A 56,956-nucleotide genomic window follows, 5' to 3' on the forward strand; every position below is an offset into this window, starting at 1 on the left:
CCCGCCGACCGCCTCCGCCCGCCTGGCGATCCGTGCGCGGCGCTTCGCGGCCGCGGCTCGTGCGCTCCTGCCCGCGATCCGGGACCTCGTCGCCGTGCGCCGCGCCTCCCGGGCGGACGCCGACGCGGCCGCTGCTCCGCGGCTCGCGGCCGGAGGAACCGCTCCCGTCGGCGGAGCTCCCGTGCCGGCGCCCGGCACCGAGCGGACAGCTCCGGCGACAGGGCAGGTCGTCGACGGCGCGCGGACGTTTTGCGGGCGGTCCGTGACGGGGTCCCGCGTGGCGGCGATGGCGACGCCGCAGGGCCTCTACCTCCTGCCCCTCGGTGCGCCCGCGGGGGCGCAGCCGGTCGTGCTGCAGGGGTCGGCTCGGCTGCTCTGGGAGCGGTTCTCCGCTCAGGACGCGCGCTCGAGAGCAGGGGCCGCCGCGGTCGTGCGCGCCGCGGACGACCTCGGCGACGTGCTCGCCGACGGCCGGCGGGCGGAGATCGAGCAGCTCCTCGACGAGCTGGTCGAACTCGGCCTCCTGGCGTCCTGACCGCGGGGAGCCGGCGACACCACCCGGGGGATCGGCGACCAGACCGGGGGACCGGCGGCCCGACCCGGGGGAGGGCCGGCGGCGCGTCAGCGCACGGAGAGGAAGCGCCCCCGGCTGCCCGCGACGACGCCCCGGAGGATCGTGCCGGCCGTCGCAACCCGGCCCCATCGCAGGCCCCGGGCTGCCAGCGCGGCGCAGTAGATCCCGCGGTTCAGCGCGAAGACGGTGCTGCCGCGGCGCCCCTCCGTCCGGGCCAGCTCGAGGTCGAGGGCGGTCCGGTTCCGGACGGCGAGGTAGAGCTCGTGGGAGTTCGAGGAGTGCAGGAGCACGTCGGTCGCCGACGCGCGCTCGGCCGCGCTCCGGCACCGGTCGAGTTCATCGATCCGACTCAGGGGGTGCACATTGATCGTGAAGCCGGCCCGCGTGATCCGCCGCGTCCAGTCCCGGTCGTCACCTCGGAGCACGAACTCCCGACGCGGCGGTTCCACCTCGACGAGCGCGGCCCGGGAGACCAGCAGGCCGCCGTAGGGCGCGATCGGAACCACGATCGGCTCCTGCGGGCGCGCCCCGCAGCGGCCGCAGGCCCCGCGCCGGAGGAGCCGGCGCACGTCGTTGTCCAGGAACCGGCCGGGGCTCGGGAACACCTCGGCGGCGGGCCGACCCGTGACGAGCTGGGACTGGTAGAAGTCGGTCTCGCGCAGACTCGCGTGGCAGGCCCTCGGATCGAGCGCCAGGGGAGAGGCCAGCAGCACGGCGAGCGCGTCCGGCCGCGGCGCGGTGTCGTCCTCGAGGAGCCAGGCGTAGTCCAGCTCCTGCGTGCGGCAGTGCTCGATCGCGGCCCGGAAGCCGCCGGCGGTGCCGAGGTCGTTCGGAAGGACCGTGGAGCTCACGCGGGCGTCGAGGCCCGCCGGGAGCAGTCCGCGCAGCACGCGCTCCTGGCCGCCGTTGCCGCTGAAGACGACGTGCACCGAGTCGGCGCCGGCCTGCAGAGCCGCCTCGACGACGCGGGCGAGTGTCGCCGTGCGCTTCCCGGTGGACACGGTCACGGCGATGACCCGGGGTTCGGTGCCGTCGAGGCGTCGGAGCATGGCGGTGGTCTCTTCTTCGGTGAGGGGCGGGAGCGAGAGGCGGGCGCCGAGAGCGGCGCCGCCTCGAGCGAGGAGGACAGGAACAGCACCGTACACGAGAAAATGAGGTGTGCTCGCTATTGCGAGAGATTCTCTCAGTTCCGCCCGCGCCGCGCACCGCAGCCCACCCGATCGCCCATGACCCGCGCCCCCTCCTCGGCGAGGACGACGTCGAGCACTCGCTCCGCGTAGGTGCTCCAGTCGGTGATCGACGTCGCCGCGGTGCGCGCCGACTCCGCGATCGCCAGCCGGGTCGCGCGATCGAGCGGCTGCACCCTGCTGAGCGCTTCCCGGAGCGCCAGGACGTCTCCCGCGGGCAGGACCGTGCTGTGCTGCGGGTCGAGAAGGGCGGAGGCGCCGTTGGCGTCGGTCGTGATGACCGGGAGCCCGGAGGCCGCGGCTTCGGCGACGACCAGGGAGCAGGCGTCCTCGAGCGTCGGGAGGACGAAGGCGTCGGCGGCCCGGAACTCCCGCACGAGCTCGTCCGCAGAGAGCGGGCCGGTGACGATCACGTTCGGCGGGACACCGCGGAGCAGGCGCCGATCGAAGACCCCGCCGGCCAGGACGAGGTCGACCGGCAGTCCTCGAAGGGCGTCGAGGAGCTGGGGGATCCCCTTGCGGTGCGAGAGGTGGGCCGCGCAGACGACTCGTCGCCGCTCGGGGTCGCGATCGACGGACGGTCCGTCGGGGGTGAAGCCGGTCAGGCTCACGCCGTAGGGGATCTGCACGATCTTCGCGCGATCGACGCCGTACCGGGCCATCTGCTCCGAGACGATCGCCGAGGGGGTGAGGACGATGTCGGCGTGCCGCAGCTCCTTCTCGATCCGGCGCACGAGGCGCCCGGGGTAGCGCTCGTCCCAGGTCCGGCGGCGGGAGAAGTGCCGGAGGAGCTCGCCGTTGTGCGCGCGCGGATGCGCGTCCACGGCGTGGAGGACCCGCCGGGCGTCGGGGTGGGCGCGGAAGAGCGCGAGGCAGGCGCCCGGGAAGCCCAGCACGACCGCGCCCTCGGGGAGCTCGACAGCAGCCGCCGCCCGGTCGAAGAGGACCTTCGAGAGGTAGGACGCCCGCAGCGCGAGACCGGGACAGGGCAGCCGGAGACCCGCGCGGAGCACCGTCTCGGCCAGATGCGACACCCGCTCGACCCGGTGGGGACGGGACGCGGCGTAGCCGTCCCGGAGGACGCGCATACGCCGCCCGAAGGTCGTGCGGGCTGCAGCGGACGGGAGGGGGAGCGAAGCGGCGAGAGCGACGAGCCTCGTCCGCGGAAGGATCTCCGCGGCCAGAGCCCCGCGGGACGCGGCGCCGGCGATCAGGGCCCTGGCCGCCCCCTCGGAGTACGGGCTCGCGACGACGAGTTCGCGTCTCGGCGGCGTCATCGCCGTCATCGCAGCATCGCCCGGAGCTCCTCGCCGATGCGGCGCACGAACTCGGTCCGCGAGAACGCCGCCGTGGAGTGCTCGCGCGCGGCCCGTCCGAACGATTCGACGGCGGCGCGATCCAGCCCCTCGAGGGCCGCGACCCACTCCTCCACCGCGCCGGGGGCGAGCGTGCGCCCGGTGACTCCGTCCAGGACGATCTCCGGCAGCCCGCCGGACCGGCTGACGAGGGCTGCTCGTCCGGCTGCGGCGGCCTCCAGGGCGATCGTCGGCAGGGGATCGGGCGACGTGCTGGGCACGACGACGACGTGAGCCGCGTCCAGCACTCGCCGCACGTCCTCGCACTCGCCGCGCACCTCGACGGACTCGCCGTTCCGCATGCCCGCCACGATGCCGGGGACGTCCACTCCGGCCCCGCAGACCGGAGGCCCGCCGAGGACGATCAGCCGCACGTCTCGGCGCTGGAGGCGACTCCACACCCGGAGGAAGTGCTCGTGGCCCTTCCATGCGTTCCACCTGCTCGCCAGGACGAAGACGAGTTCGTCTCCCTGCGGGAGCGGGACCGGCGGTGCGCTCTCGAATCCGTTGTGGACGACGGTCGACCGTCTCCGGTTCGAGGCGGTCAGCGTGTCCGCGACCGCTCGGCTCACGACGACGAGGCGGTCCGCCGAGCGGAACAGCAGGCAGAGGACCAGGCGCTCGATCCCTCGACTGTGCTCGTGCAGGTGCAGGAGGGTCGGTGCACCGAGGAGGCGGGCGACGGGCAGCACGAGCGCGAGCGCGGCGGTGTTCACGTAGACGAGCGCCGGATCGAGTTCGCGGATCGCCCGGCCGGTCGCTGCGGTCCGCCGCAGGAAGGAGAGGAGGTGGCGCGGCCGGAGGTAGGCGCGCCGGAGCACGGGCAGCGGCATGCGGTGCACGGTGACACCGCGTTCCTCGAGCAGGCGGGTGAGGGGGCGAGCGGGGTAGTCCAGGTCGTCCGGGAGCCACACTTCGGCCGTCACGTCCTCGGGGACCGCTCGCAGCGCCTCGAGGAGGACCCGATCGGCGCCGTAGGTCTCGTCGGAGGGATGGAGGAACAGGATCGTTCGCGGACAGGACGCCGTCGCCGGAAGGCGGGGACGGCGTCGCCGGCCGACGGACCCGCTCACCGGCTCGCCAGCGGGCGGCGGTGGGCGCGCGGACGGGGCGACCGCGCCGATGTGCCGTCCACCAGCCCGGCGAGGGTCTCCTCGTAGGCGGAGCAGACCGAGCCCCAGGTGTAGTGCTCGCGGGCGCGCTCGCGGGCCGCGTCGCTCGTGGCGCACTGCTCGTCGGGGGAGAGGAGCATCCGCCGCACCGCCGCGGCGATCGACCGAGCGTCCGGTGCGACGAGCACGCCGCCCTCCCCGAGCACCTCCCGGTTGTAGACGGTGTCGCGGGCGACCGTCGGAGCGCCGCAGGCCATGGCCTGGACCAGCGCGGGATTGGTGCCGCCGACGCTGTGGCCGTGGAAGTAGGCGCCCGCGTGCTGCCAGAGCGAGAAGAGCCGGGCGTCGTCGCGGAGGTGACCGAGGTGGTGGATGCGCTCGTGGGAGGCCGCCAGGCGAGCGGCCCGCTGATCCAGCACGCCGCCGCAGCCGGTGGAGCCGACGATGACGACGTCGTGGGTGCGCGCGATCGCGGGAGCGGCGGCGAAGAACTCCTCGACGGTGTTCTCGGGCACGAACCGCGAGACGAGGAGGGCGTACGACCGGTGCCGGAGCCCGGGCTCCACGGGCAGGTCGGGCGGGATGTCTCCGCCGTAGGGCAGGAAGACGCCGTCGCGCTGGAAGTCGGTGCCCCAGCGCCGGGCGATCTCGTGCGAGTCGAAGGCGAGCTCGGTGGCGTGCGCCGCGGTCATCCGCGCGCCCCTCCGGAAGACGGACCGCGCGAGAGGCCCCCACTTCTCCCGCTCCCACTCCATGCCGTCCACGTTCACGAGGGTGGGGATGCCGCCTCGCTCGAGCAGGGGGAGGAAGAGGCCGTTCGCGGCGTTCATGACGAGTGCGACGTCGGGAGCGCGTCGCACCGCGTCGCGGGTCGCGCTCAGCCCGTGGCTCAGCGTGCTCAGCGACCGGGAGTCCCAGCCGGAGGTGACGACGGTGCGGACGCGCGGGTCCCGGCCCTCGGCGTCGTCGACGGTCGCTCCGGGGCGCCCGTAGACGGTGACGTCCCAGCCTGCGGCGACGAGGTGGGGGGCGAGCCTGCGGACCGCGGTCTCGAAGCCGCCGTAGTAGCTGGGGTAGCCGCGCGTGCCGATGACGGCGAGGGATTTCGGCATGGCGGGGACGCTATTCGCGCGGGACCGGGCGTCGACCCGGAGGGGCGTGTTCGTCGGGGAACTGGCGCGCGGCGCCGCTCGGACCGCGTCAGACGCGCCGGAATCGACGCAGGTGGCGCAGGATGCGCGTCAGCCTCGACCGGCGACGAAGACCCACATAGGCGCTCGGCGACACGGCGATGAGGGCGAGTGCGGCCGCGACGGCGAGGTGCCCGTCGCGGACGGTGCGGAGGACGTCGCTCGCTCGGACGTCGGCCGAGACCTCCCGCTCGATCGTGCGTCCGGCATCGCCCGCGGACGGGTGCTCGGCGACGTGGTTCAGGGCCGACAGGTGGGCGACCCGCGCCGTGTAGGAGCTGACCGAGGGGTGCGCGGCGAGCAGGGGGAAGTCCGCCTCGAGCAGGCGCACGACGTGACGGACGTTCCTCGAGAGGTCCAGGAGGTCGACCCGCAGTCCGTCCGTGATCGCGCCGGGGCGGACGGAGTAGACGTAGAGCTCGCGATCGACGAACGAGACCGTGCGCGCACGCGCGAGCAGGACGGCCATCAGCGCCGTGTCCTCGTAGGAGCGGGAGCGGGGGAAGCGGAGGCCGGCGTAGAGCTCGCGCCGGACGAGCTTGTTCCAGAGGAAGGCCCAGAGCCGGAACTCGAAGAGCTCGACCGCGGCGTCGCATCCCGTCCAGAGGCGGCCCCCGGTGTACGGCATCGCTCCGACGGGCAGCCGCTCGCCCGACTCGCCGACGGCGACGAGACCGGTGACGACGACGTCCACCTCGCCGGACATCGCGTCGACCATCGCGGCGAGCATGTCCCGATGGACGTGGTCGTCGGAGTCGACGAACCAGACGGCGTCACCGGAGGCGCGCTCGAGGATCGTGTTCCGCACCTCGGCGAGCCCGAGATTCGACTCGTGCGTCACCACCAGCACCGAGAACGCCGGAGGCGCGTCCGCGATGGACGCGCGGACCTTCACCATCGAGTCGTCGGGGCTCGCGTCGTCGACGACGATCACCTCCACCGTGCATCCGGGCGGCAGCGCGAGCGCCCACAGCGAGGAGAGGCAGCGCTCGACGTACGCGGAGACCCCGTGGACCGGGACCCCGATCGTGACCGAGCGGGGACGCGCCGTGCTCGGGCGGGTCATCGGTGGCCGTTCGAGGCGCTGGCCCCGCCGCTCGCCCGGCCGGCGCCCTCGAGCAGCTGCTGGGCGGCCGCGAGCAGGTCCGGTGCCACCGAGTCCGCGGTGAAGGCGTGAATCCCGCGCGCAGCGCGAGCGGTGAGGCGCTCCCTGAGCTCGGGCTCGTCGAGCAGTCGTCCGATCGCCTCGCTGAGCGCCGAGCGGTCGTCCCGAGGCACCAGCAGCGCATCCACGCCGTCCTCGCAGAAGTCGTCGAAGCCGCTGCCGGTGGTGGCGACGAGCGGGGTACCCACCGCCTTGACCTCGAGCGCCGCGTTCCCGAAGCCCTCCCAGCGCGAGGGACAGGTCACGACGGTGGCGGCCCTGATCGCGGCGAACACCTCGTCGCCACCGACGTGGCCGAGGAACGTGAACCTGTCGCGGTGCTCGGCGGCGACCGTGCCGAGGAGCTCCGCCTCCGTCGGCTCGAGGAAGCAGAAGGCTCCCGCGAAGACGAAGGAGACCTCCGGACGGGTGCGGGCCAGTGCCTCGAAGGCGTGCATCGCGGTCTCGACGCCCTTGCGCCGCTCGATGCGGCTGAGGAAGAGCACCACGGGACCCGGGCCGGGCGGCCAGCCCTCCGGGAGGTTGCCGGACCGCGCGCTCCGCTGCACCGTCGGCACGTCGATGCAGTTGCGGACGACGACCGAGGGCGGAAGCTCCGGGATCCGCGTCGAGTACCAGTCCCGGACCGCGCGGGAGATCGGCACGAGTCCGCGCGACCGTCTCATCTGGCGGGTCTCGAGGCGCTTCTGGAGCCCGATCAGGAGGCGCGTGCGGAGAGTCCGCCCTTCCGTCGACCGGCCCGCGATCCAGTCCGCGATGCGGTAGCCGGTCGCGAGGTTCGTCACGAGCGGCGCGTGCCGGGGGAGCAGCGCGCCCAGGCCTTCCCACTCCGCGAGGAAGATCACGTCGTAGCGGGAGCGGCGGACGAGGGCGCGCAGGTGGAGCGCCCGTTGCAGGAGCCGGCCGACAGCGGGCCGGCGGCGCAGCCGGACGTACTCGAGGATCCGCACGCCCTCGGGATCGAAGCCGTCGAGAGGCGGATCGCAGGAGAGGACGACGAGGTCGACCTCGACGCCCGCTCTCACCAGCGCCGGCAGGAGCGAGGCGAAGCCGCGCCCGATTCCGCCGGTGTAGGGCGTCAACCCCGCGTACTCCGTGGTGGCGACCAGCCAGCGGCGCGTCGATGTCATCAGCACTCCTCGGTGTCCGCCGGGGGCGGGGTGTCCAGCGGCTCGCGGGACGCTACCAAGACGCTCGCCGCCACTGCGGCGTGCGGCGCGGTCTCCGGGGCTCTTGGCGCGGCGCGGCCGGAACGACCCGGCTCGTCGCCGGTCCGGCTGCTCCGGCGCGCCCGTCCCGCGCTGCTGGTGCAGCGGGGCCCGAGCTGCTCGAGTGGCGCTCGCCGGGGCCGACGCGGCGCGGAGGGACGGGCGGGAGGGCACGCGGCGGTGCCGGTTCCGACCGGGCTTCCGCGATGGTCAGCAGGAGGGCGAGCGCCGGGATGATCAGAGAGGCCGGCGCCGACTCGAGGAGGTTGAAGGCCGATGCCGCCACCAGATAGGCGACCAGCATCGCGGGACCGGCCACGGCACCCCGGGCGATCGAGCAGATCAGGACGATCAGGAGGTGGGCCAGCAGGAGCGTCGTGCCGATGAGCCCGTAGCTGAACACCGTCTGCCACAGGCTGCTCTCGAGGACGTAGTTCCCCCCGCCGTTCTGCGCGAAGACGACCCCCGACAGTCCTCCTCCGGAGCCGAAGACGCCCGACTCCGTCGGCAGCACCTTCAGACCGATCCGGAGGACCAGGTCGCGGACGTCCGCGGACCGTGCGCCCTCCTCCGTCTCGGAGCGGGGGTCGAGGGCCTGAGCGCCCACGGTCGACACGATCACGAGGAGAGGGGCGAACGCGACTATCAGTCTGACGAGCCGGCTGCCCGTGAGGCGGAAGACGGTCACGCCGCCCGCCACCAGGACGCCGACCGCGATCGCGACCATGGCGCTGCGTGATCCGGAGAGCAGCACTCCGGCGCAGCAGGCCGCGAAGCCGAGGAGGGCACCCGGCCGTCCGCCCTTGAGGAACAGCCCGAACGCGAGGGATCCGACCGACGCGAAGAAGGTGCCGTTCACCAGGGGGTGCCCGAGCGTCGTCATGATCCGGTAGACGCTCCACTTCTGCGTGAGCGGGAACGGAGCGGAGGCGAAGATCTCGGCGTAGAGGTTCGACCGCGTCGTGGACTCGACCGTCCCGACGATCGCGAGGACGACCGACACGAGGAGGAGGGCGGTGGTCAGCGGCCGGAAGACCGAGGGGTCGCTCATCCACAGCGGTAGGGCGATCAGCGCGATGACGACGACGGCCGTCCAGGAGACGATCGTCTCGATCTGCCCCTGCGGCCGGAGGACGGGGATCACCAGTGCGTAGACCGTGAACGCGATCGGCGCCATCAGCCGGGTCCTGCGGAGCCAGTGCGGTGGCGGAGCTCCGGTCGCGATCGCCAGGGCGGCCGCGAGGACGATGATCGGACTGAGGATCGGGAACGGCGCGGGCAGCGCCAGGTAGTCGAACGGGACGACCGCGTAGAGGACGAGGACGAGCGTCAGGGCGCCGGCCGGCGGGAGCAGGCGGGCGACGATCAGCACGCAGGCCGCCGCAGCGGCGAGCGCCGGGATTTGGAGCTCGCCGGTGACGACCGCGACCACCACGGCGCCGAGCAGGAGGACCGCCAGAGCGGGAAGCCAGACGGCGTTCGAGCGCTGCGCGGGTGGTCCGCCCGGGAGCGAGGACTCCGCGTGACCGGGCCGCTGCAGTGGCGGCGGTCGTCGTGGAGACCGTGCGAGCGATCGGCGGTGCGAGCCGGGGGGAGGTGGTGTCATGGCGGGTCGCCTCAGGGGTCGGGGGTGTCACGGATGGTCAGCTGTAGCGGGGGAGCGCGGCGCAGAAGCCTGCGGCGCCGATGAGCACGCCGGCCGCGAGGCAGCCGGAGACGCGCAGCAGGCCGGAGCGGCCGATGTCCTGCCCGACGTGCGGCAGGCGACCGGCGAGGGCGACGGCGTCGCGGAGGACGGCGGCGCACGCCCCCGCGAGCAGATCGGCGGCGACGGCGAATCCGGCTCCGATGCTGAGAGCGACGCCGATCCAGTGCCAGGGGACGAGCACACTCGCGCGGCCCTGCACGATCAGGTACGAGGAGGCGCACCACAGGCAGGCGATCGGCGCGGAGGAGACGGAGAGGATCGGCACGATCAGCAGGGCGGGATGCCAGGAGGAGTCGAGGACGCGGCCGAGGACGAGGAGATCCAGGGCGACCATCGTCGTCTGCACGACCACGGCGCCGACCGCCGCCTGCGTCACGACGGAGCGGAGCACTGCGCGCCGCTCCTCGTCCGTCCGGGAGTTCGCCAGCCGGGCGCGGAGGACGTTCGCGAGTCCGAGGACGACGGCGTCCGAGACGGCGCGCGCGATCTGACTCGCGATCGAGTAGAGGCCGAGTGTCGTGGCTCCACCGAGGGCGGAGAGGACGATCCGCTCGGACTGGCCCTGCAGCCAGCCGAAGACGTTGCTCTGCAGGGTGGGGATCACGTAGTCCCTGAGCATCGGCCGACGTGGCAGGTCGGGAGTCGGCAGCGTCCCCCGTCTCGAGAGCAGGAGCAGGAGGATCCCCTCGGTCACGACGGTCTGGAGCGATCCCGCCGCGATGCCGAGGACGGGAGCGAGCGGGACGCAGACGACGATCGAGGCGATGCTGCCGAGGGCCTGGCCCCGCGCGATCGAGGCCCAGCGTCCGTCGACCTGCGCCCGGGTCAGTGCGGGCAGGATCGCTCCGTGGAGCGCGGCGACGGCGACGAACGGCAGGAGGGCGACGGCCTGCGCTGCGGACGCCGCCGACACGGCCCAGAGCAGGCCGATCGCGACCGCCATCGCCGTCGCCCCGCCGACGGAGACGACGGCGGCGGCGCGCCGGAGCTGGCGCGCACCTCCCTCCCTCCGCCACATCGCGACGCCGAGCGGGCGCACCGTGTTCTCCCCGATCTCCTGCAGGAGGGAGAGCGCGAGGAACGCCATCGCGTACACGCCTGCCTCCGCGGGCGACACGTGGACGGCGACGACGAGGCCGACCACCGCGCTCGTGCCGCGGGAGACGAGCCGCTCGAGGGCGGCGTTCGAGGAGCTCCGCGCGGTCGGGGAGCGCAGCAGTGCGGCGACGCGGTGGATCATCGAGCTCCGGGGCGGGGAGCCCCGGACTCCGCTGCGCAGCAGGACGTCCGGTCCATCGAGGGAGCCTCCCGATCGGGGATCACGACGGCAGGCGAGCCGCCGGGACACGGTAGGTCGCCCCGTTCCGCCCCGCCCCGCGTGGCGCGTCCCGGGGCGCGGATCGCCTGGTCCCGTGCAGCGGGCCCCTCTCGGCGCGGTCCCTCCGTGCAGGAGCCGTCCGCCGGAGCGGTGCGCGCCCTCCGGGTGGTCACCACCGGTGGTCCCGTATCATTGCGGCGTTATGTCACGCATCTACGACTGCTCCGTCGACACGGACCTCCTGACCGGCACCCGTCTCGCGCGCACCGCGATCGGCCGGGGCGAGCTCGTCGTCCTGCCGACCGACACGGTCTACGGGATCGCGGCCAACGCCTTCGACGCCGCGGCGGTGCAGCGCCTGCTCGACGCGAAGGGGCGCACCCGGCAGTCGCCGCCGCCCGTGCTGATCGGCGACGTGGCCGCGCTCGACGCCCTCGCGGAGAACGTGCCCGAGGCCGTCCGCGAGCTGGCGAAGGCCTTCTGGCCGGGTGGGCTCACGATCGTGCTGCACGCGCAGCCCTCCCTCGTCTGGGACCTGGGCGAGACCCGGGGCACCGTCGCCCTCCGGATGCCCGACAACCCGGTCACCCTCGAGCTCCTCGCCGAGACGGGGCCGCTCGCGGTCTCCTCCGCCAACCGCACCGGCCGCCCGTCCGCCACCACCGCCCAGGAGGCGCTCGACCAGCTCGGCGACTCCGTCGACGTCTACCTCGACGCGGGCACCGCCGGCAGCCGCTACAGCGATCGCCCGGTCGGCGCCAGCGAGTCCTCCACCATCGTCGACGCGACCGCGCTCAGCTTCGAGGGCGGCACCCTGCGCATCCTCCGCCAGGGCGTCGTCTCGGCCGAGAGCATCCGCGAGGTCGTCGGCGACCTCCTCCTCGACGGCGTCGCCACGGCCGAGGAGCCCGAGGCCCCCGCGCCGGTCGCGTCCTACGACGCCTCCACCGAGCTCAGCGACCCGACCGTCGAGGACGACGAGCCCGTCGCCGCCGAGGAGCAGCCCGCTCCCACGGCGCGACCGGACTGGGCGTCGCGCGCTCAGGTGCAGGACGAGCCGGCGGCGAGCGGCACCGCGCGCCCCGACTCCACCCCGGGTGAGTAGCCGATGATCACCTTCGTCCTGGTCTCGCTCGCGGTCGCGGTCGTGACCTGCGGGCTGTCGTGGGTCATCTGGAAACTCAGCCTGCGGTACCGGCTCTACCCGGCGATCCGGGTGCGCGACATGCACACCCGGCCGACCCCGCGCCTGGGCGGGATCGCCATGTTCCTCGGGATCCTCGTCGGCTTCGGCATCGCCTCGCAGCTGCCCTACTTCCGGCTGGTGTTCGCCAACCCCGAGCCGATCCTCGCGATCCTCGGCGCGAGCCTCCTCATCGTCCTGATCGGCGTCGCCGACGACATCTGGGACCTGGACTGGACGACGAAGCTCGCGGGGCAGATGATCGCCGCGGGGCTGATCGCCTGGAAGGGCGTGCAGATCGTCTCGCTGCCGATCGGCGGCCTCACCGTCGGCTCGCCCTGGATGTCACTGATCATCACCGTGCTGGCGATCGTGCTCGTGACCAACGCCCTGAACTTCATCGACGGTCTCGACGGCCTCGTCGCCGGGGTCGCGCTGATCGCCAACGGCGTGTTCTTCCTCTACAGCTACCTGCTGGTGCAGCAGACGTCGCCGACGGACTACTTCAACCTCGCCTCGCTGATCGCGGTCGTCCTCGTCGGCGCCTGCGCGGGCTTCCTGCCGATCAACTGGCGCCCGGCGAAGATGTTCATGGGCGACGGGGGAGCGCTGCTCGTCGGCATGCTGATGGCGACGTCGGCCATCGCCGTCACGGGGCAGATCGACCCCTCGCAGCTCGCGGCGAAGGAGCTGCTGCCCGCGTTCATCCCGATCATCCTGCCGTTCGCGATCCTGGTCGTCCCGCTGATGGACTTCGGCCTCGCGGTGATCCGGCGACTGCGCGCGGGCAAGTCGCCGTTCAGCGCCGACCGCAAGCACCTGCACCACCGGCTGCTCGACATGGGGCACTCGCACCTGCACGCCGTGCTGATCTTCTACGCCTGGACGGCGGTCGTCGCCTTCAGCTGCCTGCTGATGTTCGTCGTCGACGTGCTCTGGGTGCCGCTCGCCTTCCTCGCGATCGGGCTGCTCGCCTGCACCGTCGTCACGCTCCTCCCGCTCAGCCGCCGCAAGCGGCTCGAGGCGGCGGCGCAGTCGGCGGAGGCGTCCCCCGTCCTCGACCCCCTCGACCGCGCGTCCGAGACCGACACGCGCCGTCCGCCGATCGGGCTCCCGCTCGGTCGCGACACGACAGCGCCGCACCAGGCGCGGAAAGAAGCATCATGACCGGAGCCTCCCCGGCCGCCCCCCGCCCCCAGCCCGCCTCGGTGCCCGTCCTCCGGCGCACGCTCGCCGTCGGCGGCGTCTTCGTCCTCGCTCTGGCCGTCGTCGGCGCGATCGTCGGATTCCTCGCCGCCGGCGGGGAGGGCGCCATCGGTGCTCTGATCGGCGCCGTCGTCGGCGGGGTCATGGTGGCGCTCACCGCCGCCAGCATCCTCGTCGCCAACCGGATGGACATCGGCGGCTTCTTCGCCGTGGTGCTCGGCACCTGGCTCGCCAAGTTCGTCCTCTTCGTGATCGCGGCCCTCGTGCTGCGCGACCAGCCGTGGCTGAACAGCACCGCGATGTTCGTCACGATCATCGCGGCCGTCCTCGGCTCGCTCGTGATCGACGTCCTCGTCGTCTCGCGCTCGCGCATGGCGAACGTCAGCGACATCGCCCGATGAGCGCCGCCCGAGTGGCGTCTGAGAGGATCACGATTCGGCTCTCAGGCCGTTCTGTTGCTACAGTAGGGTCCAATCCCCGCAGGCGACGTGTGCCCGTCCTCAGGTCGTCTCATCGTTGATGTCGACCGCCGAGTGCGAACGCCGTCCGAGCGGAATACCCCACCTTTCGTCGTCGCGAGAGCGTTGCGTCCGAACGATTCACGTCGTTCGTCTGCCACGTGCCACGCCCCGAATTCCAGGAGCTAGCGCTGTTTGCTAACGCTGTGACCCTGTTGGTCTCGTCCTCGACCGGTGAGAGTGACTTCCACACCCCGTCGATCTCCGAGTTCTTCCCGCCCGGTTTCCTCTTCGAGGGAACCCCTTTCGAGATCAACCGCGTCATGCTGGTCCGCTTCATCGCGGTCATCGCACTGATGCTGTTCTTCTACCTCGGGACGCGCAAGATGCGCATCGTCCCGGGACGCTTCCAGAGCGTCGTGGAGATGGCCTTCGACTTCGTCCGCGTGACGATCGCGAAGGACATCCTCGGCGAGAAGGACGCGCGCCGCTTCCTGCCGATCCTGGTGACGATCTTCTTCGCGATCATCGCGATGAACCTCACCGGCATCGTCCCGTTCCTGAACATCGCGGGAACGTCGGTCGTGGGCATGCCCCTCTTCCTCGGCCTGGTCGCGTACGTCACCTTCATCTACGCCGGCATCAAGGACCGGGGGATGGGCTTCTTCAAGAACGCCCTCTTCCCGCCCGGAGCCCCGTTCCTGATCTACTTCATCCTCACGCCGATCGAGCTGCTGCAGACGTTCATCATCCGTCCGCTCTCGCTCGCGCTGCGGCTCGTGATGAACATGATCGTCGGGCACCTGCTCCTGGTGCTGTGCTTCTCGGCCACGCAGTTCTTCCTCTTCAGCTCGCAGATCGACCCGGGGTTCAAGCTCTTCGGTGTCGTGACCTTCGCCTTCGGCGGGGCCTTCACGCTCTTCGAGCTGCTGGTCGCCGTGCTGCAGGCCTACATCTTCACTCTCCTCGCTGCGGTCTACATCCAGTTGGCCGTCGCCGAGGAGCACTGACCCCACTACTCACGGGCTCCCGCCCGTTCACACGATCACCCCACTGAAAGGACCCACTCGTGGACTCAGTCACCGTTCTCGCCGAACTCACCGGCAACATCGCGACGGTCGGTTACGGCCTCGCAGCGATCGGCCCCGGCATCGGTGTCGGCATCGTCGCGGGCAAGACCGTCGAGGCCATGGCGCGCCAGCCCGAGATGGCCGGCCGCCTCCAGACCACGATGTTCCTCGGCATCGCGTTCACCGAGGTGCTCGCGCTCATCGGTCTCGCCACCTACTTCATCTTCGCGGCGTAGTCGTGTTCAGCACCGCTGTGAACATCGCTGCGGAAGAAGGTGACGTCCCCGCGGTCATTCTGATCCCGGAGTTCTACGACTTCTTCTGGTCGGGGGTGATCTTCCTCATCCTGCTGTTCTTCTTCTGGAGGCTGGTCCTGCCGCGCATCCAGACGATGCTCGACGCGCGCTCCGCCGCGATCGAGGGGAACATCGCGAAGGCCGACGAGGCCCAGCGACAGGCTGAGATCGCACTCGAGAAGTACACCGCTCAGCTGGCCGAGGCCCGCGCCGAGGCCGGAGTGATCCGCGAGAAGGCGAACGCCGACGGCAACGCGATCGTGGCGGCGAAGAAGGAGCAGGCGCAGGTCGAGGCCGAGCGCATCCTCCAGAACGCGCACGCCCAGATCGAGGCGGACCGCCAGTCGGCCGTCGTCGCTCTGCGCTCCGAAGTCGGAACCCTCGCCATCGATCTCGCCTCCGGCGTCATCGGCGAGAGCCTCAACGACGACGCGAAGGCGTCCGCGATCGTGGACCGCTTCCTCGCCGACCTCGAGGCCTCGGAGAAGGCGAACAGCTGATGGGCAGCGCGTCCAGGCAGGCACTCGCGTCGGCGAAGGCGGAGCTCTCCGCCCTCGGCGGCCAGGCGTCCCTCGACACCGCCCGGCAGCTCTTCGAGGCGGCCCGGGTCATCGACGGGCAGGCGCAGCTGCGCACGGTCCTGTCCGACCCGAGCACCGACGCGGGCAGCAGACAGGCCCTCGTCGCCCGGGTGTTCGCACCCTTCGGTGAGCCGGCCAAGCGCCTGCTGACCGTCGTCGTGGGCCACCGCTGGTCGAGCCCGAGCGATCTGATCGCCGGGATCGAGGAGGTCGGGGTCCGTGCGATCGCGTCCGCCACTCCGGAGGGCGTCTCGCTCGAGACCGAGCTGCAGACCTTCGGCGCCGTCGTGGCGTCGGATGCTCAGCTCGAGCTCGCGCTCGGCAGCAAGCTCGCCGCGGCGGACTCGAAGGTGGCGCTCGTGCAGCGCCTCCTCGAGGGCAAGGCCTCCGCGGAGACCCTCGCCGTCCTCCGCCAGCTGATCGCGCACCCGCGCGGTCGCCGCATCCCCGAGCTCGTCCGCTTCGCGGCGGGCGTCGTCGCCGACCAGGGCGGCTTCACCCTCGCCACGGTCTCGGTCGCGGCTCCGCTGCACCCCGAGCAGCTCGACCGGCTCCGCTCGGCGCTCACGCGCCAGTACGGCCGCCCGGTCTCCGTCAACGTCCTGGTCGACCCCTCCCTCCTGGGCGGCATGCGACTGCACGTCGGCGACGAGGTCATCGACGGCTCCGTTTCGGCGCGGCTGTCCGACCTGAAGCTCCAGCTCGCGTCCTGACGGACGCACGTATCCTCAGGGAGCGGCTCGCGCCGCCTCCGACCTCCGCACCACCCAGGTCAGGCCCCGACGACCGCTTCGGCTCGCACGGACCCAACGAATAGGAATTCCCATGGCAGATATCACCATCAGCCCGGATGAGATCCGCGACGCGCTGAAGGACTTCGTCTCGTCGTACGAGCCGGGCAAGGCGTCCACCACCGAGGTCGGCTACGTCATCGACGCCGCCGACGGCATCGCCCACGTCGAGGGACTCCCCGGCGTCATGGCGAACGAGCTGATCCGCTTCTCCAACGGCGTGCTGGGCCTCGCCCAGAACCTCGACGAGAACGAGATCGGCGTCGTCGTCCTCGGCGAGTTCTCCGGCATCGAGGAGGGCATGGAGGTGACCCGCACCGGCGAGGTCCTCTCCGTTCCTGTCGGCGACGGCTACCTCGGCCGCGTCGTCGACCCGCTCGGCAACCCGATCGACGGACTCGGCGACATCGCCTCCGAGGGCCGCCGCGCCCTCGAGCTCCAGGCGCCCGGCGTCATGTCGCGCAAGTCGGTCCACGAGCCGCTGCAGACCGGCATCAAGGCCATCGACGCGATGATCCCCGTCGGCCGCGGACAGCGCCAGCTCATCATCGGCGACCGCCAGACCGGCAAGACGGCCATCGCGATCGACACGATCATCAACCAGAAGGCCAACTGGGAGTCCGGCGACACGAACAAGCAGGTCCGCTGCATCTACGTCGCCATCGGCCAGAAGGGCTCGACCATCGCCTCGGTGAAGGGCGCGCTCGAGGACGCCGGAGCGATGGAGTATACGACGATCGTCGCGTCCCCCGCCTCGGACCCCGCCGGCTTCAAGTACCTCGCCCCCTACACCGGCTCGGCCATCGGCCAGCACTGGATGTACGGCGGCAAGCACGTCCTGATCATCTTCGACGACCTGTCGAAGCAGGCCGAGGCCTACCGCGCCGTGTCGCTCCTCCTGCGCCGCCCGCCGGGACGCGAGGCGTACCCCGGCGACGTCTTCTACCTGCACTCCCGCCTGCTGGAGCGCTGCGCGAAGCTGTCCGACGAGCTCGGCGCCGGCTCGATGACGGGCCTCCCGATCATCGAGACCAAGGCGAACGACGTCTCGGCGTACATCCCGACCAACGTGATCTCGATCACCGACGGCCAGATCTTCCTCCAGTCCGACCTCTTCAACGCGAACCAGCGTCCGGCGGTCGACGTGGGCATCTCGGTGTCGCGAGTCGGCGGTGACGCCCAGGTCAAGTCGATCAAGAAGGTCTCCGGAACGCTGAAGCTCGAGCTGGCGCAGTACCGCTCGCTCGAGGCGTTCGCGATGTTCGCCTCGGACCTCGACGCCGCCTCGCGCCGTCAGCTCGCCCGCGGCGCCCGCCTCACGGAGCTGCTCAAGCAGCCGCAGTACTCGCCGTACCCCGTCGAGGAGCAGGTCGTCTCGATCTGGGCCGGAACGAACGGCAAGCTCGACGAGGTCCCCGTCCCCGACGTGCTGCGCTTCGAGCGCGAGCTGCTCGACTACCTGGGCCGCAACACGCAGGTCCTCTCCACGCTGCGCGACACCAACGTGCTCTCCGACGACACCGTCGCCGAGCTGCACCGTGCCGTCGACGGCTTCAAGCTCGAGTTCCAGACCGGTGAGGGCAAGCCGCTCGCCTCGGTCGGGCGCGAGGAGCACAAGGCGATCTCGGCCGACGAGGTCGGCCAGGAGAAGATCGTCAAGGGCCGTCGCTAACAGCGGCCCCCTGACGATTCAGAGAAGGACAACAGGAGACACATGGGAGCGCAACTCCGGGTCTACCGGTCGAAGATCCGCTCGGCCCAGACGACCAAGAAGATCACCCGCGCCATGGAGCTGATCTCGGCCTCGCGCATCCAGAAGGCGCAGAACCGCGTCGCCGCCGCGGCTCCGTACTCGAACGCCATCACGCGCGCCGTGTCGGCCGTCGCGACCTACTCGAACGTCGAGCACCCGCTCACGACCGAGCGCGAGAAGCTCGACACGGCCGCGATCGTGATCTTCACCTCCGACCGCGGCCTCGCGGGCGCGTTCTCCTCGAGCGTGCTCAAGGAGGCGGAGGAGCTGGCCTCGCTGCTGCGCAGCGAGGGCAAGGAGGTCGTCTTCTACCTGGTCGGCCGCAAGGCGAACGCGTACTTCTCGTTCCGCCGGCGCCCGAGCGTCCGCATCTGGACGGGCGGCACCGACCAGCCGGTGTTCGAGACGGCGAAGGAGATCGCCGACGCGGTCGTCGACTCCTACAACCTCGACGACGAAGAGGGCGGAGTGGACGAGATCCACCTCGTGTACAACCGCTTCGTCAGCATGGTCACCCAGCAGCCGACCGTCGTCCGGCTCCTGCCGCTCGAGGTCGTCGAGGGCGCCGAGGATCAGAACACCGATCTGTACCCGCTCTACGAGTTCGAGCCCGACCCCGAGACTGTCCTCGACCGCCTCCTGCCGGTCTACGTCGAGAGCCGCATCTTCAACGCGATGCTGCAGTCGGCGGCGTCCGAGCACGCGGCGCGCCAGAAGGCGATGAAGTCGGCGAGCGACAACGCCGACACGCTCATCAAGACGTACACCCGGCTCGCCAACAACGCGCGCCAGACCGAGATCACGCAGCAGATCGCCGAGATCGTCGGCGGCGCCGACGCCCTGTCGTCCTCGAAGTAGACGGCGCACCTCCCCGACACGAAGCCTCCGCCCTCCGGGTGCGGTGAGACCACAGAAGGAAGAAGCAATGACACTGACCGCACCTGAGGCGGCGACCGGGACTCCGGGCGGGGCCGTCGGCCGTATCGCCCGCGTCACCGGCCCCGTCGTTGACATCGAGTTCCCCCACGACGCGATCCCCGAGGTCTACAATGCGCTCTACACGCACGTCGAGGTCGAGGGCGTCTCGTCCAAGCTGACCTTCGAGGTCGCGCAGCACCTGGGCGACGACCTCGTCCGCGCCATCTCGCTCAACCCGACCGACGGACTCGTCCGCGGCCAGGAGGTCCACGACACCGGCCTGCCGATCTCGGTCCCGGTCGGCGACGTGACCAAGGGCAAGGTCTTCAACGTGATCGGCGAGGTGCTCAACGCTGACGCCGACGGCACGATCAACGGACAGTCGTTCGAGATCACCGAGCGCTGGCCGATCCACCGCAAGCCCCCGGCGTTCGACCAGCTCGAGTCGAAGACCGAGCTCTTCGAGACCGGCATCAAGGTCATCGACCTCCTCACTCCGTACGTGCAGGGCGGCAAGATCGGCCTGTTCGGCGGAGCGGGCGTCGGCAAGACCGTCCTCATCCAGGAGATGATCCAGCGCGTCGCGCAGGACCACGGTGGAGTGTCCGTGTTCGCCGGTGTCGGCGAGCGCACTCGTGAGGGCAACGACCTCATCGCCGAGATGGAGGAGGCGGGCGTCTTCGACAAGACGGCCCTCGTCTTCGGCCAGATGGACGAGCCGCCGGGAACCCGCCTCCGCGTCGCGCTCTCCGCGCTGACGATGGCGGAGTACTTCCGCGATGTGCAGAAGCAGGACGTGCTGCTCTTCATCGACAACATCTTCCGCTTCACCCAGGCCGGCTCGGAGGTGTCGACCCTCCTGGGCCGCATGCCCTCCGCGGTGGGCTACCAGCCGAACCTCGCCGACGAGATGGGTGTGCTCCAGGAGCGCATCACCTCGACGCGCGGACACTCGATCACCTCGCTGCAGGCGATCTACGTCCCCGCCGACGACTACACCGACCCGGCGCCGGCCACGACGTTCGCGCACCTCGACGCGACGACCGAGCTCTCCCGTGAGATCGCGTCGAAGGGCCTCTACCCGGCCGTCGACCCGCTGACCTCGACCTCGCGCATCCTCGACCCCCGCTACCTGGGTGCCGACCACTACCGCGTGGCCACGAACGTCAAGCAGATCCTGCAGAAGAACAAGGAGCTGCAGGAGATCATCGCGATCCTCGGCGTCGACGAGCTCTCCGAGGAGGACAAGATCACGGTGTCGCGTGCGCGCCGGATCCAGCAGTTCCTCTCTCAGAACACCTACATGGCGAAGAAGTTCACCGGCGTGGAGGGCTCGACCGTCCCGCTGAAGGACACCATCGAGTCGTTCGACGCGATCGCCCGCGGCGAGTTCGACCACGTGGCGGAGCAGGCGTTCTTCAACGTCGGCCCGATCACGGACGTCGAGGAGAAGTGGGCCCAGATCCAGAAGGAGAACGGCTGATCATGGCCGCGTTCCTGAAGGTCAGCGTCGTCTCCGCGAACGCGGAGGTCTGGGCGGGCGAGGCCAAGCAGATCTCGGCTCGCACCGTCGAGGGCGAGATCGGCATCCTGGTCGGTCACGAGCCGATGCTCGCGATCCTCGCCTCCGGTGAGGTGCGCGTCACGGCCGCCGACGGGACTCGGATCACCGCGCAGGCGGACGACGGCTTCCTGTCCGTCGAGAACGACGTCGTCACCGTCGTGGCCCGCGAGGCCGCGCTGGTCTGACGACCCGCCGCCTCGAGCGGCGACCGGAGGGGCCGGGTGATCATCGCGATCGCCCGGCCCCTCCGTCGTGCGCGGCGTCCCCTCGCCGCGTTCCCCGCGTGCGCTCTCGCACGCCGTCCTCCCGAGGAGTCCCGTGCACGTCCTGCTTCCCCCGTCCGAGACCAAGCGCGACGGCGGATCGGCCGAGTTCCGGGTCGAGGAGCTGTCGTTCCCGGGGCTGACCGATCGTCGCGTCGCCCTGCGCGACGCGCTGGTCGCGCTCGCCGGCGACCGGGACGCGGCTGCCCGCGCACTGAAGCTCGGTCCCCGGCAGCTCGGCGAGATCGAGCGCAACGCGGCACTGCCGACCGCGCCGGCGATGCCCGCGGTGGACCGCTTCGACGGTGTGCTGTTCGACGCGCTCGAGGCGGCGTCGCTCTCGGCCGGGGCGCGCGGCGTCCTCGGCCGGATCGTCGTGGTGCAGTCCGCGCTCTGGGGTCCCGTCCGGGGCCTCGACGGCATCCCCGCCTACCGGCTGTCGCACGACTCGCGTATCCCCGGGATGCCGCTCAAGCGCTGGTGGGCTGCCGAGGCGGGGCGCGAGCTGTCGGCGCTCCCGGGTCTCGTCCTCGACCTGCGCAGCGAGTCCTACGCGGCGCTCGGGCCGCTGCAGCCGGGGGAGGGGCGCTTCTTCGTCCGGGTGCGGTCGCGCGACGCGATGGGGCAGCTGCGCAACCTGAACCACTTCAACAAGCAGGGCAAGGGTCTCTTCGTCCGCGCGCTCGCGGAGGACGGCGTCGAGACCGACTCCCTCGCCGAGCTGATCGAGTGGGCGGCGTCCCGCGGGTTCGAGCTGGCGCCGAACGCCGGCAGCGGCGAGCTGGATCTCGTCGTGCGCTCGGCCTGAGCGTAGCGTCAGGAGCGGGCGCGGAAGCACCCGGTGAGGTGGTCGTCGACGACGCCGGCCGACTGCAGCAGGGCGTACATGGTCGTCGCACCGAGGAAGCGGAAGCCGGCCTTCCGGAGCGCCTTCGAGAGCGCGAGGGACGCCGGAGTGGAGGTCGGGACGTCGGCGGGGCGGACGATGCGGCCGGGCGGGGCGTCCTCCTCGAACGACCAGACCAGGCGGTCGATCGCGCCCTCGCCGTCGCGCTCGCGCAGGGCGACGGCCGCCTGCGCGTTGCCGATGGTCGCGAGGATCTTGGGGCGGCTGCGGATGATGCCGGCGTCGTCCATCAGGCGGTCCACGTCGTCCGCGTCCATCGCTGCGACGACGTCGAGATCGAAGCCGTGGAAGACCTCGCGGAACCGAGGCCGCTTGCGGAGGATGGTGATCCAGGAGAGCCCCGCCTGGAAGCCCTCGAGGCAGATCTTCTCGAAGAGCGGCCGGTCTCCGTGCAGGGGGACGCCCCACTCCTCGTCGTGGTAGCGGCGGTACTCGACGTCGTCGCCGCTCCAGCCGCAGCGGACGGTCCCGTCCGCGTCGGTGATCAGCCCGTTCTCGGCCGTCATCGGTGCGCGATCCCCTCGTGATCGAGCAGCCAGGCCTTCGTGGCGACGCCCTCGCCGGCACTGAAGCCGGTGATCCGGCCGTCTCCGGCCAGCACACGGTGGCAGCCGACGAGGATCGGGATCGGGTTCGCGCCGACGGCGCCGCCGATGGGCCGACCGGAGCGGAGCCGTCCCGTCGCCTGCCCGAGGGCACCGTAGGAGGTGATCTCGCCGAATCCGATCCCCTGGAGCGCTCCCCAGATCTCCAGCTGGAAGGGCGTTCCACGGAGCAGCAGCGGCAGGTCGAAGGTGCGCCGCTCGCCGGCGAAGTACGCATCGAGCTGGTCGACCGCGGTGCAGAGGACGGGGAGCGAGCTGTCGGGCAGGTGGTCGTGCGGGAGGGTTCCGCCGTTCTCGATCGCGAGCGAGACGATCGACTCGCCGTCGCTGCCGACCTCGATCCGGCCGAGGGGGCTGACGGTGCGACGCACGTGCAGGGGAGTCGTTCTCATGCCACGAGAGTAGCCGCGGCCCACGTGGGCGACCGGCGGGAATCGGACATCGGTGGACGGCTTCGCAGCTCGGCGGCCTGTGGAGGACGGAACGGGCGCGTCGAGATCCACCGGTCTCGCAGTCCCGCCGTGCTGACGGTGGGCGGGTCTCGATACGCCCCTGCGGGGCTACTCGACCAGCATGTCCGCGCGATCGGCTGCGGCCGGTCGATCAGCAGGTGTGCGCGCGTCCGGGCGCGGTGGGCCTGCGTCCTCCACAGGCGGCGTTCCGGCGATCTGTCTTCCGGTCGCCGTGGGCCCCGCCCCGCAGCGACGCCGGGCTCGCCACCGTTGCCGCATGACATCCACTGCATCGCCTCAAGTCCACCCCGTCGATCACAGCGCCGTGCTCGCGGCGATCCCTCGCCTGCTCGGGCATCCGCCCCACGAGAGCGTCGTCCTCCTCCCGGTGAGGGGCGGGACGCCCACCGGCGCCCTCCGCTTCGACCTCGCTGTCGGCGATCCGACACGAGCTGCTCGGGCCTGGATCGGGGCCCTCGGGCGCTTCGGGCGTGTGGAGTGCCTGGTAATCGTGCTGTTCTCCTGCGGCCGACGCGTTCCGTCCGCCGGTGCGCTGATCGGCGCGCTGAGCAGTCGAGCGCAGGAGCTCGGAATCGCCGTGGAGGTGCTCGTCCCCGCCGGCCCGCGCCGCCCGCGCCGACCGGGCAGCGGAACGACGGTCCGCGGGACGTCCGGCGCGACCCCCTCGGCGGAACTGCTGCCCGCCGTCGACCGAGGGGAGGCGCTGGCTATCGCGGCGGAGGTGGACGCGCTGCTCGACCGGCACCCGCGCGCTCGTCTCCCCGAGGCGGTGACGGCCGACGTCGAGTCCCTTCTGCTGCGTGCAGCCGCGGGTCGTCCCTGGCAGCCGCGGACCCGCGCGCTCGCCGCGCTCATCGTCGGTGCGCAACGGCGGGAAGGGCGGGAGCGGGTGATCCGACTCGTCGCCTCTCCCGACCGCGCCGCTGCGCCGTCCGTCATCGGGCTCATCGCGCACGCGGCCGCGGCGGCGCCGGGGACCGAGCGGGGACCGCTGCTGGTCCTGCTCGCCACGCTCCACTGGTCGTCGGGGTCGATCCGCTCAGCGGCGCTCCTCGCGCGGGAGGCGGTCCGCCTCGACCCGCACGATCACGACTCGCGGATCCTCGCAGCCGCTCTCGAGGGCGGCGAGCCGTGCCCGTGGGCCGCCGAGGGCCGCCGTGCCGCGTGAGGCGCGTCCGGCGTGCTCGTGCGCGCCGCCAGTCCCTCCGGCGGCGCACACGAGCACGTCAGAGTCGCGCCCAGGCCTCCGTCAGCACGGAGCGCAGGATCTGCTCGATCTCGTCGAACTCCTTCGGTCCGATGGTGAGCGGCGGCGCGAGCTGCACGACGGGGTCGCCGCGGTCGTCCGCCCGGCAGTACAGGCCGGCGTCGAAGAGCGCCTTCGAGAGGAAGCCGCGGAGCAGGCGCTCGGACTCCTCGGCGTCGAAGGTCTCCTTGGTCGTCTTGTCCTTGACCAGCTCGATCCCGAAGAAGTAGCCCGCGCCGCGGACGTCGCCGACGATCGGCAGGTCGAGCAGCTTCTCGAGCGTGGAGCGGAAGAGCGGCGAGTTCTCCCGCACGTTCTCGTTGAGCTTCTCCTCCTCGAAGATGTCGAGGTTCTCCAGCGCGACCGCGGCCGAGACGGGGTGCCCGCCGAAGGTGTAGCCGTGCGGGAAGGAGACCTCGCCGTGCCGGAAGGGCTCGTAGATGCGGTCGCTGACGATGGTGGCGCCGATGGGGGAGTAGCCGCTGGTCATGCCCTTCGCGCAGGTGATCATGTCCGGCACGTAGCCGTACTCGTCGCAGGCGAACATGTGGCCGATCCGCCCGAAGGCGCAGATCACCTCGTCCGAGACGAGGAGCACGTCGTGCCGGTCGCAGATCTCGCGCACCCGCTGGAAGTAGCCGGGCGGCGGGGGGAAGCAGCCACCGGAGTTCTGCACCGGCTCGAGGAAGACGGCCGCGACCGTCTCGGGGCCCTCGAACTCGATCATCTCCTCGATGCGGTCCGCGGCCCAGACGCCGAAGGCCTCCAGGTCGTCGCCGTGCTGGGGCGCGCGGTAGAAGTTGGTGTTCGGCACGCGGAAGCCACCGGGCACGATCGGCTCGAACATCGCCTTCATCGCCGGGATGCCGGTGATCGCCAGGGCGCCCTGCGGGGTGCCGTGGTAGGCGACCGAGCGCGAGATCACCTTGTGCTTGCCCGGCTTGCCCTGGAGCTTCCAGAAGTGCTTCGCCAGCTTGAAGGCCGTCTCGACGGCCTCACCGCCACCGGTCGAGAAGAACACGCGGTTGAGGTCGCCCGGTGCGTGATCCGCGAGACGGTCGGCGAGCTCGATCGCCGAGGGCGTCGCGTAGGACCAGAGCGGGAAGAACGAGAGCTCGGCCGCCTGCTTGGCCGCGGCCTCCGCGAGCCGACGCCGGCCGTGGCCCGCGTTGACGACGAAGAGCCCGGAGAGTCCGTCGAAGTACTTCCGGCCCGTGCTGTCCCAGATGTGATGGCCCTCACCCCGGGTGATGATGGGGACCCCCGCGCCGGAGTCCATCACCGACTGCCGGGTGAAGTGCATCCAGAGGTGGTCCTTGGCCTTCTTCTGCAGCGCCGCGTCGTCGAAGCCGGCGGGGGCGTCCTCGCCCTTCACCGGATCGCCGGACGCGAGGCCCTGGCTCGAGAATGCTGTCTCTGTGGTCATCGGTTACCGCGTTCCCCAGTTGTAGAACTGCTTGTGGAGTTTCAGATAGACGAAGGTCTCGGTCGAGAGCACCCCCGGGAGCGACCGGATCTCCTGGTTGAGCAGGGCGATCAGGTCGTCGTCGTTCTCGCAGACGACCTCGGCGAGGATGTCGAAGGTGCCGGCCGTCAGCACCACGTAGTCGACGGCGGGGATCGCCGCGAGGCTGTCCGCCACCACCCTGGTGTCCCCCGTGACGCGGACCCCGATCATCGCCTGGCGGTAGAAGCCGAGCTGCATCGGGTCGGTCACGGCGACGATCTGCATCACGCCCGACTCGGTCAGCTTCTGCACCCGCTGGCGGACCGCCGCCTCGCTGAGCCCGACCGCCTTGCCGATCTCGGCGTAGGAGCGCCGGCCGTCGGCCTGCAGCTGCTCGATGATCGCCTTGGACACGTCGTCGAGCTGGAGCGGGCGCGGCGCAGGAGGGCGGGAGGGGCTCATGCGATGATCCTGGCAGCCTCGGCGGGGCCCGGCAAGTGAATCCGCATCGGCGAGGCGTCCCGGATGACGGAATCCACTGTCGCGGAAGCGCTCTCGCCCACGCGGGGGACGGTCGGTCCGATCCTCCGCGGGGGCGCTGCGGAGCGCCGCTGAGCGGGCGTCTCCAGTGCTCGCACAGCCGCTAGCATCGGAGGGATCGGCCCGCATGCGCGGAGCCGGCGGAGGCGAGGAGACGCGATGACGCAGATCGGCCGCAGCCGAGCGTCGGTGACCGTCCCCGTCTCGGCCTGGTCCTCGGACACGCCCTCCGCGGAGGTCACCCTCGGCTGGGCGGCGCGCACCGAGGTCGGCCTGGTGCGCAGCGCCAACGAGGACAGCTACCTCGCGAAGACACCGCTCTTCGCCGTCGCCGACGGGATGGGCGGTCACGCGGCCGGAGAGGTGGCGAGCGACGCCGTCGTGTCCCGGCTCTCCCTCGCCGCGACCGGCAGCACCGTGGGAGCGGAGGAGATCGACCGCGCACTCCGTGAGGCCGTGGACGACATCGCCCGCCAGTCGCGCACCGCCGACGGCGGAACCGGGACCACCGTCACCGGAGCGGCACTGACCGCCGTGGGCGGCGAGCCCTACTGGTCCGTCTTCAACATCGGCGACTCGCGCGTCTACCTCTGCGTCCAGGGCGCCCTGGTCCAGCTGACGGTCGACCACTCGATCGTCCAGGAGCTCGTCGATGCCGGCCTGATCACCCGGGACGAGGCCGACGTGCACCCCCACAGCAACGTGATCACCAGGGCGGTCGGCTTCCACGAGCCGCCCGTCCCCGACTACCGCCTGGTTCCCGTCATCGCCCCGTCGCGGCTGCTGATCTGCTCGGACGGGCTCACCAAGGAGCTCACGGACGCGGGCCTCGAGCACGTGCTCTCCACCGCGGAGACGGCCCAGGACGCCGCCGACGGACTGGTCGAGGCGGCGCTCGGCAACGGCGGACGCGACAACGTGACGGTGATCGTCGTCGACGTGCTCGCCGTCACCGGCGAGAGCGACTGATCGAGGACCCGGGAGGCCCGCCGGAGCCCCGGGTAGCATGGGTCGAGGAGGGGTGGTCTCGGTGATCTGCAGCACGTGTGGCTCCACCCTCGATCCCGGGGCGATCCTCTGCGGAGAGTGCGGCACCTCGGTGGCCTCGCACGCGACTCCCGGCGCCTCCCGCCCCGCGTCGACCGGCGACACCACCGTCCTCGACCCCTCGCGCCGTGCCTGGCTCCCCGGTCTCGCGCCGGGCCGGCACCGGCGGCCCGCTCCCGGGGCGCCCATGGCGCCGCCGAGTCAGGGGCTCGTGAAGCTGATCTTCGCCTCCGGGCAGCACGCCATCGTCACCGGCAGCGGTCTCATCGGCCGACAGCCGCTGCCGGATGCGGGCGAGACCTTCCGGCACATCCTCGCAGTCCCCGATCCGACGCGCTCGCTCTCGAAGACGCACCTCGAGTTCGGCTTCGACGAGGGCGGCCTGTGGGTCAGCGATCGCTGGTCGGCCAACGGCACCGTGCTGGTCGCCCCGACGCAGGCTCCGCTCCCGCTCGAGGCGGGCCGCCGCTACCGTGCGAAGATCGGCAGCAGGCTCCTGCTGTCCTCGGTGGAGATGGCGGTGGAGCGGGTCGACGGCTCCTCCACAGCCTCGAACCGTCCACCGATCACCCGCTGACCCACCGCGCGCGGCCGGCGTCCGCTTCGCTGGTCGGATGACGATCCAGCACCCCCGGGCACGGCTCCTGCCGCCCACTCCGCCGAGCACGCCGCCGCGGCCGCCGTTCCCGTGGATCGCGGCGCTGACCCCGGTGGTGTCGTCCCTCGTGCTGTACGCGCTGACCTCGTCGCCGTACACGCTGGCCCTCGCCGCTCTCGGGCCCGTGATCGCGCTCGCCTCCTTCCTCGACGCGGCCCGTCTCCGTCGTCGCACCGCGCGGCGGGAGGCGGAGCGCTACTCCCGGGAGCTCGCGGAGCACACCGTCGCGACGGCCAAGGCGCGGTCGGAGGAGCTCGCCGCCCTCCGCCGCGCGTCGCCGCTCCCGCTCGACGTCCTCGAGCAGCGCGTCCCGGCGGACGCCCGCTGGCGCCGGCCGGCGGCGGGACTCGAGGTCGTGCTCGGTCGGGCGAGGGGGACCGGCGAGGGCGCATGGGAGGACGGGGAGGTGCTGCTGGCAGGGATGTCCTCGGGGATCGGCGTCGTCGGCCCCGCCGTCCTCACCCGCGCGCTGGTGCGGGGGCTCCTGGTGCAGATCGCGGAGCTCGTGGCGCCGGAAGCCCTCCGCATCGAGCTGCCGGCCGGAACCGGCTGGCGCTGCCTCCGCGCTCTCCCGCACACGCGGTCGGTCGGCGCGCCGCTCACCCTCGCCGTCCTGGAGGAGGACGCGGCGACCGAGGCGGACGCCGTCCTCGCCCTCGCCGGCACGGCGGCCGAGCTGCCGAAGCGGTGCCGCTGCATCGTGCAGCTCGGCGGAGCCGGCGTCGCGAGCGTCGTCGGCCGGAGAGGGCCCGGTACCACGGAGCCGCTGGTCGTCGACTTCGTGGCCGCGGAGCAGGCGCGCGGCTACGCCGAGTCGCTCGCCGCCGCCCGTGGCGTGGGACCGGCGGAGCTCCCGGGGACGGTGCTGCTCTCCGACCTCGGTGACCGGGACGGACCCGACGACGGCACGGGCCTCCCGGTGCTGCTGGGGCGGACGCCGAGCGGCCCGATCGAGATCGATCTGGTCCGCGACGGGCCGCACGCCGTGGTCGGCGGGACGACGGGGAGCGGCAAGAGCGAGCTCCTGATCGCCTGGGTCGTGGGACTGGCGATCCGGCACCCGCCGACCGCCGTGACGTTCCTGCTCGCGGACTTCAAGGGCGGCGCGGGGTTCAGCGCGCTCCGGCCCCTCCCGCACGTGACCGGGGTGATCACCGATCTCGACACCGAGGGGGCTCTCCGCGCCTTCACCAGCATCGCCGCCGAGCTGCGGCGTCGCGAGGTGGTCCTCGCCGAGCGCGGCGTCCCGGACATCGCCCGGCTGGCACCCGGTGTGCTCGCCCGGCTGGTCGTCGTCGTCGACGAGTGCGCGGTCGTGCTGGAGCGCGCACCGGAGCTGCACCGCACCTTCGCCGACATCGCCGCGCGCGGGCGCTCGCTCGGCGTCCACCTCGTGCTCTGCACCCAGCGGCCGGTCGGCGTCGTCCGCGACGCGGTCGCGGCGAACTGCGGTCTCCGGATCGCGCTCCGGGTGCACGACGCCGCCGACTCGCGAGCACTGATCGGCTCGGACGCCGCCGCGCGGATCCCGCACCGCGCGGCGGGTCGGTGCGTGGTGTCGATCGGTGGACGCGGCCAGCTGATCCAGGCGGCCCTCGCGCAGGAGGACGACATCGCCAGGGCGAGGCGGAGCGGCGCCGGGTCGGCCCCGGCGCACCGGCCCTGGCTCGACCCGCTGCCCGACCGAATCCCCCTGCCGGAGCACCGGCGGACGGGCCGGATCGCGCTAGGCGTCGTCGACCGCCCGGCCGAGCAGCGCCAGGACGTCGTCCACCTCGATCACCGCTCCCTCCTCGTCCTCGGAGCAGCGGGCTCCGGTCGCAGCGGCGCGCTCCGCACGGTCGCCGCGCAGCTCGGCGCTCGCACGGTCGGCCCGCTCGACGCCGAGGGGGCCTGGGACGCGATCGTCGCCGAGGAGGGGCCGTCCGGTCCGCTCCTGCTCGACGACCTGGATCTGCTGCTGCGACGCTGCACCGAGGACGAGCGCCGGCGACTCCTCGACGCCCTGCAGACGGCGCTCCGCTCCGGCGGGGAGCCGATCGTCGCCACCGCCCGCCGGGCGACCGACGGTCTCGCCGGTCTCCGGGACTCCTTCGACGACGTCCTGCTGCTGCGCGCCGCACACCGGCAGGAGCACCAGCTGCTCGCGCTGCACGGCGAGCCGTACCGCGGCGACCTGCCCCCGGGCGGCGGCTGGTGGCGCGGGGAGCGGATCCAGGTCTTCGCGCCGCCGCCGTCGCCGTCGGGCAGGCGTCCGGCGGCCGTGCCGGTCGTGCCGACGGGCGAGGAGCCCACCGCCGTCCTGACGAACCGCGCGGGAGCGTTGCGGGCGAGGCTCACCGCGGCCGGTGTCCCCGCGCTCCCGGTCCCGGCGGTGGTGGACGGACTGCCTCCGGCCGGGGCGGTGATCCTCGGGTCGGTCGCGGAGTGGTCCGTGGCGAGGGCGCTCCTCGCCCGCCTCCGCGCAGGTGCGCCCGTCGTGCTCGACCTCCCCCCGGCCGAGGCGCGGGTCGTGCTGGGTCCGCTCCCGCCGGCACCTCTTTGCGCGGGCGACAGGGTGCTGCTCCTGGTGGACGACCGTCTTCGTCGTGCGCGCTGGCCGGACGCCCCGGCGTCCTGACCATCGGCTCCGAACGGGAGGAATCCGTGGTCGGAGAGCCCTCGGAGCGCGGATTTCGTGACAATCATGTTTCCAGATCACCGATCTCCTCCGTCCGTCATCGACAGACGTCCGAGCACTGTGCCAGTATTTCCCCACGTTCACGCCGGTGGGCCCGAGCACCGACGCAGTCAGGAGCCGCAGCCATGACCCGTCCTCTCCCGAGGGACCCCGTCCTCCGCGAGGCCATCGCCGTCGCACGATCCCGCGAGCGGGAGCGGCGCGCGATGCTCTCGCGGCGCGCGGTCCTCGGCGGCCTCGGGCTCGGCGTCGGCGCGCTGGCGCTCGCCGGCTGCGCCCCGGTCTCGCGGGCCGCCCCCACCGCCGCCGTCGACGAGTCCGCCTCCGATCCGAGACTGGTCTGGGACAACTGGCCGGCCTACCTCGACGAGGACGACGACGGCGGCTACCCGACGCTGACGGCGTTCGAGGAGCAGTCCGGCATCTCCGTCACCTACAACGTCGCGGTCGACGACAACAACTCCTACTACGGCAAGGTCAAGGACCAGCTCGCGCTCGGCCAGTACATCGGCGCCGACACCGTCTGCCTGACCGAGTGGATGGTCCCTCGGCTGGCCCGGCGCGGCTACATCCAGGAGCTCGACCACGCGAACATCCCGAACATCGCGAACCTCACCCCCTCGCTCGCGAACCCGGACTTCGATCCGGGCCGCCACCGCTCCCTCCCGTTCCAGGCCGGCTTCGCCGGGATCTGCTGGAACAAGGAGAAGCTGCCGAACGGACTCGCGAGCGTCGAGGACCTCTGGGACCCGGCACTGCGCGGCCGGGTCGGCGTGCTCAGCGAGATGCGCGACACCATCGGGCTGATCATGCTCGCCCAGGGCACCGACATCGCCGGCTCCTGGGGGGACGACGAATTCATGAACGCGATCGACGTCTTCCGGAAGCAGGTCGACGAGGGCCAGATCCGCAACATCAAGGGCAACGCGTACCTGAACGACCTGCAGAACGAGGACACCCTCGCGGCGATCTGCTGGTCGGGCGACATCACGCTGATCAACACCGAAGCCGGCGACAAGTGGGAGTTCGCGCTCCCCGACTCCGGCGGCACCCTGTGGAACGACACCTTCGTCGTGCCGATGGGCTCCCAGCGCAAGGCCAACGCGGAAGCGCTGATGAACTACTACTACGAGCCGGAGGTCGCCGCCGAGGTGGCCGCCTGGGTCAACTACATCACCCCCGTCGACGGAGCGAAGGACGCCATGGAGAGCATCGACCCGGAGCTGGCCGAGAACCAGCTGATCTTCCCCGACGAGGACACGCTCGCGCAGTCCCACATCTTCCGGACGCTCACCGCGGACGAGGAGAAGGACTACCAGGCCGAGTTCCAGAAAGTGCTGCTGGGCATCTGATGGCGATGGGAACCTTCGCCGAGCGCGGCGCCGACCTCGAGCTGGTCGGGATCAGCAAGCAGTACCCGGGCTTCACCGCCATCGACTCGCTGGATCTCACGATCCCCGCGGGCTCGTTCTTCGCCCTGCTCGGACCCTCGGGCTGCGGGAAGACGACCACCCTGCGGCTCGTCGCGGGCCTCGAGGAGCCCAGCGCCGGCCGGATCCTCATCGGCGGGAAGGACGTGACGGCCACCAAGACGTTCCAGCGCCCCGTCAACACGGTCTTCCAGTCGTACGCGCTGTTCCCGCACATGTCGATCCTCGAGAACGTCGCCTTCGGTCTCAAGCGCCGGCGGATCGACGACCCGGTGGGCAAGGCGCACGAGGCGCTCCGGCTGGTCGAGCTCGACCACCTCGCCCAGCGCCGCCCGGCTCAGCTCTCGGGCGGGCAGCAGCAGCGGGTCGCCCTCGCCCGGGCCATCGTCAACCGCCCCGCGCTCCTGCTCCTCGACGAGCCGCTCGGCGCGCTCGACCTCAAGCTCCGCCGCCAGATGCAGCTCGAGCTGAAGTCGATCCAGGAGGAGGTCGGCCTCACCTTCCTGCACGTCACGCACGACCAGGAGGAGGCCATGACCATGGCCGACACCGTCGCCGTGATGAACAAGGGCCGGATCGAGCAGATGGGCGCCCCCGAGGCGCTCTACGAGCTCCCGCGGACGGTCTTCGTCGCGAACTTCCTCGGCCAGTCGAACCTCTTCACCGGCGAGGTCGTCGGCTCGACCGCCACCGCGCTGACGATCGCGGCCGGTGACGCTCGGATCGTCGTGCCCACCGCCCGTGCCGCTCGCGAGTCCGGGGAGATGACCATCGGCGTCCGCCCCGAGAAGCTCCAGCTGCTCACGGAGGCGCCGGCCGACTCGCCGGACCGCAACGTGCTGGGCCCGGGGCGCGTCGTCGACGTCTCCTTCAGCGGCGTCAGCACCCAGTACACGATCGAGATCCCGACGCTCGGCTCGATCGTCGTCTTCGCCCAGAACATGGTCTTCGGGCCGGTCGTCGGCGAGGGCGCGCAGGTCTGGGTCAGCTGGAGCATCGAGCACGGCTTCGGTCTGGCCGACGAGCCGGGCACCGTGCCCCGCTTCGCCGCCGACGACTCCACCCGCTCGATCGCCCTGCAGAAGCGCGGGCTGCTCGCCGGACGCTCCGGAGGGGCGTAGGCATGGCCTTCGCAGCGTTCGCGACCGGCTCTGCCGACACGCTCGATCCGCCGGTCCGCCGGCGGTCGACGATCGCCCTGGTGCTCCTGCTGCCGGGCATCGTCTACATGCTGCTCTTCTTCCTGACGCCGCTGATCTCGCTCGTGCTGACCTCGTTCCAGGTCGAGGTGCCGGACGGCGACATCGGCGAGTACGCGCCGGGCTTCGCCTGGCAGAACTACCTCGTCGTGATGGCCGACTACTGGCCGCACGCGATCCGCTCCTTCGGCTACGCGCTGATCGCCACGGTGCTCGCGCTCGTCATCAGCTACCCGCTCGCCTACTTCATCGGGGTGAAGGCGCGGCCGTGGCCGCTGCTGCAGAACCTGCTGCTGACGCTGGTGATCGCCCCGTTCTTCATCAGCTTCCTGCTGCGCACGCTCGCGTGGAAGCAGATCCTCGCCGACGAGAGCCCGCTCGTGCAGGCGCTCAAGACCGTCGCGATCCTGCCCTCCGACGGCCACCTCACGGGAACTCCGATCGCCGTCGTCTTCGGCATCACCTACAACTTCATCCCCTTCATGACCCTGCCGCTGTACACGACGCTGGAGCGGCTGGACACCCGGCTGCTCGAGGCCGGCTCCGACCTCTACGCGCACCCCGCCTCGGTGTTCTGGAAGGTCACGGTGCCGCTCTCGATGCCCGGCATCGTCTCGGGCACGCTGCTCACCTTCATCCCGGCCGCGGGCGACTACATCAATGCGAGCCGGGACTTCCTCGGCTCGTCGCAGACCTCGATGGTGGGCAACGCGATCGAGGCGAACTTCCTCACCCTCGAGAACTATCCGGCCGCGGCCGCGCTCTCGATCGTGCTGATGGCCGTGATCCTGGTCATCGTCGGCTTCTACGTGAAGCGCAGTGGAACGGAGGACCTCCTGTGACCGCCACCGCCGACCGCCCCGTCGCGAGCGCCCAGGAGGCGCTGGGAGCACCCGCTCCCGCGCCGGTGCGAGGCCCCCGCCGCTTCAAGGGCCTCGGGCTCGGGATCTACACCGCCCTCGCCCTGATCTTCCTGCTGATCCCGATCGGCTACACCTTCGTCTACTCGTTCAACGACTCGGGCAAGAGCAACCTCGCCTGGCGGGGCTTCACCTTCGACAAGTGGGTCTCGGCCTGGACGAGCGAGGAGGTGATGACGGCGTTCGGCAACAGCCTGCTGGTCGGCGTCGTCGCGACGGTGCTGGCCACCGCACTCGGGACGATGATCGCCATCGCACTCGTGCGGTTCCGCTTCCGGTTCCGCTCGGCGATCAGCCTGCTGCTGTTCCTGCCGATGGCCACTCCAGAGGTGGTGCTCGGCGCCGGACTCGCCGCCCAGTTCCTCGCGCTCGGCACCGAGAAGGGCCTGGTCACGATCATCCTGGCGCACACGATGTTCTGCATCAGCTTCGTCGTGGTGACGGTGAAGGCCCGTGTCGCGAGCCTCGACCCCCGGCTCGAGGAGGCGGGGCGCGACCTCTACGCCTCACCGGCCCAGGTCTTCTGGCGGATCACCTTCCCGCTGCTGCTGCCCGGCATCCTCGCGGCGGCTCTGCTCTCGTTCGCGCTGAGCTTCGACGACTTCATCATCACGAACTTCAACTCCGGGTCCGTCACCACGTTCCCGAAGTACATCTACATCGCGGCGGCCCGCGGCATCCCCGCCGAGGCGAACGTGATCGCCTCGGCGGTGTTCGTGCTGGCGATCCTCATCGTCGTCGTCACGCAGGTGTCGGCGGCCGCCCGGGCGAAGCGGCTGGCGAGGCAGCAGTAGCGGCGCGCCCGGCCGCTCCGGCGGTGCCCCCGCGAATCAGACGTAGGAGGCGCGGACCGCGCCGACCGGCTTGCCGCCGCCGGTGACGACCGGATTGAGCCGCACCAGCACCTCGTTCGCCGCGGCGCGATCGACGGTGCCCGCCTCCACCAGCAGCTTGAGCGCGACCACCGTGGCGGCGCGCAGGCTGCCGTCGAGGATCTTCAGCGCGACCGTCGTTCCGTCGGGCGAGGCCATCACGAGCACTCCCTCCGCGCCGAGCTTCGCGACCAGGCCGAGCCGCTCGATCACGACGGTGTTGTCGCGACCCGGCCCGTCCAGGGCCCACGCGTTCTCGAGGATCGCCTCGGTGAGCACGCCCGCCTGCCGGTAGAGACCGAACGGGGAGGCGGGGGAGGAGGAGACGATCCGCGAGATCCCCTTCGCCAGCGCGGTCAGCGGCAGTGCGTGCACCGGCGCGCCGCAGCCGTCGACGGCCGAGCCGGCGATCCGCTCGCCGGTCAGACGCTCGATCGTGTCCACGATGTGCTGCTGCAGCGGGTGCGAGCGCTCGAGGTAGTCGTCGGTGCTCCAGCCGTTCTGCACGCAGGCGAGCAGCATCGCCGCGTGCTTGCCGGAGCAGTTCATGTACAGCGGGTCCGCGCTGGCTCCGGCGCGCAGCAGCTTGGTGCGCGAGGCCGAGTCGCTCGGCCAGTCGGCCGGGCACTGCAGGGCGGTGTGGTCGAGCCCCGCGCGGAAGAGCAGGTTCTGCACCAGGGCGACGTGCTGGGGGATGCCGGCGTGGCTCGCGGTCGCGATCACCGCCTCCGCCCCGCTCAGCTCGACGCCGGCGGTCATCACGGCGAGGGCCTGGAAGGGCTTCAGGCAGGAGCGGGGGAGGACCGGCGCCGTCGGGGTGCCCAGCGTGCGGGCGACGCGGCCGTCGGAGTCGAGGAGCACGGCCGACCCGGCGTGGCGCGACTCGACGAAGCCGGAGCGCTCGACCACCGCCAGTTCGACGGACTCGGCGAGGGTGAAGGTACCTGCGGACATCCCCCCATCTTGCCCGACGGCCCGGCGCCTCCTGGGCGGAGGGGCCGGGCCGTCGACGGAGCGGGCGGGGCTCAGAGGGTCGCGAACGCCTCGCCGAGCACGGCCACGGCCTCGTCCAGCAGCTCGTCCGTGAGGGCGAGGCTGGGGAGGAAGCGCACCACGTTGCCGTAGGTGCCGGCGCTGAGCACGAGCACTCCGTGCTTGGCGGCGTAGTCGATGATCGTGGCGACCGCCGCGGTGTTCGGTCGCTTGGTCGTCTGCGCGGTCCCGGGCTCGACGAGCTCGATCGCCATCATCGCGCCGATGCCGCGCACGTCGCCGATGATGTCGTAGCGCTCCTGCAGGGCGTGCAGCGCGGCACCGAGGCGGGCGCCGATCCGGTCGGCCTCGGCGAGGAGGCCGTCCTGCTCGATCCGCTCGAAGACGGCGACGGCGGCGGCCGCCGCGACGGGGTTGCCGCCGAAGGTGCCGCCGAGGCCGCCGGCCTGCGCGGAGTCCATGATCTCGGCCCGGCCGGTGACGCCGGCGAGCGGCAGGCCGCCTGCGATGCCCTTGGCCGAGAGCACCAGGTCCGGGACGAGGCCGAAGTGCTCGCTGGCGAACCAGGCGCCGGTGCGGGCCATGCCCGACTGGATCTCGTCCGCGACGAAGACGATGCCGTTCGCGGTGCACCACTCCTGCAGTGCGGGCAGGAAGCCCTGCGCCGGGACCATGAAGCCGCCCTCGCCCTGGACGGGCTCGACGACGAGGCAGGCCAGCGCGGAGGCACCCACCGTCTTCTCGAGGTACGAGATCGTCTGCTCGGCCGCCTCGGCGCCCGAGAGGCCGTCGTGGTAGGGGTATGAGCTCGGCGCGCGGTGGACGTCGCTCGCGAACGGGCCGAAGCCGAGTCCGTAGGGGAGCGCCTTGAAGTTCATCGCCATCGTCAGGTTCGTGCGGCCGTGGTAGGCGTGGTCCAGCACCGCGACGCCGGGGCGGCCGGTGTGCTTGCGGGCGATCTTGACCGCGTTCTCGACGGCCTCGGCGCCGGAGTTGACCAGCACGGTCTTCTTCGCGTGGTCGCCGGGGGTGTGCTCGCCGAGCAGCTCCGCGACGCGGATGTACGGCTCGTAGGGCGTGACGGTGAAGAGCGTGTGGGTGAGGCGGCCGAGCTGCGCGGTGGCGGCGGCGACGACCGCGTCGTCGGTGTGGCCGATCGTCGTCACGCCGATGCCGGCGCCCAGGTCGATGAACTGGTTGCCGTCGACGTCGACGAGGATCGCGCCGTGCGCGCGGTCGATGTAGACGGGCAGCGCGGTGCCGACTCCGGTGGGGACGACGGCGAGGCGGCGCTCGTGCAGGGCCCTCGATCGCGGCCCCGGGATCTCGGTCGCGACGCGACGCTCCTGGGGGACGGCCGACGTGGGAACCTGGGGAGCGAGCGTGTCTGTCATGGTCCCCCGAGTGTACCCGCGGGCCTCGGAGGAGCAGGGGTCCAGACCGTCGAGACCGGCCTGAACCACGGCCGAGAAGGAGGGATCCGATGCAAGCGGAGCACGATTACGCCGTATCCGTCGTCTGGGAAGGCAATCGCGGCACCGGCACCAGCGGCTACCGGGACTACGGGCGCCAGAACGTCCTCGTCGCCGAGGGCCCGCCGCCGATCCTCGCCTCGGCCGACAAGCCCTTCCGCGGCGACCCGGACCGCTGGAACCCCGAGCAGCTGCTGCTCGCCGCCCTCGCGCAGTGCCACCTGCTCTCGTTCCTGCACGTCGCGGTGAAGAACGGCGTCGTCGTGACCGAGTACGTCGACGACGCCGCCGGGCGGATGGTGCAGGAGGGCGAGGGCGGGCGCTTCGTCTCGGTGACCCTCCGGCCGCGGGTCCGCGTCGCCCACGAGTCGATGGTCGAGCTCGCGCAGTCGCTGCACGGCGAGGCGTCGCGGCTGTGCTTCATCGCGAACTCGGTGAACTTCCCCGTGGGACACGAGCCGCAGACCTCGGCGGCCGACGCGCACTGATCCTGGCGGGCTCGGGCGGCGGCGACCGGAGCGGTCAGCGCCGCTCGTGCGGCAGCGCCCGCCGGATCTTCTCCACCGTGGTGACCGGCGGCGACTCGTTGTAGACGCCCGCGGCCTCCTGGCCCGAGAGCGCGTGGATCGCGGTCATCACCTCGTCGGTCGCGTGCCGGCGCGCGCGACCCGAGTCGGCCGAGCCGTGCCGGGAGAGGTCGAGCGGATCGCCGAAGCGCACCGTGATCCGGTGCAGGCGGGGGATCCTCGAGCCGACGGGCTGCAGCTCCTGGGTGCCGACCAGCCCGACCGGCACGACCGGTGCGCCGGTGGTGAGGGCGAGCCACGCCACTCCGGTGCGCCCGCGGTAGAGGCGGCCGTCGCGCGAGCGCGTGCCCTCGGGGTAGACGGCGAACGCCTCGTCGCGCTCGAGGATCGCGCGGCCGAGGTCGAGGGCCTCCTGCGCGGCCTGGCCGGCGCCGCGCTCGACGGGCACCGCTCCGACCGCCGTGAAGAACGAGCGCGACGCGGCGCCGCGTGCTCCGGTGCCGGTGAAGTAGTCGGCCTTCGCGAGGAACTGCACCGGCCGCGGCGCCAGCAGGGTCAGGACGGGGGAGTCGATGAACGACAGGTGGTTGCTGGCGAGGATGACCCGGCCGGTGCGTGGGACGTTGTCGCGGCCCTCGACGATCGGGCGGTAGATCATCCGGCCGAGGCGGCTCATCGTGAAGCGGGCCACGCGCGCGGAGACGCCGATCCCCGGGGGTGTCGGCGGTGCGGGAGCGTCGTCGGTCGGCATTCGCCCGACGCTACCGGCGGGTGCATGCCGCTCGGGTCATGCTCCGCCGACCGCTCCGCCGGGGCCCTTCTCGCGGGCCGGGGCGGACGACCGCGGGCCGCCCCTCGTGGCGAGGAGCGGCCCGCAGGTCGACGCAGAGGGAGAGACTCAGCCGAAGGTGGCGAGCGCCTCCTCGATGACACCGGCGGCGTCGTCGATCAGCTCCTCGCTGATGACCACGCTCGGCATGATGCGCAGGACGCTGTCCCAGCTGCCGGCGTCCAGGGCGATGACGCCGTTGGTCGTGACGTGCTTCAGGACGGCGGAGAGCGCCTCCGGGTTCTGCTTCTTGGTGCCGGGGTGCACGAGCTCGACGCCGAACATCGCGCCCTTGCCGCGGACCTCGCCGACGACGGCGAAGCGCTCGGCCCAGTCGCCGATGCGGGCCTGCAGGGCGCGCTCGACGCGCTGCGCCTCGGCGATGAGCCCCTCGGACTCGATCGCCTCGAAGGTGGCGAGCGCGGCCGCGGTCGAGACGGGGTTTCCGCCGAAGGTGCCGCCGATGCCGCCGGGCTGCACGGCGTCCATGATCTCGGCGCGCCCGGTGACCGCGGCGAGCGGGAAGCCGCCGGCGATGCCCTTGGCCGAGGTGATGAGGTCCGGGACAACGCCGAAGTGCTCGATCGAGTACCAGGCGCCGGTCCGGGCGATGCCGGCCTGGATCTCGTCGGCGACGAAGACGATGCCGTTCTCGGTGCAGAACTCCGAGAGCCGCTCGAAGTAGCCGGCGGCCGGGATGATGATGCCGCCGTCGCCCTGGATCGGCTCGACGAACAGCGCCGCCAGCTCCTCGGCGCCGATGTGGGTGCGGATGTAGTCGATCGAGCGCTCGGCCGCCTCCTCGCCCGTCATGCCCTCGGGGTCGCGGAAGGGGTAGCTCATCGGGAGGCTGTAGATCTCACCGGGGAACGGGCCCATGCCGGCGCGCTCGGGCCAGGGGCGGTAGGTCATCGCCATCGTGAGGTTGGTGCGGCCGTGGAAGGCGTGGTCGAGCGAGGCGATCGCGCGGCGGCCGGTGTGCTTGCGCGCGATCTTGACCGCGTTCTCGACCGCCTCGGCGCCGGAGTTGACGAGGATCGAGTGCTTCTCGAAGTCGCCGGGGGTGATCTCGGCGAGCTTCTCGGCGACCCGCACGTAGTTCTCGTACGGGGTCACGGTGAAGAGGGTGTGGGTCAGCTTCTCCGCCTGCGCGGCGGCGGCGGCCGCGACCGCGGGGTGCGCGTGGCCGATGGTGGTGACGCCGATGCCGCAGCCGAGGTCGATCAGGCGGTTGCCGTCGACGTCGACCAGGACGGCGCCCGAGGCGTGATCCATGTAGATGTTGGCGAGGGTTCCGGCGCCGCGGGAGACGCTGGCGACGCGGCGCTCCTGGAGCGCGATCGAGCGGGGGCCGGGGAGCTCGGTGACGAGCGCGCGGGACTGGGGGACCGAGAATTCACGCATTCCTCCATGCTAGGCGCGGCTCCCGGGGAGGGGGCCGGGGACGCTCCGGGGCGGCGCGACCGGGTGGGCGCCGTGGAGGGATCGTTCAGCCGGGGCAGAGGCGCAGCCCGCAGGATGGACCGATCCCCCCCGACGTCGTCCCGCTCCCTGCCGGGCAGGAAAGGTGCACCCGTGCGCAGAACCCTCGCGATCCTCGCCGTCCTCGGCGCCTCCCTCGGCCTCGCGGCCTGCACGCCGGGCACCCCCGGCACCCCCGAGGCGACCCCGAGTGCGAGCCCGACTCCGCTCTCCTGCATCTCCTCCGGAGACGCGTCCGAGGCGGTGGACGCGGCGGGCGACTTCGGGACCAAGCCGGTCACCGTCTTCCCCACCCCGATGAGCGTCGACGCGACCGAGGGCACCACCGTCATCGACGGCACCGGCGAGACGGTCGCCGAGGGCGACACCGTCCTCGTCGACTACACCCTCTACAACGGCACGAGCGGCGCGGAGTTCTCGGCGAGCAGCTACGCCTCCGGGGGCCGCGCGGCCTTCGAGGTCGACACCGAGCAGTACCTGGCCGGCCTGGTGAAGGCGGTCAACTGCGCGGCTGTGGGATCGCGCGTCGTCGCGGTCGTCCCGCCCGCCGATGCGTTCGGCGACGCCGGCAGCTCCGACCTCGGGATCGCCGCGGACGACTCCATCGTGATGGTCATCGACGTCGAGGGCATCGTCCCCTCGGCCGCGACCGGCGAGCCGCAGGCCCCGGTCGACGGGCTGCCGACGGTGGCGCTCGCCGAGGACGGCACCCCGACGGTGACGATCCCCGCGACCGACCCGCCGGCCGAGCTGCAGCTCGAGGTGCTCAAGAAGGGCGACGGGCAGACCGTGGCCGACGGCGACTCGCTGATCGTCCAGTACCAGGGCGTGGTCTGGGGCACCGGCGAGGTCTTCGACCAGAGCTGGGGCAAGGGCACGCCCGCGTCCTTCGGCACGGGCGACGTGATCGAGGGCTTCAAGGAGGCGGTGGTCGGTCAGACCGTCGGCTCGCAGGTGCTCGTGGTCATCCCGCCGGACAAGGGCTACGGCGAGGCGGGCAACACCCAGGCCGGGATCAGCGGCACCGACACGCTCGTCTTCGTGGTGGACATCCTCGCGGTGAGCTGACCCGGCGGGGCTCCGCACCCGGGAGGGCCGAGGGCCGCCGTGCCAGGATGGGCGGATGCGCAGGGTCATCATCCTCGGCTCGACCGGGTCCATCGGCACGCAGGCCCTCGACGTCATCGGCGCGAACCGCGACCGCTTCGAGGTGGTCGGCCTGGGCGCCGGATCCAACCGCGAGGTCGTCGCCCGGCAGGCACGCGACTTCGGCGTCGAGCACACCGCCTTCGGCGCCGCGGAGGCCGAGCAGCTGATCCGCTCGGTCGACGCGGACGTCGTCCTGAACGGCATCACCGGCTCGGTCGGCCTCGGCCCGACGCTCGCGGCGCTCGAGGAGGGCCGCACCCTTGCCCTCGCGAACAAGGAGTCGCTGATCGTCGGCGGCGAGCTGGTCACCTCGCTCACCGCTCCCGGTCAGCTCGTGCCCGTCGACTCCGAGCACTCGGCGATCGCGCAGGCGCTGCTCGCTGGGGAGCACTGCGAGGTCCGCCGGCTGGTGCTCACCGCGTCGGGCGGTCCCTTCCGGGGGCGCGACCGCGCCTCCCTCCGCGACGTCAGCCCGGCGGAGGCGCTTGCGCATCCGACCTGGGACATGGGCCTCGTGGTCACCACCAACTCGTCGACGCTCGTCAACAAGGGCCTCGAGGTGATCGAGGCGCACCTGCTCTTCGACGTGCCCTACGACCGGATCGACGTGACCGTGCACCCGCAGTCGATCGTCCACTCGATGGTCGAGTTCGTCGACGGCTCCACGATCGCCCAGGCCTCACCGCCCGACATGCGACTGCCGATCTCGCTCGGCCTCGACTGGCCGCACCGCGTCGCCGGCGTCGGCGTGCCGCTGGACTGGACCCGAGCGCAGTCCTGGACGTTCGAGCCGCTCGACGAGGAGGCGTTCCCCTCCGTCCGGCTCGCGAAGAAGGTCGGAGTCGCGGGGGCGTCGTACCCGGCCGTCTTCAACGCCGCGAACGAGCAGGCCGTGCAGGCGTTCCACGCCGGTCGGATCGGCTACCTGGACATCCTCGCGACGGTCGAGGCCGTCGTCGACGCGCACACCGTCGACGGCGAGCTGACCCGCGAGTCGCTGGCCGAGGCCGAGGCCTGGGCGCGCCGCACGGCGGACGCGCGGATCGCCGCCGCCTGAGCGCTTTAGCCGGGCGGCAGCCGCACCATGCTGGTCGAGTAGCCGCGGAGCGGCGTATCGAGACCCACCCACCGGACGACGGTGGATCTCGATACGCCCTCTCCGAGGGCTACTCGATCAGCATGCCTCTGCCGGTCCGGCTGTCCGCCCTCAGGCGAGCGCGCTCTCGCTGGAGGGCCGCAGGTCGGCGGCACGGCGCGCTCCGGGCGCGAGAGCAGCTCGATCGCGTCGCCGGCCTCGACGGGCTGATCGCGCCCTCATCGCGATCCTCCAGCGCCTCTCCAGCCGAGGGTCCACCCCGCGGCCTACAGTGACCGAGTGGAATCCGTGCTGCTCTTCGTCCTCGGCGTCGTCATCATCGCCGTGGGCGTCGCCCTGTCGATCGCGCTGCACGAGGTCGGGCACCTCGTTCCGGCGAAGCTCTTCGGGGTCAAGGTCACGCAGTACATGATCGGCTTCGGCCGGACGGTCTTCTCCGTCCGCCGCGGCGAGACGGAGTACGGCGTCAAGGCGCTGCCCCTCGGCGGCTACATCGCGATGATCGGGATGTACCCGCCCAAGCACCCGGGCGACCGCGTCGGCGAGTCGAGCACGGGCTTCTTCAACGGACTGAACGGCAACGAGTCGGCGCCCGACCCCGAGCCCCGCCGCGGCGGCTACGCGACCATGATCGACGAGGCCCGCGCCGCCAGCGCCGAGACCATCGGCGAGGGCGAGGACCACCGCGCCTTCTACCGGCTCGCGGTCTGGAAGCGCGTGATCGTGATGTTCGGCGGCCCGTTCATGAACCTCGTGATCGCCACCGTCCTCTTCGCGGTGCTGCTCTGCGGCATCGGCGTCGCCCAGAACACCTCGACCATCTCCACCGTCTCCCAGTGCGTGGTCCCGGCGAGCGACACCACCACCGAGAGCTGCTCCGCCGACGACCCGCTCGCGCCCGGCGCCGCCGCCGGCATCCTGCCCGGAGACACCATCACGGCGATCGACGGCACGCCCGTCTCCTCCTGGAACGACCTCACCCCGATCATCCGCGCGTCCGCCGGCGTGCCGCTCAGCGTCGCCGTCGAGCGCGACGGCCAGCCCCTCACCCTGACGATCACCCCGGCCGAGAACGAGGTGGCCGTCACCGACGCCGCGGGCAACGCGGTGCTCGACTCCTCCGGCGCGGTCGAGACGCAGACCGTCGGCTTCATCGGCATCTCGCCGACCCAGGCCCTCGTGCAGCAGCCGATCACCGCGGTCCCCGGCACCGTCGGCGAGAACATCAGGAGCGTCGCGGGGGTCATCCTCAACCTGCCGCAGCGCCTCATCGACGTCGCGAAGGCCGCCTTCGGCACCGAGGCCCGCGACGCCAACGGCCCGATCAGCGTCGTCGGCGTCGGCCGCATCGCCGGCGAGATCGCCGCCTCCGACCAGCTGCCCGTCGTCTCCAAGGTGCAGACGATGGTCGGCGTCCTCGCCTCCCTCAACGTCGCGCTCTTCGTCTTCAACCTCGTCCCCCTCCTCCCCATGGACGGCGGCCACATCGCCGGCGCCCTCTGGGAGGGCCTGCGCCGCCGCATCGCCAAGCTCTTCGGCCGCCGCGACCCCGGCCCCGTCGACATCGCCAAGCTCCTCCCGCTCACCTACGCCGTCGTCCTGCTGCTCGGCGGAATGAGCGCACTGCTGATCTACGCCGACATCGTGAAGCCGATCACGCTGTTCTGAGCTGTCTTGCGAGCCGGTCCCTGCCCGGCTCGCCGCGGTCGGCTTCGCGACGGGTTGCGTGGGGAGGAGCGTGTTGCGGTCGGCTAGCGCGAATCGCTGGCACGCGATTCGCGCATTCGCCTCGGAGGTGGCGCCGGTCCCTGCCCGGCTCGCCGCAGTCGGCTTCGCGATGGGTGGTGTTGGGAGGAGCGTGTTGCGGTCGGCTAGCGCGAATCGCTGGCACGCGATTCGCGCGTTCGCCTGGGAGGTGGCGCCGGTCCCTGCCCGGCTCGCCGCGGTCGGCTTCGCGATGGGTGGTGTTGAGAGGAGCGGGTGCGGTCGGCTGGCGCGAATCGCTCGCACGCGATTCGCGCTTTCGCCTTCGAGGTGGGGCCGGATCCGGTCCGGCCGGCTGAGCTCGGTTCGATGTGCAGGAGATGTGCCGGTGGCTGCTCGCGGGGACGGGGGTGTGCACGCGATCCGCGGGGGATCGCCTGCGGATCGGACGTCGGCGGGTCGCTCGCTCGGGGAGGCAGGGCCGGCGCGGGCGGCGGAGATCGGCGGGACCTGGGAACCGGGGGAGCGGCGGCGTCCGGCCGTGCGGCGCGCGTACGATGGGGCTCGTGCCTGCTGTGAATCTGGGTTTGCCCAAGGTCCCCGTGACCCTCGCCCCCCGCCGGAAGACCCGTCAGATCAAGGTCGGGAAGGTGCTGGTCGGCGGCGACGCCCCGGTCAGCGTGCAGTCGATGTGCACCACGCCGACCACCAACATCAACGCGACGCTCCAGCAGATCGCCGAGCTGACCGCCTCCGGCTGCGACATCGTGCGCGTCGCCGTGCCGAGCCGCGACGACGCGGAGGCGCTGCCGATCATCGCGAAGAAGAGCCAGATCCCCGTCATCGCGGACATCCACTTCCAGCCGAACTACGTCTACGCCGCGATCGACGCCGGCTGCGCGGCCGTCCGGGTGAACCCGGGCAACATCCGCAAGTTCGACGACCAGGTCGGCAAGATCGCCGCCGCCGCGAAGGCCGCCGGCGTCTCCATCCGCATCGGCGTCAACGCGGGCTCGCTCGAGCCCAGCCTGCTGCAGAAGTACGGCAAGGCCACTCCGGAGGCGCTCGTCGAGAGCGCCGTCTGGGAGGCGAGCCTCTTCGAGGAGCACGACTTCCACGACTTCAAGATCTCGGTCAAGCACAACGACCCGGTGATCATGGTCCAGGCCTACCGCCAGCTCGCCGAGCGCGGCGACTGGCCGCTGCACCTCGGCGTCACCGAGGCCGGCCCCGAGTTCCAGGGCACGATCAAGTCGGCGACGGCGTTCGGCATCCTGCTCGGCGAGGGCATCGGCGACACCATCCGCGTCTCGCTCTCCGCGCCGCCCGCGCAGGAGGTCAAGGTCGGCCTGCAGATCCTGCAGTCGCTCAACCTCCGCGAGCGGAAGCTCGAGATCGTCTCCTGCCCGAGCTGCGGCCGCGCGCAGGTCGACGTCTACACGCTCGCGAACGACGTGACCGCCGGCCTCGAGGGCATGAGCGTCCCGCTGCGAGTGGCCGTCATGGGCTGCGTCGTCAACGGACCGGGCGAGGCCCGCGAGGCCGACCTCGGCGTCGCCTCCGGCAACGGCAAGGGCCAGATCTTCGTCAAGGGCGAGGTCATCAAGACCGTCCCCGAGTCCGAGATCGTCAAGACGCTGATCGAGGAGGCCAACCGCCTCGCCGCCGAGATGCCCGCCGACGACACCTCGACCGGCTCCCCGGTGGTCGTCGTCTCGAAGTGACCGCGGGCGGTGGACCGGCACCCGCCCGGTCCGCCGCCACCCCGGACCGCGCGGGACACCCCGCCGCGGACTCCGGATAGGATCGTCCCTCGTGGTTACCCGTCTCTCGCACCTGTTCGTCCGCACCCTCCGAGAGGATCCGGCCGACGCCGAGGTCGCGAGCCACCGCCTCCTGGTCCGGGCCGGCTACATCCGCCGTCAGGCCCCCGGCGTCTTCGCCTGGCTGCCCCTCGGTCTCAAGGTCAAGCGCCGCATCGAGGCGATCATCCACGCCGAGATGGCGGCCGCCGGCGCGCAGGAGGTCCACTTCCCCGGGCTGCTGCCCCGCGAGCCCTACGAGCTCTCCGGCCGCTGGACCGAGTACGGCGACGGCGTCTTCCGCCTGAAGGACCGCAAGGACGCGGACTACATGCTGGCGCCGACCCACGAGGAGTTCTTCACCCTCCTGGTGAAGGACCTCTACTCGTCCTACAAGGACCTGCCGCTCTCGCTCTACCAGATCCAGGACAAGTACCGCGACGAGGCGCGCCCCCGCGCCGGCCTCCTGCGCGGCCGCGAGTTCACCATGAAGGACGCCTACTCCTTCGACTACACCGACGCCGGTCTCGACGCGAGCTACCAGGTGCAGCGCGACGCCTACGAGCGCATCTTCGCGCGGCTCGGCCTCGAGTACGTGATCGTGCAGGCGGACGCCGGCGCGATGGGCGGCTCGCGCAGCGAGGAGTTCCTGCACCCGACTCCGGTCGGCGAGGACACCTTCGTGCGCTCGGCCGGCGGCTACGCGGCCAACGTCGAGGCGTACCGGACCCCCGTGCCCGAGGCGCTGCCCGTGGACGGGCTCGCCGAGGCGCGCGTCTTCGACTCGCCCGGCACCCCGACCATCCAGTCGCTCGTCGACCTCGCCAACGCCCAGGAGCCGCGCGCCGACGGCCGCGCCTGGACCGCCGGCGACACGCTCAAGAACGTCGTCCTCGCGCTCACCGCGCTCGACGGGACCCGCGAGCTCGTCGTCGTCGGGCTGCCCGGCGACCGGGACGTCGACCTCAAGCGTGCCGAGGTCGCCTTCGCCCCCGCCGAGGTCGAGGCCGCGACCGAGGAGGACTTCGCGAAGCACCCCGCGCTGGTCAAGGGCTACATCGGCCCGTGGTCGGCCGAGGGCGCCGTCCTCGGGGAGGAGTCCGCGAGCGGCATCCGCTTCCTGCTCGACCCCCGCGTCGTCGAGGGCACCTCCTGGATCACCGGAGCGAACACCGCCGGGAAGCACGTGCTCGACCTCGTCGCCGGCCGCGACTTCTCCGGCGACGGCGTCGTCGAGGTGGCCGACGTCCGCAGCGGCGACCCCGCTCCCGACGGCTCCGGCCCGATCGAGACCGCCCGCGGCATGGAGATCGGCCACGTCTTCCAGCTCGGCCGCAAGTACGCGGACGTGCTCGGCCTCAAGGTCCTCGACGAGAACGGCAAGCTCGTCACCGTCACCATGGGCTCCTACGGCATCGGCGTGACCCGGATCCTCGCGATCATCGCCGAGAGCAACCACGACGACCGCGGGCTGATCTGGCCCGAGAACGTCGCACCGTTCGACGTGCACGTGATCGCGACCGGCAAGGACCCGGCGGCGCTCGCGCTCGCGGAGTCGGTCGGCGCCTCGCTCGAGGCCGCGGGCCGCGACGTGCTGATCGACGACCGGCCCAAGGTCTCGCCGGGCGTCAAGTTCGGCGACGCCGAGCTGATCGGCGTGCCGCTGATCGTCATCGCCGGCCGCAGCGCCGCCGACGGCATCGTCGAGCTCTGGGATCGGCGCACCGGCGAGCGCGAGCAGCTGCCCGCCGCCGAGGCGCTCGCCCGCCTCGGAGCCTGAGCGCCTCCGGTCCCTCCGTCCCGTCCGCCCTCAGCGCGGTCGGTTATGCTCAATGGTCCCGACGCGCGGGCCCGGCTCCTGCCGTGGCGCCGCCGGCGCCGGACCGGTTTTCGACGTGGTCGCGCTGCGCCGCCACGCCCCAAGTGAATAGAGAGAAAGGCCCGCCCATGGACATCGACCTGAGCGTTCTGCGCCTGCTGGAGCGCGAGCGCGAGATCCCCTTCGAGGAGCTCGTGCAGATCATCGAGCAGGCGATCCTCACCGCCTACCTCAAGCACATCGGCCAGGCGGACGACGCCGACAAGGCCACCGCCGTGGACGCCCGCGTGCATCTCGACCGCAAGACCGGGCACGTCAGCGTGTTCGTGCCCGAGATCGACGAGGAGGGCGCCGTCGTCGGCGAGTCCGAGGACTCGCCGCGCGACTTCGGCCGCATCGCGGCCTTCGCCGCCAAGCAGGTCATCAACCAGCGGCTGCGCGACATCGGCGACGAGAAGGTCCTCGGCGAGTTCAAGGGCCGCGAGGGCGACATCGTCGCCGGCGTCATCCAGCAGGGCCCCAACCCGAAGATGATCCACGTCGACCTCGGCTCGATCGAGGCGATCCTCTCGCCCGAGGAGCAGGTGCCCGGCGAGGACTACAGTCACGGCCGCCGCATCCGCGTCTACGTGACGAGCGTCAGCCGCGGCCCGAAGGGCCCGTCGGTCCAGGTCTCGCGGACGCACCCGTCGCTCGTCCGCAAGCTCTTCGCCCTCGAGGTCCCGGAGATCGCCTCCGGCGTCGTCGAGATCGTCTCGCTGGCCCGCGAGGCCGGCCACCGCACCAAGATCGCCGTGCGGGCGACCGAGCCGGGCGTCAACGCCAAGGGCGCCTGCATCGGCGAGCTCGGCCAGCGCGTCCGCGCGGTGACCGCGGAGCTCAACAACGAGAAGATCGACATCGTCGACTACTCCTCCGACCTGCCGACCTTCGTCGCCAGCGCGCTCTCGCCCGCCAAGGTGACCAGCGCCTTCGTGATCGACCAGAGCCTCAAGGCCGTCCGCGCCCTCGTGCCGGACTACCAGCTCTCGCTCGCGATCGGCAAGGAGGGCCAGAACGCCCGACTCGCCGCCAAGCTCACCGGCGCCAAGATCGACATCCAGCCCGATTCGGTGATGGACGGGGAGTGATCCCCGCTGTCGGCGGTGCGGGGAGGCGCTCCCGGGAACGAGGGAGTACAGTGGAACCCGTCAGAACGTGCGTCGGCTGCCGTCTGCGCGCCCCAAGGGCCTCACTTCTGAGGCTCGTCCTCCCCTCGAACGTCCTCGTGGTAGATCCGCGGGGTGTCCGTGCTGGGCGGGGAGCGTGGCTGCACGACGCGTACGACTGCTACGAGCTCGCGGTGAAGCGCCGCGCGTTCAGCAGGGCGTTCCGGACGCGCGAGAGCGTGGACGCGAGCGCCGTGGAGCAGTACGTCACCCGTGACCTGACCGGCTCGGCTCCTCACCCTGAGGAACCGGCCAGGCGAACGATCACACCGCAGAGAGAACAGGCAGAACGGCCCGTGAACTGATCATGAGCAACGACTGATGAGCGGCTCGAAATGAGATCCGTCCGTTTGTGATGGCCTGCCCCGTCTTGGGCGCAGGTCCGAGACAGGAGAGAAGTGGCTAAACCACGCGTGCACGAGATCGCCGCCGAACTCGGCGTCGACAGCAAGGTCGCACTTGCGAAGTTGAAAGAACTGGGCGAGTTCGTCAAGGGACCGTCCTCCAGCATCGAACCCCCCGTCGCCCGCAAGCTCCGCCAGGCCCTCCAGGGCAGCGCGAGCACGGGTGCATCGTCGACCCCGTCGGCGCCCACCGCCGGCACCGCCCGTCCTGGGGCTCCCCGCCCCTCGGGTGCCCGCCCCTCCGCGCCGATGCCCGGCCCGGCCAAGCCGCCCGCTCCGGCGCCGGCTCCGCCGATGTCGGTCGCCGAGCGTCAGGCTGCCGCTCAGGCCGCCCAGGAGGCCGCGGCCGCGGCTCGCGCCCAGGCCGCTGCGAACGCCCCCGCCGCTCCGGCTCCGACCGAGGCCGCCGCTCCGGCGCCCGCGGCCGAGAAGCCCGCCGCAGCGACCCCCGCCGCCTCGCCCGCCACCCCAGGCGGGCCGAAGCCGGCGACCCCGCGTCCGGCCCCGGCGGCAGCCCCGCCGAAGTCCGGCGGCAGCAGCTCCGCTCCCGGCGGCTCCAGCCGTCCCGGTGGCGCCCCGCGTCCGGGGAACAACCCCTTCGCGAGCAACCAGGGCATGGGCCAGCGTCCCGCGACGCCCCCGCGCCCGGGCAACAACCCGTTCGCCAGCTCGCAGGGCATGGGCTCGCGCCCGACGCCCAGCAACATCCCCCGTCCCGCGGCCCCCCGCCCCGGTGCGCCCCGACCCGGCGGACCCGGCATGGGCCAGCGCCCCGCCGGCTTCGGCCAGCGTCCCGGCGGTCCCGGTGGCGGAGCCGGTCGTCCCGGCGGCCCCGGCCGTCCGGCCGGCGGCGGCTTCCAGCGCCCCGGCGGCGCTCCCGGAGCGGGCGGCGGCTTCGCCCCTCGTCCCGGTGGCGGCGGCGGTCGCGGTCGCGGCCCCGGCGGTGGTACCGCTGGTGCCTTCGGTCGCGGTGGCGGCAAGAGCAAGGCCCGCAAGTCGAAGCGCACGAAGCGTCAGGAGTTCGAGCTCAGGGAGGCCCCGTCGCTCGGCGGCGTCAGCGTCCCCCGCGGCGACGGCAAGACGGTCATCCGTCTGCGCCGCGGCGCGTCGATCTCGGACTTCGCCGACAAGATCGAGGCCATGACCGGCGTGCCGGTGCCCCCCGGCAACCTGGTCACCGTCCTCTTCGCCCTCGGCGAGATGGCGACGGCGACCGAGTCGCTCGACGAGGCCACCTTCGAGGTGCTCGGCGGTGAGCTCGGCTTCAAGATCCAGGTCGTCTCGCCCGAGGACGAGGACAAGGAGCTCCTCGAGGGCTTCGGCCTCGACCTCGAGCAGGAGCTCGAGGATGAGACGGACGAGGACCTCCAGATCCGTCCCCCCGTCGTCACCGTCATGGGTCACGTCGACCACGGAAAGACGCGCCTGCTCGACGCGATCCGCAACGCCAACGTCGTCGCCGGCGAGGCGGGCGGCATCACGCAGCACATCGGTGCGTACCAGGTCGTCGCGGAGCACGAGGGCATCGAGCGCCCGATCACCTTCATCGACACCCCGGGTCACGAGGCGTTCACCGCCATGCGAGCCCGCGGTGCCCAGGTCACGGACATCGCGATCCTCGTGGTCGCGGCGGACGACGGCATCATGCCGCAGACCATCGAGGCGCTGAACCACGCCCAGGCGGCCAACGTGCCGATCGTGGTCGCGGTCAACAAGGTGGACAAGCCCGACGCCAACCCGGCCAAGGTGCGCCAGCAGCTGACCGAGTTCGGCCTCGTCGCCGAGGAGTACGGCGGAGACGTCATGTTCGTCGACGTGTCGGCTCGCGCGAACACCGGCATCCAGGACCTCCTGGACGCCGTGCTGCTCACCGCGGACGCCGGTCTCGACCTGCGCGCCAACCCCGACAAGGAGGCCCGCGGAGTCGCGATCGAGGCCAAGCTCGACAAGGGACGCGGTGCCGTCGCGACGGTCCTCATCCAGTCGGGAACGCTGCGCGTCGGCGACGCGATCGTCGCGGGAACGGCCTACGGCCGCGTCCGTGCGATGGCCGACGAGAACGGCGTCGCCGTGCTCGAGGCCGTGCCGTCGCGACCGGTGCAGGTGCAGGGACTCTCGTCCGTGCCCCGCGCCGGCGACACCTTCCTCGTCACCGAGGAGGACCGCACCGCCCGCCAGATCGCCGAGAAGCGCGAAGCCGCTCAGCGCAACGCCCTGCTGGCCAAGGCCCGCAAGCGCATCTCGCTCGAGGACTTCACCCGTGCTCTCGAGGAGGGCAAGGTCGAGTCGCTCAACCTCATCATCAAGGGCGACGTGTCCGGTGCCGTTGAGGCGCTGGAGGAGTCGCTCGTCAAGATCGAGGTCGACGACTCGGTGCAGCTGCGCATCATCCACCGCGGTGTCGGTGCGATCACGGAGTCCGACGTCAACCTCGCGACGATCGACAACGCGATCATCGTGGGCTTCAACGTCCGCCCCGACCCGAAGGCCCGCGAGCGCGCTGCTCGAGAGGGAGTGGACATCCGCTTCTACTCGGTCATCTACAACGCGATCGAAGAGGTCGAGAACTCGCTCACGGGCATGCTCAAGCCCGAGTACGAGGAGGTCCAGTCCGGTGTCGCCGAGATCCGCGAGGTGTTCCGCTCCTCCAAGGTCGGCAACATCGCGGGTGTCATCGTCCGCTCCGGCACGATCACCCGCAACTCGAAGGCGCGCGTCATCCGCGACGGCGTCGTCGTCGGGGACAACCTCGCCATCGAGTCGCTGCGTCGCTTCAAGGACGACGTCACGGAGGTCCGTACGGACTACGAGGCCGGTATCGGTCTCGGCAAGTACAACGACATCCAGATCGGCGACGAGATCGAGACGATCGAGATGAAGGAGAAGCCGCGAGGCTGACCCTGAATACTCACTGGAAGGCCCGGGTCCGCCCGGGCCTTCCGGCGTTCCGGGGGTCCTGGGCTTCCGCCTTTCGGCCCCTGGTCCGACGAGGGAGCGGGAGGCCACTCCTGCCCTCGCGCGACTTCCCGCGGGCCTGCGGCCCGCCCGCCAGACCCGAACCTGTCGCGCGAGGGCAGGAGTGGCCTCCCTCCCTGCGGGAGGATCGATTCGCCAGCACGTGCAGAGGGGGCCCGGTCTCCGAGGCATGTCGCGTCGGGTACCTGCACCAGCACGTGGGGTGGGGCGCCTGCGCGGGAGGGGGACCGGGAGCAAGGACTTCCGCCTGTACGGACGGGAGGTGCGGGTGGGGTGTCTCGTCGCGGCTCCTGGCTCGGGTCTGGCGGGCGCGGCGCAGCCGCGCGGGAAGGAGCCGCGGCGAGGCACCCCACCCGCGCCGGCGCAGCCGCGCTGCAGCTAGTACAAAGACACGGGGTGAGTTCGCGAGGGCAAGCCCCCAGGAAGACGACCGGCAGGACTGCCGGGGAGTGGTTAGATGGCGAGCCGAACGGTTCGTCGAGAGAGATGAGGACCAGCCATGGCAGATCCGGCACGGGCGAGGAAGCTCGCCGAACGGATTCAGGTGATCGTCGCCAAGCGGCTCGAGCGCGGACTCCGCGACCCCCGACTCGGCTTCGTCACCATCACCGATGTGCAGGTGACCGGTGACCTGCAGCACGCCTCCGTGTTCTACACGGTCTACGGCACCGACGAGGAGCGCGCCGACTCGGCGCTCGCCCTGAAGGCGGCGACCGGCATGCTCCGCACGGAGGTCGGCAAGAACATCACGGCGCGGCTGACGCCGTCGCTCGAGTTCATCCTCGACGCGATCCCGGAGAACGCGAAGCACATCGAGGACCTCCTCGCGACGGCGCGCAACCAGGACACCCAGGTGCAGTCGCTCGCCGCGAAGGCGGACTACGCCGGCGACGCGGACCCCTACGTGAAGCCGCGCGAGGACGAGGACGAGGACTAGGCAGCAGGCCTGAACACCGCGGAGCCCGTGGCGACGTCGACCGATTCCAGGACGACGACGACACGGGCTCCCGGCGTCTGCGGCACCGGGACGTCGACGGTCATCTCGGGGTCGAGCAGCTGGACCTGCGAGCGGGTCCTCGCGGAGGAGACGACGACGCCCTCGAAGGAGGAGCCCTCGCGGCCGCGGAGGATGGCGGCCTCGACGACGGCGGTCGCGGCGCGGGAGGCGGCTCCGGAGCGGCGGTCGCTCGCGGTCATCAGGGCGGGCAGCTCGGGCAGGGCCGTGCGGAGCCAGGCCGGGAGCTCCGCTCCGGTCGAGATCGCCAGGCAGGTGGCCAGGCCGAAGCGGTCAACGAGGCGGCGGAGCGGGGCCGTGACGTGCGCGTACGGGGCGGCGAGGGCGGACTGCTGGGGCTGATCCGGGGCGACGCCGTCGAAGGCGGTGTAACCGGCGCCGCGGAAGAGCGTCGCTGCGGCGGACATGATCGCGAGCTGCGCCGGGTCGGCGGTGTCGAGGCGGCGGAGGTAGGCGCCGTAGAGCTCGTCGGCGCCCCAGGGCACGCCGAGGGCCTCGGTGCGGGCGCGGAAGGCGGCGACGGTGTCCTCATCGGCCGCGGGCATGGTGCGGAGGATGCCGATCCCCGCGTCGAGCATCATCGTCGCGGCCGCCATGCCGGTGAGCAGCGAGACCTGGGCGTTCCAGCCCTCGGACGCGAGGGGTGCCCGGCGCTCGATCCGGTAGCCGCCGTCGACAGCGACGATCTCCTCCTCGGGGAGGGCGAGGCTCGCTCCGCCGCGCTCGGCCTCGCGGGCGAGGCGCTCGGCGCCGAACCAGGGGAGCAGCGCGATCGAGCGGTGCGGCTCGCCGGCGTCGACGCTGCGCTGGACGCCGGCGTAGTCGAGGCGGGCCGTGCTGCGGACCAGGGCTCGTTCGAGGCGGACCGCCCGCGGCTCGGCGGCGTCGTCGAGCTCGAGGGTCCAGACCAGGGCGCGGCGCTCGAGGTCGGGGAGCAGCGAGGCGGTGCCCTCGGAGAGGACCGGCGGGTGCAGCGGGACGCGGCCGTCGGGGAGGTAGTAGGTCTGGCCGCGGCGGCGGGTCTCTGCGTCGAGGGCGCCGCCGGGGCGGACGACCGCCGGCACATCGGCGATGGCGTAGCGGAGAACGACTCCGGAGGACCGCCGCTCGAGGTGCACGGCCTGGTCGAGGTCGAGGGAACCGGGCGGGTCGATCGTGACGAAGGGGACGCCCGTGAGGTCGATCCGGCCCGCGTCGTCGGCCGTGCTGTCGGCCTGCTCGGCCTCGGCGAGGGCCTCGGGCGGGAACGCGCCCGGCAGGTCGTTCGCGGTGCGGACGGCGGCGAGCGCGCTGTCGAGCTCGGCGTCGGGGCGGGGGAGTCGGAGTCGGCGACCGGTCACGGCGCCACGCTACCCGCCCCGTCCGACGCCGGAGCGCCGCTCAGGAGTGGGGGAGCAGGTAGCCGTCGTCCGGCGCGCCTGTGGCGAGGCCGTCGGCGAGGAGGCCGGCGAGGGCGCGGTCGCGCTGCTCGGCGTCCGGCCAGAGCGAGGCGATCTCGGCGGCGGTCACCGGGCCGTGCGCGGCGCGGAGCTCGGCGAGGATCAGGCCGCGCACCTGCCGGTCGGAGCCCTCGTACTTCTTCTGCCGTGCCTTGACGGGGCCGTCGTAGGCCGGGTAGCCGGCGGCCCGCCAGGCGCAGGCGTCCCGGATCGGGCAGGCGTCGCAGTGGGGAGCACGGGCGGTGCAGACGATCGCGCCGAGCTCCATCGCGCCCGCGTTGAAGGCGGCGGCGTCGGCGAGGTCGTCGGGGAGGAGCGCCTCCATCGCGGCGAGGTCGGCCTTCGCGCGCGGCGGGCCGGGCTCGGCCGCGCCGTCGATCGCGCGGGCGATCACCCGCCGGATGTTGGTGTCGACGACGGGGTGACGGTGGCCGAAGGAGAAGACGGCGATCGCGCGCGCGGTGTAGTCGCCGATGCCGGGGAGGGCGAGGAGCGTGTCGACGTCGTGCGGGACGACGCCGCCGTGCTGCTCGGTGATCGCGACGGCGCAGGCGTGCAGGCGCAGGGCTCGGCGCGGGTAGCCGAGCGACTGCCAGGCGCGCACCGCCTCGCCCGGGGGGACGGCCGCCAGATCGGCCGGGGTCGGCCAGCGCTCGAGCCACTCGGCGAGCCGCGGGATCACCCGGACGACGGGCGTCTGCTGGAGCATGAACTCGCTGACGAGGGTGCCCCAGGCGGGGAAGCCCTCGCGGCGCCAGGGCAGATCGCGGGCGTTCTCGCGGAACCAGTCGACGATCGCGGCGGAGAGTGCGGGCATCGGTGCGCCGGGCATCGGTGCGACGGGCACCGATGCGACGGGCACCGATGCGGCGGGCGTCGATCCGGTGGGCATCAGGTCACCCTAGGCCGTCCCGCGTATCGTGGGCGAATGACCAAGTGGGCTCCGCAGAAGGCCGATGTGCTCGACGCTCTCGCGGCGGAGGTGCTGCACAACTACGGGCACGGCCGCGTGGCGGTCGGGATCGACGGCGACGACCCGGAGGTGTCCGGCGCGTTCGCGCTCGCGCTGGCCGAGGCGATGCGCCGGGCGGGCCGGGACACGGTGGTCGCGCACCTCGCCGACTTCCGCCGTCCCCGGGCCGAGCGGGAGGATCCGTCGATCCCGGAGCCGCAGCGCGCCTACCTCGCGGGCTACGACTACGAGCTGCTGCGCCGGGTGCTGCTCGACCCGTTCAAGCTGGGCGGCAGCACCGGCTTCGTCCTGGCCGGCTACGACGGCGTGCGCGACGAGGCACGGCAGGCGCGCTGGCGCACCGCCGGCCGCGACGCCGTGCTGCTCGTCGACGGGCCGTTCGCGCTGCGTCCCGAGCTCCGCGGAGCGTGGAGCACGTCGATCCGGCTCGACACCCAGGAGCCGCCGGTCGACGAGGCCTACCGGGCGAGCACGGATCCGAAGCGGATCGCGGGGATCCTGGTGGACGTCCGCGACCCGGAGCACCCGCGCCGGCTCTTCGCCGACTCCTGCTGAGTCGTCCCGCGCTCCTCCGCTAGACGGAGGACGCCCGGCGGACCACGTCGTCCGCGGGCAGGAACGCGCCCGAGCGCTCGACCTCGTGCACGAGCTCCACGAGCAGCTGGTTGACCGGCGCCTCGCGGCCGAGGCGGTGGGCGGTGCGGACGACGGCGCCGGCGAGGTGGTCGATCTCGCTCCGGACTCCGCGCCGCACGCTCTGCAGCGTCGACCCGGGGTTCGGCACGTCGCCCATCCGGGTCGCCATCCGCCGCGGCAGCAGCTCGACGACCGGCAGCGGCGCCGCCGCGAGCGCGCGGATCCGGGCGTCGGAGAGTCCCTGCAGCGCGCCGAAGCGGACGCCCGAGGCCAGGCCGGTCCGCGCCGCCTCCCGCATCGCCCGCGCGAGCAGCCGGCGCAGGCCCGCGTGCGCGATCGTCTCCTGCACCGAGAGGCCGGTGATCGCGGGCAGCGCGTTGACCTCGTTGATCAGCAGCTTCGTCCACTGCGCCCCGAGGAAGTCGTCGGTGGTGGCCGTGGGCACCGCCTCGCCGAGGATCGCGGCGGCCCGGCGGACGTCGTCGTCGGCGGGGCGGCCCGGCACGCC

General features: G+C 72.1%; 51 protein-coding genes (2 of these 51 cut by a window edge). 32 read left to right on the forward strand and 19 right to left on the reverse strand.

Annotated elements, in window-relative coordinates; translation table 11 throughout:
* A protein-coding gene (locus tag EDF45_RS06365; RefSeq protein WP_185020101.1) for a nucleotidyltransferase family protein crosses the window boundary here: on the forward strand, window positions 1-535 show its 3' portion. Its footprint begins 797 nt before the window's first position; the window shows 535 of its 1,332 coding nt (coding positions 798-1,332); its start codon lies off the left edge, out of view; its stop codon occupies window positions 533-535.
* Between the two features lie 86 nt (window positions 536-621).
* On the opposite strand, the gene EDF45_RS06370 is transcribed toward EDF45_RS06365, so the two are convergent.
* The 8 genes from EDF45_RS06370 to EDF45_RS06405 all read right to left on the reverse strand — a co-directional run bounded on the left by EDF45_RS06370 (window position 622) and on the right by EDF45_RS06405 (window position 10,739).
* Window positions 622-1,623 carry a glycosyltransferase gene (locus EDF45_RS06370; RefSeq protein WP_123735353.1) on the reverse strand — a complete coding sequence of 334 codons (1,002 nt, stop codon included), beginning with the start codon at window positions 1,621-1,623 and terminating at the stop codon, window positions 622-624.
* Window positions 1,624-1,757: 134 nt separating this feature from the next.
* Window positions 1,758-2,849 (reverse strand): glycosyltransferase family 4 protein, encoded by a 1,092-nt coding sequence (locus EDF45_RS06375; RefSeq protein ID WP_148060232.1) that lies wholly within the window; start codon window positions 2,847-2,849, stop codon window positions 1,758-1,760.
* A gap of 194 nt (window positions 2,850-3,043) precedes the next feature.
* A complete protein-coding gene (locus EDF45_RS06380) occupies window positions 3,044-4,042 on the reverse strand; it encodes a glycosyltransferase family 4 protein (protein ID WP_148060233.1) in 999 nt (332 codons plus the stop codon).
* A 143-nt stretch (window positions 4,043-4,185) separates the two neighbouring features.
* Window positions 4,186-5,340, reverse strand: a complete 1,155-nt coding sequence (locus EDF45_RS06385; RefSeq protein ID WP_123735356.1) for a glycosyltransferase — start codon at window positions 5,338-5,340, stop codon at window positions 4,186-4,188.
* Window positions 5,341-5,428: 88 nt separating this feature from the next.
* On the reverse strand, window positions 5,429-6,484 hold the full coding sequence (locus EDF45_RS06390; protein WP_123735357.1) for a glycosyltransferase family 2 protein: 1,056 nt from the start codon (window positions 6,482-6,484) through the stop codon (window positions 5,429-5,431).
* A complete protein-coding gene (locus EDF45_RS06395) occupies window positions 6,481-7,713 on the reverse strand; it encodes a glycosyltransferase family 4 protein (RefSeq protein WP_123735358.1) in 1,233 nt (410 codons plus the stop codon). Before EDF45_RS06395 ends, EDF45_RS06390 begins: the two co-directional genes overlap by 4 nt.
* A 52-nt stretch (window positions 7,714-7,765) precedes the next feature.
* On the reverse strand, window positions 7,766-9,397 hold the full coding sequence (locus EDF45_RS06400; RefSeq protein WP_148060234.1) for an O-antigen ligase: 1,632 nt from the start codon (window positions 9,395-9,397) through the stop codon (window positions 7,766-7,768).
* Window positions 9,398-9,434: 37 nt separating this feature from the next.
* Window positions 9,435-10,739 (reverse strand): oligosaccharide flippase family protein, encoded by a 1,305-nt coding sequence (locus EDF45_RS06405; RefSeq protein WP_123735360.1) that lies wholly within the window; start codon window positions 10,737-10,739, stop codon window positions 9,435-9,437.
* A gap of 280 nt (window positions 10,740-11,019) precedes the next feature.
* Here EDF45_RS06405 and EDF45_RS06410 point away from each other — a divergent pair, with 280 nt between their 5' ends.
* From EDF45_RS06410 to EDF45_RS06465, 12 genes are all read left to right on the forward strand, one after another.
* A complete protein-coding gene (locus EDF45_RS06410; RefSeq protein ID WP_123445500.1) occupies window positions 11,020-11,922 on the forward strand; it encodes an L-threonylcarbamoyladenylate synthase in 903 nt (300 codons plus the stop codon).
* A gap of 3 nt (window positions 11,923-11,925) precedes the next feature.
* Window positions 11,926-13,167 (forward strand): MraY family glycosyltransferase, encoded by a 1,242-nt coding sequence (locus EDF45_RS06415; protein ID WP_123735361.1) that lies wholly within the window; start codon window positions 11,926-11,928, stop codon window positions 13,165-13,167.
* Window positions 13,164-13,607: a hypothetical protein gene (locus EDF45_RS06420; RefSeq protein ID WP_123735362.1), complete on the forward strand. Its 444-nt coding sequence runs from the start codon at window positions 13,164-13,166 to the stop codon at window positions 13,605-13,607. Before EDF45_RS06415 ends, EDF45_RS06420 begins: the two co-directional genes overlap by 4 nt.
* A 263-nt stretch (window positions 13,608-13,870) precedes the next feature.
* The gene (gene atpB, locus EDF45_RS06425) at window positions 13,871-14,674 is read left to right on the forward strand and encodes a F0F1 ATP synthase subunit A (RefSeq protein WP_123445503.1); all 804 of its coding nucleotides are present in this window, start codon (window positions 13,871-13,873) and stop codon (window positions 14,672-14,674) included.
* 59 nt (window positions 14,675-14,733) lie between these two features.
* Window positions 14,734-14,970: an ATP synthase F0 subunit C gene (locus EDF45_RS06430; protein ID WP_055794702.1), complete on the forward strand. Its 237-nt coding sequence runs from the start codon at window positions 14,734-14,736 to the stop codon at window positions 14,968-14,970.
* Window positions 14,971-14,972: 2 nt separating this feature from the next.
* Window positions 14,973-15,530, forward strand: a complete 558-nt coding sequence (locus EDF45_RS06435) for a F0F1 ATP synthase subunit B (protein ID WP_243582674.1) — start codon at window positions 14,973-14,975, stop codon at window positions 15,528-15,530.
* Window positions 15,530-16,324 carry a F0F1 ATP synthase subunit delta gene (locus EDF45_RS06440; RefSeq protein WP_123735363.1) on the forward strand — a complete coding sequence of 265 codons (795 nt, stop codon included), beginning with the start codon at window positions 15,530-15,532 and terminating at the stop codon, window positions 16,322-16,324. The genes EDF45_RS06435 and EDF45_RS06440 overlap by 1 nt, the downstream gene beginning before the upstream one ends.
* A gap of 112 nt (window positions 16,325-16,436) precedes the next feature.
* Window positions 16,437-18,074, forward strand: coding sequence for a F0F1 ATP synthase subunit alpha (gene atpA / locus EDF45_RS06445; protein ID WP_123702905.1), 1,638 nt, complete (start codon window positions 16,437-16,439; stop codon window positions 18,072-18,074).
* Between the two features lie 42 nt (window positions 18,075-18,116).
* Window positions 18,117-19,013 (forward strand): F0F1 ATP synthase subunit gamma, encoded by an 897-nt coding sequence (locus tag EDF45_RS06450; protein WP_123445506.1) that lies wholly within the window; start codon window positions 18,117-18,119, stop codon window positions 19,011-19,013.
* A 67-nt stretch (window positions 19,014-19,080) separates the two neighbouring features.
* Window positions 19,081-20,556, forward strand: coding sequence for a F0F1 ATP synthase subunit beta (gene atpD, locus EDF45_RS06455; protein ID WP_123445507.1), 1,476 nt, complete (start codon window positions 19,081-19,083; stop codon window positions 20,554-20,556).
* Between the two features lie 2 nt (window positions 20,557-20,558).
* Window positions 20,559-20,822, forward strand: coding sequence for a F0F1 ATP synthase subunit epsilon (locus EDF45_RS06460; RefSeq protein ID WP_123735364.1), 264 nt, complete (start codon window positions 20,559-20,561; stop codon window positions 20,820-20,822).
* A gap of 133 nt (window positions 20,823-20,955) precedes the next feature.
* Window positions 20,956-21,708 (forward strand): YaaA family protein, encoded by a 753-nt coding sequence (locus EDF45_RS06465; protein WP_123735365.1) that lies wholly within the window; start codon window positions 20,956-20,958, stop codon window positions 21,706-21,708.
* A gap of 8 nt (window positions 21,709-21,716) precedes the next feature.
* On the opposite strand, the gene EDF45_RS06470 is transcribed toward EDF45_RS06465, so the two are convergent.
* On the reverse strand, window positions 21,717-22,313 hold the full coding sequence (locus tag EDF45_RS06470) for a DNA-3-methyladenine glycosylase I (RefSeq protein WP_123735366.1): 597 nt from the start codon (window positions 22,311-22,313) through the stop codon (window positions 21,717-21,719).
* A complete protein-coding gene (locus EDF45_RS06475; RefSeq protein WP_123735367.1) occupies window positions 22,310-22,804 on the reverse strand; it encodes a methylated-DNA--[protein]-cysteine S-methyltransferase in 495 nt (164 codons plus the stop codon). Before EDF45_RS06475 ends, EDF45_RS06470 begins: the two co-directional genes overlap by 4 nt.
* Window positions 22,805-23,141: 337 nt before the next feature.
* On the opposite strand from EDF45_RS06475, the gene EDF45_RS06480 reads away from it, so the two are divergent.
* Window positions 23,142-24,053, forward strand: coding sequence for a DUF4192 family protein (locus EDF45_RS06480; protein WP_185020102.1), 912 nt, complete (start codon window positions 23,142-23,144; stop codon window positions 24,051-24,053).
* A gap of 58 nt (window positions 24,054-24,111) precedes the next feature.
* On the opposite strand, the gene EDF45_RS06485 is transcribed toward EDF45_RS06480, so the two are convergent.
* Window positions 24,112-25,557 carry an aspartate aminotransferase family protein gene (locus EDF45_RS06485; protein WP_123445513.1) on the reverse strand — a complete coding sequence of 482 codons (1,446 nt, stop codon included), beginning with the start codon at window positions 25,555-25,557 and terminating at the stop codon, window positions 24,112-24,114.
* A 3-nt stretch (window positions 25,558-25,560) separates the two neighbouring features.
* The gene (locus EDF45_RS06490; protein WP_123445514.1) at window positions 25,561-26,040 is read right to left on the reverse strand and encodes an Lrp/AsnC family transcriptional regulator; all 480 of its coding nucleotides are present in this window, start codon (window positions 26,038-26,040) and stop codon (window positions 25,561-25,563) included.
* A gap of 237 nt (window positions 26,041-26,277) precedes the next feature.
* Here EDF45_RS06490 and EDF45_RS06495 point away from each other — a divergent pair, with 237 nt between their 5' ends.
* The 7 genes from EDF45_RS06495 (at window position 26,278) to EDF45_RS06520 (ending at window position 34,846) form a co-directional block, all read left to right on the forward strand.
* Window positions 26,278-27,087, forward strand: a complete 810-nt coding sequence (locus EDF45_RS06495) for a PP2C family serine/threonine-protein phosphatase (protein WP_123735369.1) — start codon at window positions 26,278-26,280, stop codon at window positions 27,085-27,087.
* A gap of 130 nt (window positions 27,088-27,217) precedes the next feature.
* On the forward strand, window positions 27,218-27,742 hold the full coding sequence (locus EDF45_RS21175; protein ID WP_165909011.1) for a hypothetical protein: 525 nt from the start codon (window positions 27,218-27,220) through the stop codon (window positions 27,740-27,742).
* A gap of 37 nt (window positions 27,743-27,779) precedes the next feature.
* Window positions 27,780-30,443: an FtsK/SpoIIIE domain-containing protein gene (locus tag EDF45_RS06500; RefSeq protein ID WP_185020103.1), complete on the forward strand. Its 2,664-nt coding sequence runs from the start codon at window positions 27,780-27,782 to the stop codon at window positions 30,441-30,443.
* Between the two features lie 185 nt (window positions 30,444-30,628).
* A complete protein-coding gene (locus EDF45_RS06505; protein WP_123735371.1) occupies window positions 30,629-31,855 on the forward strand; it encodes a PotD/PotF family extracellular solute-binding protein in 1,227 nt (408 codons plus the stop codon).
* Entirely contained in the window at window positions 31,855-33,054 is a 1,200-nt protein-coding gene (locus EDF45_RS06510; RefSeq protein WP_123735372.1) for an ABC transporter ATP-binding protein, read from the forward strand. The genes EDF45_RS06505 and EDF45_RS06510 overlap by 1 nt, the downstream gene beginning before the upstream one ends.
* Window positions 33,055-33,056: 2 nt before the next feature.
* Window positions 33,057-33,974, forward strand: a complete 918-nt coding sequence (locus EDF45_RS06515) for an ABC transporter permease (RefSeq protein ID WP_123732044.1) — start codon at window positions 33,057-33,059, stop codon at window positions 33,972-33,974.
* 104 nt (window positions 33,975-34,078) lie between these two features.
* Window positions 34,079-34,846 (forward strand): ABC transporter permease, encoded by a 768-nt coding sequence (locus tag EDF45_RS06520; protein ID WP_243646240.1) that lies wholly within the window; start codon window positions 34,079-34,081, stop codon window positions 34,844-34,846.
* 36 nt (window positions 34,847-34,882) lie between these two features.
* Here EDF45_RS06520 and EDF45_RS06525 read toward each other — a convergent pair whose 3' ends face one another.
* The gene (locus EDF45_RS06525; protein WP_123732045.1) at window positions 34,883-35,878 is read right to left on the reverse strand and encodes an asparaginase; all 996 of its coding nucleotides are present in this window, start codon (window positions 35,876-35,878) and stop codon (window positions 34,883-34,885) included.
* A 71-nt stretch (window positions 35,879-35,949) separates the two neighbouring features.
* Window positions 35,950-37,311: a 4-aminobutyrate--2-oxoglutarate transaminase gene (gene gabT / locus EDF45_RS06530; RefSeq protein ID WP_123735373.1), complete on the reverse strand. Its 1,362-nt coding sequence runs from the start codon at window positions 37,309-37,311 to the stop codon at window positions 35,950-35,952.
* Between the two features lie 89 nt (window positions 37,312-37,400).
* Here gabT and EDF45_RS06535 point away from each other — a divergent pair, with 89 nt between their 5' ends.
* On the forward strand, window positions 37,401-37,877 hold the full coding sequence (locus EDF45_RS06535) for an OsmC family protein (protein ID WP_123702936.1): 477 nt from the start codon (window positions 37,401-37,403) through the stop codon (window positions 37,875-37,877).
* Window positions 37,878-37,911: 34 nt separating this feature from the next.
* Here the strand turns inward: EDF45_RS06535 and EDF45_RS06540 are convergent, their stop codons facing one another.
* Both EDF45_RS06540 and EDF45_RS06545 read right to left on the reverse strand, forming a co-directional pair.
* On the reverse strand, window positions 37,912-38,667 hold the full coding sequence (locus tag EDF45_RS06540) for a 1-acyl-sn-glycerol-3-phosphate acyltransferase (RefSeq protein ID WP_123735374.1): 756 nt from the start codon (window positions 38,665-38,667) through the stop codon (window positions 37,912-37,914).
* A gap of 147 nt (window positions 38,668-38,814) precedes the next feature.
* Window positions 38,815-40,149 carry an aminotransferase class III-fold pyridoxal phosphate-dependent enzyme gene (locus tag EDF45_RS06545; protein WP_123445525.1) on the reverse strand — a complete coding sequence of 445 codons (1,335 nt, stop codon included), beginning with the start codon at window positions 40,147-40,149 and terminating at the stop codon, window positions 38,815-38,817.
* 171 nt (window positions 40,150-40,320) lie between these two features.
* On the opposite strand from EDF45_RS06545, the gene EDF45_RS06550 reads away from it, so the two are divergent.
* The 9 genes from EDF45_RS06550 (at window position 40,321) to rbfA (ending at window position 53,322) form a co-directional block, all read left to right on the forward strand.
* Window positions 40,321-41,295, forward strand: a complete 975-nt coding sequence (locus EDF45_RS06550) for an FKBP-type peptidyl-prolyl cis-trans isomerase (protein WP_123735375.1) — start codon at window positions 40,321-40,323, stop codon at window positions 41,293-41,295.
* A gap of 55 nt (window positions 41,296-41,350) precedes the next feature.
* The gene (locus EDF45_RS06555; RefSeq protein ID WP_123735376.1) at window positions 41,351-42,433 is read left to right on the forward strand and encodes a 1-deoxy-D-xylulose-5-phosphate reductoisomerase; all 1,083 of its coding nucleotides are present in this window, start codon (window positions 41,351-41,353) and stop codon (window positions 42,431-42,433) included.
* A 318-nt stretch (window positions 42,434-42,751) separates the two neighbouring features.
* Window positions 42,752-44,140: an RIP metalloprotease gene (locus tag EDF45_RS06560; RefSeq protein ID WP_185020104.1), complete on the forward strand. Its 1,389-nt coding sequence runs from the start codon at window positions 42,752-42,754 to the stop codon at window positions 44,138-44,140.
* Between the two features lie 602 nt (window positions 44,141-44,742).
* Window positions 44,743-45,900 carry a flavodoxin-dependent (E)-4-hydroxy-3-methylbut-2-enyl-diphosphate synthase gene (gene ispG / locus EDF45_RS06565; protein ID WP_123445529.1) on the forward strand — a complete coding sequence of 386 codons (1,158 nt, stop codon included), beginning with the start codon at window positions 44,743-44,745 and terminating at the stop codon, window positions 45,898-45,900.
* Window positions 45,901-45,991: 91 nt separating this feature from the next.
* Window positions 45,992-47,758, forward strand: a complete 1,767-nt coding sequence (locus EDF45_RS06570; protein ID WP_123735377.1) for a proline--tRNA ligase — start codon at window positions 45,992-45,994, stop codon at window positions 47,756-47,758.
* Window positions 47,759-47,925: 167 nt separating this feature from the next.
* Window positions 47,926-48,927, forward strand: a complete 1,002-nt coding sequence (gene nusA, locus EDF45_RS06575) for a transcription termination factor NusA (RefSeq protein WP_123445531.1) — start codon at window positions 47,926-47,928, stop codon at window positions 48,925-48,927.
* A gap of 50 nt (window positions 48,928-48,977) precedes the next feature.
* On the forward strand, window positions 48,978-49,310 hold the full coding sequence (locus tag EDF45_RS06580) for a YlxR family protein (protein WP_123702952.1): 333 nt from the start codon (window positions 48,978-48,980) through the stop codon (window positions 49,308-49,310).
* Window positions 49,311-49,403: 93 nt separating this feature from the next.
* Window positions 49,404-52,307: a translation initiation factor IF-2 gene (gene infB / locus EDF45_RS06585; protein WP_123445533.1), complete on the forward strand. Its 2,904-nt coding sequence runs from the start codon at window positions 49,404-49,406 to the stop codon at window positions 52,305-52,307.
* Window positions 52,308-52,884: 577 nt separating this feature from the next.
* Window positions 52,885-53,322 (forward strand): 30S ribosome-binding factor RbfA, encoded by a 438-nt coding sequence (gene rbfA / locus EDF45_RS06590; RefSeq protein WP_123445535.1) that lies wholly within the window; start codon window positions 52,885-52,887, stop codon window positions 53,320-53,322.
* Here rbfA and EDF45_RS06595 read toward each other — a convergent pair.
* The gene (locus EDF45_RS06595; RefSeq protein WP_123735378.1) at window positions 53,319-54,740 is read right to left on the reverse strand and encodes a ribonuclease catalytic domain-containing protein; all 1,422 of its coding nucleotides are present in this window, start codon (window positions 54,738-54,740) and stop codon (window positions 53,319-53,321) included. The genes rbfA and EDF45_RS06595 overlap by 4 nt on opposite strands.
* A gap of 40 nt (window positions 54,741-54,780) precedes the next feature.
* Complete coding sequence (locus EDF45_RS06600; protein ID WP_123735619.1) at window positions 54,781-55,656, reverse strand: A/G-specific adenine glycosylase; 876 nt, start codon at window positions 55,654-55,656, stop codon at window positions 54,781-54,783.
* 111 nt (window positions 55,657-55,767) lie between these two features.
* Between EDF45_RS06600 and EDF45_RS06605 the strand changes: the two genes are divergently transcribed.
* A complete protein-coding gene (locus EDF45_RS06605) occupies window positions 55,768-56,367 on the forward strand; it encodes a hypothetical protein (RefSeq protein WP_123735379.1) in 600 nt (199 codons plus the stop codon).
* A 19-nt stretch (window positions 56,368-56,386) separates the two neighbouring features.
* Here the strand turns inward: EDF45_RS06605 and EDF45_RS06610 are convergent, their stop codons facing one another.
* A protein-coding gene (locus EDF45_RS06610) for a ketopantoate reductase family protein (RefSeq protein WP_123735380.1) crosses the window boundary here: on the reverse strand, window positions 56,387-56,956 show its 3' portion. Its footprint extends 429 nt past the window's final position; 570 of the gene's 999 nt are visible here — the last part of the coding sequence; its start codon lies beyond the right edge, outside the window; the stop codon is at window positions 56,387-56,389.

This window comes from Rathayibacter sp. PhB186 (assembly GCF_003751825.1).
Classification (GTDB): Bacteria; Actinomycetota; Actinomycetes; order Actinomycetales; family Microbacteriaceae; genus Rathayibacter; species Rathayibacter festucae.

Bases quoted from the DNA above. Each gene is read 5' to 3' on its own strand.
- nusA (WP_123445531.1), top strand. From the start codon at position 47,926: ATGGACATCGACCTGAGCGTTCTGCGCCTGCTGGAGCGCGAGCGCGAG.
- EDF45_RS06490 (WP_123445514.1), bottom strand. From the start codon at position 26,040: ATGAGCCCCTCCCGCCCTCCTGCGCCGCGCCCGCTCCAGCTCGACGAC.
- EDF45_RS06395 (WP_123735358.1), bottom strand. From the start codon at position 7,713: ATGACATCGACGCGCCGCTGGCTGGTCGCCACCACGGAGTACGCGGGG.
- EDF45_RS06450 (WP_123445506.1), top strand. From the start codon at position 18,117: ATGGGAGCGCAACTCCGGGTCTACCGGTCGAAGATCCGCTCGGCCCAG.
- EDF45_RS06500 (WP_185020103.1), top strand. From the start codon at position 27,780: ATGACGATCCAGCACCCCCGGGCACGGCTCCTGCCGCCCACTCCGCCG.
- EDF45_RS06390 (WP_123735357.1), bottom strand. From the start codon at position 6,484: ATGACCCGCCCGAGCACGGCGCGTCCCCGCTCGGTCACGATCGGGGTC.
- EDF45_RS06525 (WP_123732045.1), bottom strand. From the start codon at position 35,878: ATGTCCGCAGGTACCTTCACCCTCGCCGAGTCCGTCGAACTGGCGGTG.
- EDF45_RS06440 (WP_123735363.1), top strand. From the start codon at position 15,530: ATGGGCAGCGCGTCCAGGCAGGCACTCGCGTCGGCGAAGGCGGAGCTC.
- EDF45_RS06370 (WP_123735353.1), bottom strand. From the start codon at position 1,623: ATGCTCCGACGCCTCGACGGCACCGAACCCCGGGTCATCGCCGTGACC.
- EDF45_RS06415 (WP_123735361.1), top strand. From the start codon at position 11,926: ATGATCACCTTCGTCCTGGTCTCGCTCGCGGTCGCGGTCGTGACCTGC.
- atpD (WP_123445507.1), top strand. From the start codon at position 19,081: ATGACACTGACCGCACCTGAGGCGGCGACCGGGACTCCGGGCGGGGCC.
- EDF45_RS06605 (WP_123735379.1), top strand. From the start codon at position 55,768: ATGACCAAGTGGGCTCCGCAGAAGGCCGATGTGCTCGACGCTCTCGCG.
- gabT (WP_123735373.1), bottom strand. From the start codon at position 37,311: ATGACAGACACGCTCGCTCCCCAGGTTCCCACGTCGGCCGTCCCCCAG.
- EDF45_RS06475 (WP_123735367.1), bottom strand. From the start codon at position 22,804: ATGAGAACGACTCCCCTGCACGTGCGTCGCACCGTCAGCCCCCTCGGC.
- EDF45_RS06505 (WP_123735371.1), top strand. From the start codon at position 30,629: ATGACCCGTCCTCTCCCGAGGGACCCCGTCCTCCGCGAGGCCATCGCC.
- EDF45_RS06555 (WP_123735376.1), top strand. From the start codon at position 41,351: ATGCGCAGGGTCATCATCCTCGGCTCGACCGGGTCCATCGGCACGCAG.
- EDF45_RS06460 (WP_123735364.1), top strand. From the start codon at position 20,559: ATGGCCGCGTTCCTGAAGGTCAGCGTCGTCTCCGCGAACGCGGAGGTC.
- EDF45_RS06515 (WP_123732044.1), top strand. From the start codon at position 33,057: ATGGCCTTCGCAGCGTTCGCGACCGGCTCTGCCGACACGCTCGATCCG.
- EDF45_RS06545 (WP_123445525.1), bottom strand. From the start codon at position 40,149: ATGCGTGAATTCTCGGTCCCCCAGTCCCGCGCGCTCGTCACCGAGCTC.
- EDF45_RS06375 (WP_148060232.1), bottom strand. From the start codon at position 2,849: ATGCGCGTCCTCCGGGACGGCTACGCCGCGTCCCGTCCCCACCGGGTC.
- EDF45_RS06405 (WP_123735360.1), bottom strand. From the start codon at position 10,739: ATGATCCACCGCGTCGCCGCACTGCTGCGCTCCCCGACCGCGCGGAGC.
- EDF45_RS06495 (WP_123735369.1), top strand. From the start codon at position 26,278: ATGACGCAGATCGGCCGCAGCCGAGCGTCGGTGACCGTCCCCGTCTCG.
- EDF45_RS06600 (WP_123735619.1), bottom strand. From the start codon at position 55,656: ATGCCCGCACTCTCCGCCGCGATCGTCGACTGGTTCCGCGAGAACGCC.
- EDF45_RS06540 (WP_123735374.1), bottom strand. From the start codon at position 38,667: ATGCCGACCGACGACGCTCCCGCACCGCCGACACCCCCGGGGATCGGC.
- EDF45_RS06385 (WP_123735356.1), bottom strand. From the start codon at position 5,340: ATGCCGAAATCCCTCGCCGTCATCGGCACGCGCGGCTACCCCAGCTAC.
- rbfA (WP_123445535.1), top strand. From the start codon at position 52,885: ATGGCAGATCCGGCACGGGCGAGGAAGCTCGCCGAACGGATTCAGGTG.
- EDF45_RS06400 (WP_148060234.1), bottom strand. From the start codon at position 9,397: ATGACACCACCTCCCCCCGGCTCGCACCGCCGATCGCTCGCACGGTCT.
- EDF45_RS06470 (WP_123735366.1), bottom strand. From the start codon at position 22,313: ATGACGGCCGAGAACGGGCTGATCACCGACGCGGACGGGACCGTCCGC.
- EDF45_RS06420 (WP_123735362.1), top strand. From the start codon at position 13,164: ATGACCGGAGCCTCCCCGGCCGCCCCCCGCCCCCAGCCCGCCTCGGTG.
- atpA (WP_123702905.1), top strand. From the start codon at position 16,437: ATGGCAGATATCACCATCAGCCCGGATGAGATCCGCGACGCGCTGAAG.
- EDF45_RS06410 (WP_123445500.1), top strand. From the start codon at position 11,020: ATGTCACGCATCTACGACTGCTCCGTCGACACGGACCTCCTGACCGGC.
- EDF45_RS06535 (WP_123702936.1), top strand. From the start codon at position 37,401: ATGCAAGCGGAGCACGATTACGCCGTATCCGTCGTCTGGGAAGGCAAT.
- EDF45_RS06510 (WP_123735372.1), top strand. From the start codon at position 31,855: ATGGCGATGGGAACCTTCGCCGAGCGCGGCGCCGACCTCGAGCTGGTC.
- EDF45_RS06480 (WP_185020102.1), top strand. From the start codon at position 23,142: ATGACATCCACTGCATCGCCTCAAGTCCACCCCGTCGATCACAGCGCC.
- EDF45_RS06485 (WP_123445513.1), bottom strand. From the start codon at position 25,557: ATGACCACAGAGACAGCATTCTCGAGCCAGGGCCTCGCGTCCGGCGAT.